This window comes from Microbulbifer mixtoriginis (SeqCode) (assembly GCF_052467945.1).
In genome coordinates this window covers 579,214-636,884 of the sequence record NZ_CP174328.1, presented here as the reverse complement: position 1 = coordinate 636,884, position 57,671 = coordinate 579,214, and the positions used below count along the sequence as shown (strand labels likewise).

Annotated in this window: 52 protein-coding genes and 1 other RNA gene (2 of these 53 only partly in view); 35 read left to right on the top strand and 18 right to left on the bottom strand. The window is 47.9% G+C overall.

All coding sequences use genetic code 11. From position 1 onward, the window contains the following. A protein-coding gene (locus tag ACJJIJ_RS02685; protein ID WP_444890964.1) for a fumarate hydratase crosses the window boundary here: on the bottom strand, nucleotides 1-400 show its start. The gene continues 1,109 nt to the left of window position 1, outside the view; 400 of the gene's 1,509 nt are visible here — the first part of the coding sequence; its start codon is at nucleotides 398-400; the stop codon falls past the left edge of the window. Between the two features lie 141 nt (nucleotides 401-541). Next, the gene (locus tag ACJJIJ_RS02680) at nucleotides 542-1,297 is read right to left on the bottom strand and encodes a hypothetical protein (RefSeq protein ID WP_444938573.1); all 756 of its coding nucleotides are present in this window, start codon (nucleotides 1,295-1,297) and stop codon (nucleotides 542-544) included. 330 nt (nucleotides 1,298-1,627) lie between these two features. Here ACJJIJ_RS02680 and sodB point away from each other — a divergent pair, with 330 nt between their 5' ends. Together sodB and ACJJIJ_RS02670 are read left to right on the top strand one after the other, a co-directional pair. Beyond that, nucleotides 1,628-2,209 (top strand): superoxide dismutase [Fe], encoded by a 582-nt coding sequence (gene sodB / locus ACJJIJ_RS02675; protein WP_252085033.1) that lies wholly within the window; start codon nucleotides 1,628-1,630, stop codon nucleotides 2,207-2,209. 234 nt (nucleotides 2,210-2,443) lie between these two features. Continuing rightward, on the top strand, nucleotides 2,444-4,321 hold the full coding sequence (locus ACJJIJ_RS02670) for a DUF885 domain-containing protein (protein WP_444938572.1): 1,878 nt from the start codon (nucleotides 2,444-2,446) through the stop codon (nucleotides 4,319-4,321). A gap of 85 nt (nucleotides 4,322-4,406) precedes the next feature. Here ACJJIJ_RS02670 and ACJJIJ_RS02665 read toward each other — a convergent pair whose 3' ends face one another. From ACJJIJ_RS02665 to ACJJIJ_RS02650, 4 genes are all read right to left on the bottom strand, one after another. Next, nucleotides 4,407-6,224, bottom strand: a complete 1,818-nt coding sequence (locus ACJJIJ_RS02665; protein ID WP_252085031.1) for a DUF885 domain-containing protein — start codon at nucleotides 6,222-6,224, stop codon at nucleotides 4,407-4,409. Nucleotides 6,225-6,358: 134 nt separating this feature from the next. After that, nucleotides 6,359-7,294 carry a universal stress protein gene (locus ACJJIJ_RS02660; RefSeq protein WP_252085030.1) on the bottom strand — a complete coding sequence of 312 codons (936 nt, stop codon included), beginning with the start codon at nucleotides 7,292-7,294 and terminating at the stop codon, nucleotides 6,359-6,361. A 278-nt stretch (nucleotides 7,295-7,572) separates the two neighbouring features. Beyond that, nucleotides 7,573-8,286, bottom strand: a complete 714-nt coding sequence (hda, locus tag ACJJIJ_RS02655) for a DnaA regulatory inactivator Hda (protein WP_252085029.1) — start codon at nucleotides 8,284-8,286, stop codon at nucleotides 7,573-7,575. 1 nt (nucleotide 8,287) lies between these two features. Further along, entirely contained in the window at nucleotides 8,288-9,385 is a 1,098-nt protein-coding gene (locus tag ACJJIJ_RS02650) for a DUF2066 domain-containing protein (protein ID WP_252085028.1), read from the bottom strand. 276 nt (nucleotides 9,386-9,661) lie between these two features. On the opposite strand from ACJJIJ_RS02650, the gene purM reads away from it, so the two are divergent. The 7 genes from purM (at nucleotide 9,662) to ACJJIJ_RS02615 (ending at nucleotide 16,388) form a co-directional block, all read left to right on the top strand. Then, entirely contained in the window at nucleotides 9,662-10,723 is a 1,062-nt protein-coding gene (purM, locus tag ACJJIJ_RS02645; RefSeq protein WP_444938571.1) for a phosphoribosylformylglycinamidine cyclo-ligase, read from the top strand. After that, on the top strand, nucleotides 10,723-11,376 hold the full coding sequence (purN, locus tag ACJJIJ_RS02640; RefSeq protein WP_444898802.1) for a phosphoribosylglycinamide formyltransferase: 654 nt from the start codon (nucleotides 10,723-10,725) through the stop codon (nucleotides 11,374-11,376). Before purM ends, purN begins: the two co-directional genes overlap by 1 nt. A 93-nt stretch (nucleotides 11,377-11,469) precedes the next feature. Then, nucleotides 11,470-12,174: a DUF3108 domain-containing protein gene (locus tag ACJJIJ_RS02635; protein WP_444890970.1), complete on the top strand. Its 705-nt coding sequence runs from the start codon at nucleotides 11,470-11,472 to the stop codon at nucleotides 12,172-12,174. 247 nt (nucleotides 12,175-12,421) lie between these two features. Then, nucleotides 12,422-13,831 (top strand): OmpP1/FadL family transporter, encoded by a 1,410-nt coding sequence (locus ACJJIJ_RS02630; RefSeq protein WP_444938570.1) that lies wholly within the window; start codon nucleotides 12,422-12,424, stop codon nucleotides 13,829-13,831. A 462-nt stretch (nucleotides 13,832-14,293) separates the two neighbouring features. After that, nucleotides 14,294-15,067: a type IV pili methyl-accepting chemotaxis transducer N-terminal domain-containing protein gene (locus ACJJIJ_RS02625; RefSeq protein ID WP_444938569.1), complete on the top strand. Its 774-nt coding sequence runs from the start codon at nucleotides 14,294-14,296 to the stop codon at nucleotides 15,065-15,067. A 2-nt stretch (nucleotides 15,068-15,069) separates the two neighbouring features. After that, a complete protein-coding gene (locus ACJJIJ_RS02620) occupies nucleotides 15,070-15,369 on the top strand; it encodes a hypothetical protein (protein WP_444938568.1) in 300 nt (99 codons plus the stop codon). A 2-nt stretch (nucleotides 15,370-15,371) separates the two neighbouring features. Then, on the top strand, nucleotides 15,372-16,388 hold the full coding sequence (locus tag ACJJIJ_RS02615; protein ID WP_444938567.1) for a YlbE family protein: 1,017 nt from the start codon (nucleotides 15,372-15,374) through the stop codon (nucleotides 16,386-16,388). A 67-nt stretch (nucleotides 16,389-16,455) separates the two neighbouring features. Here the strand turns inward: ACJJIJ_RS02615 and ACJJIJ_RS02610 are convergent, their stop codons facing one another. Together ACJJIJ_RS02610 and ffs are read right to left on the bottom strand one after the other, a co-directional pair. Then, on the bottom strand, nucleotides 16,456-18,318 hold the full coding sequence (locus ACJJIJ_RS02610) for a M2 family metallopeptidase (RefSeq protein ID WP_444938566.1): 1,863 nt from the start codon (nucleotides 18,316-18,318) through the stop codon (nucleotides 16,456-16,458). Nucleotides 18,319-18,572: 254 nt separating this feature from the next. Further along, nucleotides 18,573-18,670: signal recognition particle sRNA small type (gene ffs, locus ACJJIJ_RS02605), an RNA gene on the bottom strand. 129 nt (nucleotides 18,671-18,799) lie between these two features. Between ffs and ACJJIJ_RS02600 the strand changes: the two genes are divergently transcribed. From ACJJIJ_RS02600 to ACJJIJ_RS02590, 3 genes are all read left to right on the top strand, one after another. Continuing rightward, nucleotides 18,800-19,651, top strand: a complete 852-nt coding sequence (locus ACJJIJ_RS02600; protein WP_444890974.1) for a 6-carboxytetrahydropterin synthase — start codon at nucleotides 18,800-18,802, stop codon at nucleotides 19,649-19,651. Between the two features lie 55 nt (nucleotides 19,652-19,706). Next, on the top strand, nucleotides 19,707-20,423 hold the full coding sequence (locus ACJJIJ_RS02595) for a 16S rRNA (uracil(1498)-N(3))-methyltransferase (RefSeq protein ID WP_444938565.1): 717 nt from the start codon (nucleotides 19,707-19,709) through the stop codon (nucleotides 20,421-20,423). A 257-nt stretch (nucleotides 20,424-20,680) separates the two neighbouring features. After that, nucleotides 20,681-22,042 carry a substrate-binding domain-containing protein gene (locus ACJJIJ_RS02590; RefSeq protein WP_444938564.1) on the top strand — a complete coding sequence of 454 codons (1,362 nt, stop codon included), beginning with the start codon at nucleotides 20,681-20,683 and terminating at the stop codon, nucleotides 22,040-22,042. Nucleotides 22,043-22,396: 354 nt separating this feature from the next. Here ACJJIJ_RS02590 and ald read toward each other — a convergent pair whose 3' ends face one another. After that, nucleotides 22,397-23,542 (bottom strand): alanine dehydrogenase, encoded by a 1,146-nt coding sequence (gene ald, locus ACJJIJ_RS02585; RefSeq protein ID WP_444890977.1) that lies wholly within the window; start codon nucleotides 23,540-23,542, stop codon nucleotides 22,397-22,399. A gap of 198 nt (nucleotides 23,543-23,740) precedes the next feature. Between ald and ACJJIJ_RS02580 the strand changes: the two genes are divergently transcribed. After that, nucleotides 23,741-24,226 (top strand): Lrp/AsnC ligand binding domain-containing protein, encoded by a 486-nt coding sequence (locus tag ACJJIJ_RS02580; RefSeq protein ID WP_152452263.1) that lies wholly within the window; start codon nucleotides 23,741-23,743, stop codon nucleotides 24,224-24,226. Nucleotides 24,227-24,301: 75 nt separating this feature from the next. Here ACJJIJ_RS02580 and ACJJIJ_RS02575 read toward each other — a convergent pair whose 3' ends face one another. The 3 genes from ACJJIJ_RS02575 to putP form a co-directional block, all read right to left on the bottom strand. Continuing rightward, nucleotides 24,302-24,766 carry an Mpo1 family 2-hydroxy fatty acid dioxygenase gene (locus tag ACJJIJ_RS02575; RefSeq protein WP_252085016.1) on the bottom strand — a complete coding sequence of 155 codons (465 nt, stop codon included), beginning with the start codon at nucleotides 24,764-24,766 and terminating at the stop codon, nucleotides 24,302-24,304. Nucleotides 24,767-24,870: 104 nt separating this feature from the next. Beyond that, entirely contained in the window at nucleotides 24,871-25,383 is a 513-nt protein-coding gene (locus ACJJIJ_RS02570; RefSeq protein WP_252085015.1) for an O-acetyl-ADP-ribose deacetylase, read from the bottom strand. A 145-nt stretch (nucleotides 25,384-25,528) separates the two neighbouring features. Next, a complete protein-coding gene (putP, locus tag ACJJIJ_RS02565) occupies nucleotides 25,529-26,995 on the bottom strand; it encodes a sodium/proline symporter PutP (protein ID WP_444938563.1) in 1,467 nt (488 codons plus the stop codon). Nucleotides 26,996-27,200: 205 nt separating this feature from the next. On the opposite strand from putP, the gene ACJJIJ_RS02560 reads away from it, so the two are divergent. Continuing rightward, the gene (locus tag ACJJIJ_RS02560; RefSeq protein ID WP_444904129.1) at nucleotides 27,201-27,806 is read left to right on the top strand and encodes a hypothetical protein; all 606 of its coding nucleotides are present in this window, start codon (nucleotides 27,201-27,203) and stop codon (nucleotides 27,804-27,806) included. Here ACJJIJ_RS02560 and ttcA read toward each other — a convergent pair. Both ttcA and ACJJIJ_RS02550 read right to left on the bottom strand, forming a co-directional pair. Next, nucleotides 27,691-28,608, bottom strand: a complete 918-nt coding sequence (gene ttcA, locus ACJJIJ_RS02555) for a tRNA 2-thiocytidine(32) synthetase TtcA (RefSeq protein ID WP_252085012.1) — start codon at nucleotides 28,606-28,608, stop codon at nucleotides 27,691-27,693. The genes ACJJIJ_RS02560 and ttcA overlap by 116 nt on opposite strands. Nucleotides 28,609-28,723: 115 nt before the next feature. Continuing rightward, a complete protein-coding gene (locus tag ACJJIJ_RS02550; protein WP_444890982.1) occupies nucleotides 28,724-29,392 on the bottom strand; it encodes an arylesterase in 669 nt (222 codons plus the stop codon). Between the two features lie 45 nt (nucleotides 29,393-29,437). On the opposite strand from ACJJIJ_RS02550, the gene ACJJIJ_RS02545 reads away from it, so the two are divergent. The 4 genes from ACJJIJ_RS02545 (at nucleotide 29,438) to ACJJIJ_RS02530 (ending at nucleotide 34,739) form a co-directional block, all read left to right on the top strand. Further along, nucleotides 29,438-30,160 (top strand): ABC transporter ATP-binding protein, encoded by a 723-nt coding sequence (locus tag ACJJIJ_RS02545; protein ID WP_444938562.1) that lies wholly within the window; start codon nucleotides 29,438-29,440, stop codon nucleotides 30,158-30,160. After that, the gene (locus ACJJIJ_RS02540; protein WP_444938561.1) at nucleotides 30,160-32,610 is read left to right on the top strand and encodes an ABC transporter permease; all 2,451 of its coding nucleotides are present in this window, start codon (nucleotides 30,160-30,162) and stop codon (nucleotides 32,608-32,610) included. The genes ACJJIJ_RS02545 and ACJJIJ_RS02540 overlap by 1 nt, the downstream gene beginning before the upstream one ends. 7 nt (nucleotides 32,611-32,617) lie before the next feature. Continuing rightward, the gene (gene bioA / locus ACJJIJ_RS02535) at nucleotides 32,618-33,922 is read left to right on the top strand and encodes an adenosylmethionine--8-amino-7-oxononanoate transaminase (protein ID WP_444938560.1); all 1,305 of its coding nucleotides are present in this window, start codon (nucleotides 32,618-32,620) and stop codon (nucleotides 33,920-33,922) included. Between the two features lie 406 nt (nucleotides 33,923-34,328). Next, the gene (locus ACJJIJ_RS02530; protein WP_252085007.1) at nucleotides 34,329-34,739 is read left to right on the top strand and encodes a DUF6746 family protein; all 411 of its coding nucleotides are present in this window, start codon (nucleotides 34,329-34,331) and stop codon (nucleotides 34,737-34,739) included. 152 nt (nucleotides 34,740-34,891) lie between these two features. Here the strand turns inward: ACJJIJ_RS02530 and csrA are convergent, their stop codons facing one another. Then, nucleotides 34,892-35,080, bottom strand: coding sequence for a carbon storage regulator CsrA (gene csrA, locus ACJJIJ_RS02525; RefSeq protein ID WP_444938559.1), 189 nt, complete (start codon nucleotides 35,078-35,080; stop codon nucleotides 34,892-34,894). 1,354 nt (nucleotides 35,081-36,434) lie between these two features. On the opposite strand from csrA, the gene ACJJIJ_RS02520 reads away from it, so the two are divergent. Continuing rightward, on the top strand, nucleotides 36,435-38,000 hold the full coding sequence (locus tag ACJJIJ_RS02520) for an ATP-dependent nuclease (RefSeq protein WP_444938558.1): 1,566 nt from the start codon (nucleotides 36,435-36,437) through the stop codon (nucleotides 37,998-38,000). Continuing rightward, on the top strand, nucleotides 37,985-39,016 hold the full coding sequence (locus ACJJIJ_RS02515) for a hypothetical protein (RefSeq protein ID WP_444938557.1): 1,032 nt from the start codon (nucleotides 37,985-37,987) through the stop codon (nucleotides 39,014-39,016). Before ACJJIJ_RS02520 ends, ACJJIJ_RS02515 begins: the two co-directional genes overlap by 16 nt. Nucleotides 39,017-39,227: 211 nt before the next feature. On the opposite strand, the gene ACJJIJ_RS02510 is transcribed toward ACJJIJ_RS02515, so the two are convergent. Further along, complete coding sequence (locus ACJJIJ_RS02510; protein ID WP_444938556.1) at nucleotides 39,228-39,761, bottom strand: hypothetical protein; 534 nt, start codon at nucleotides 39,759-39,761, stop codon at nucleotides 39,228-39,230. Then, on the bottom strand, nucleotides 39,694-40,065 hold the full coding sequence (locus tag ACJJIJ_RS02505) for a hypothetical protein (protein WP_444904120.1): 372 nt from the start codon (nucleotides 40,063-40,065) through the stop codon (nucleotides 39,694-39,696). The genes ACJJIJ_RS02510 and ACJJIJ_RS02505 overlap by 68 nt, the downstream gene beginning before the upstream one ends. A 454-nt stretch (nucleotides 40,066-40,519) precedes the next feature. Here ACJJIJ_RS02505 and ACJJIJ_RS02500 point away from each other — a divergent pair, with 454 nt between their 5' ends. The 4 genes from ACJJIJ_RS02500 (at nucleotide 40,520) to ACJJIJ_RS02485 (ending at nucleotide 44,758) form a co-directional block, all read left to right on the top strand. Next, on the top strand, nucleotides 40,520-41,377 hold the full coding sequence (locus ACJJIJ_RS02500) for an HNH endonuclease (RefSeq protein ID WP_444938555.1): 858 nt from the start codon (nucleotides 40,520-40,522) through the stop codon (nucleotides 41,375-41,377). 49 nt (nucleotides 41,378-41,426) lie between these two features. Next, nucleotides 41,427-42,197: a hypothetical protein gene (locus tag ACJJIJ_RS02495; RefSeq protein ID WP_444938554.1), complete on the top strand. Its 771-nt coding sequence runs from the start codon at nucleotides 41,427-41,429 to the stop codon at nucleotides 42,195-42,197. A gap of 918 nt (nucleotides 42,198-43,115) precedes the next feature. Continuing rightward, nucleotides 43,116-43,520 (top strand): ester cyclase, encoded by a 405-nt coding sequence (locus tag ACJJIJ_RS02490; protein WP_444938553.1) that lies wholly within the window; start codon nucleotides 43,116-43,118, stop codon nucleotides 43,518-43,520. 722 nt (nucleotides 43,521-44,242) lie between these two features. After that, nucleotides 44,243-44,758 (top strand): DUF1993 domain-containing protein, encoded by a 516-nt coding sequence (locus ACJJIJ_RS02485; RefSeq protein WP_444904114.1) that lies wholly within the window; start codon nucleotides 44,243-44,245, stop codon nucleotides 44,756-44,758. Between the two features lie 166 nt (nucleotides 44,759-44,924). On the opposite strand, the gene ACJJIJ_RS02480 is transcribed toward ACJJIJ_RS02485, so the two are convergent. Continuing rightward, on the bottom strand, nucleotides 44,925-45,188 hold the full coding sequence (locus tag ACJJIJ_RS02480; RefSeq protein WP_444938552.1) for a transposase: 264 nt from the start codon (nucleotides 45,186-45,188) through the stop codon (nucleotides 44,925-44,927). An 863-nt stretch (nucleotides 45,189-46,051) separates the two neighbouring features. Between ACJJIJ_RS02480 and ACJJIJ_RS02475 the strand changes: the two genes are divergently transcribed. The 11 genes from ACJJIJ_RS02475 to ACJJIJ_RS02425 form a co-directional block, all read left to right on the top strand. Continuing rightward, nucleotides 46,052-46,375, top strand: a complete 324-nt coding sequence (locus ACJJIJ_RS02475; protein ID WP_444890996.1) for a DUF6506 family protein — start codon at nucleotides 46,052-46,054, stop codon at nucleotides 46,373-46,375. Nucleotides 46,376-46,667: 292 nt separating this feature from the next. Then, nucleotides 46,668-47,081, top strand: a complete 414-nt coding sequence (locus ACJJIJ_RS02470) for a zinc-ribbon domain containing protein (RefSeq protein ID WP_444908986.1) — start codon at nucleotides 46,668-46,670, stop codon at nucleotides 47,079-47,081. A 948-nt stretch (nucleotides 47,082-48,029) separates the two neighbouring features. Further along, nucleotides 48,030-48,413 carry a hypothetical protein gene (locus tag ACJJIJ_RS02465; protein ID WP_252084989.1) on the top strand — a complete coding sequence of 128 codons (384 nt, stop codon included), beginning with the start codon at nucleotides 48,030-48,032 and terminating at the stop codon, nucleotides 48,411-48,413. An 88-nt stretch (nucleotides 48,414-48,501) separates the two neighbouring features. Next, complete coding sequence (locus tag ACJJIJ_RS02460; protein WP_444938551.1) at nucleotides 48,502-48,972, top strand: hypothetical protein; 471 nt, start codon at nucleotides 48,502-48,504, stop codon at nucleotides 48,970-48,972. Between the two features lie 204 nt (nucleotides 48,973-49,176). Further along, on the top strand, nucleotides 49,177-49,872 hold the full coding sequence (locus ACJJIJ_RS02455) for an ABC transporter ATP-binding protein (RefSeq protein WP_444938550.1): 696 nt from the start codon (nucleotides 49,177-49,179) through the stop codon (nucleotides 49,870-49,872). Next, nucleotides 49,866-52,337: an ABC transporter permease gene (locus ACJJIJ_RS02450; protein ID WP_444938549.1), complete on the top strand. Its 2,472-nt coding sequence runs from the start codon at nucleotides 49,866-49,868 to the stop codon at nucleotides 52,335-52,337. The genes ACJJIJ_RS02455 and ACJJIJ_RS02450 overlap by 7 nt, the downstream gene beginning before the upstream one ends. A gap of 643 nt (nucleotides 52,338-52,980) precedes the next feature. Then, nucleotides 52,981-53,571, top strand: a complete 591-nt coding sequence (locus ACJJIJ_RS02445; RefSeq protein WP_444938548.1) for a TrmH family RNA methyltransferase — start codon at nucleotides 52,981-52,983, stop codon at nucleotides 53,569-53,571. A 516-nt stretch (nucleotides 53,572-54,087) separates the two neighbouring features. Next, nucleotides 54,088-54,498, top strand: a complete 411-nt coding sequence (locus tag ACJJIJ_RS02440) for a putative signal transducing protein (RefSeq protein ID WP_444938547.1) — start codon at nucleotides 54,088-54,090, stop codon at nucleotides 54,496-54,498. Between the two features lie 873 nt (nucleotides 54,499-55,371). Next, nucleotides 55,372-56,052, top strand: a complete 681-nt coding sequence (locus ACJJIJ_RS02435) for a DUF6629 family protein (RefSeq protein ID WP_444938546.1) — start codon at nucleotides 55,372-55,374, stop codon at nucleotides 56,050-56,052. 186 nt (nucleotides 56,053-56,238) lie between these two features. Then, the gene (locus ACJJIJ_RS02430; RefSeq protein ID WP_252084982.1) at nucleotides 56,239-56,550 is read left to right on the top strand and encodes a hypothetical protein; all 312 of its coding nucleotides are present in this window, start codon (nucleotides 56,239-56,241) and stop codon (nucleotides 56,548-56,550) included. A gap of 315 nt (nucleotides 56,551-56,865) precedes the next feature. Further along, nucleotides 56,866-57,671 carry the 5' portion of an ABC transporter ATP-binding protein gene (locus ACJJIJ_RS02425; RefSeq protein ID WP_444938545.1) on the top strand. It continues 301 nt past the right edge of the window, so the window shows 806 of its 1,107 coding nt (coding positions 1-806); the start codon lies at nucleotides 56,866-56,868; its stop codon lies off the right edge, out of view.

Sequence of the window (57,671 nt, the reverse complement as noted above, 5' to 3'; positions counted from 1 at the left end):
AATGAATCACTGCCGGAGTGTTATCGCCGGTATTCTTACGGGCGCCATCTGGGTCGGCAAGAATAGAGGCGCGCAATACGTTGCTGGCATTTTGATAAGCGCGGCGCACACCTTCGTTGACCATGTCGGTAACGCTCATGTCCGCTTCCCAACGCACATTCATACCCACTTTCAACTTCACGGTGACAATGCCGGTATCCTGGCAGATAGGGCGGTGGCCCTCGGCACACATCCGTGAATTGATCAGGATCTGGGCCATGGCGTCTTTGGCCGCCGGGTTGACCTCTTTCTCATAAGCCTTGTTCAGGGCCTGAATGAAGTCCTGTGGGTGGTAGTAAGAGATAAATTGCAGCGCATCAGCAACGCTGTCGATCAGATCATCCTGGCGGATAGTGGTCATGCCGAACTCCGATTAACGTCTCAAGGCCGGCGATTCTACACGAAATGTAGGGTTATTGGCCTGTTATTAAAATGGCGATAAATTTTCCACAGGCAATAAAAAAGGCGAACCCAAGGTTCGCCTTTTCTAGCCCCTGAAAAACTACATTGAGGAGGCTGTAGGCTCACTGGACTGCAGAGAGCGAATCGCATCGCGCAGTTGTACCAGATCTTTGTTCACCGAGCGACGGTAGGCATCAATAGACTCCACTGCCTCTTCATTGGCTCCGACACGCATAGTCAGATCACTGCGCACAGAGGCCAGCTGGCGCTCCAGGCGTGAAATTTTGTCGCTCATCTCACGCTTGCTCTCAATGCTGCCTTTACGCAGCTCCGCTAGGGAGGACTCCACCGCAGCGATCTTTTTTACACTGGCATCGAGGCTGCCGAGCTTACTGTTAAGAGAGGCCACTTGCTTCTTATTCGCTGCGCTGGCCGCTTTATTGGCAGCAATACTCTTACGGTTGGTATCGTAAGCCACCCCCCAAAGCTTGCGAATCTCAGCGGAGTTCTCCTTGGCCTTGGCGCTCAGTACCTCGACCGAAGCCGTAGATTCCTCATCGGAGAGGCTAAAGCGCTTCTCCAGTTCAGAAATGCGGTTCTCGGCATCGGCGATACGGTTCTCCGCATCGACCAACTGGGTACGGCTTTCCTGCCACTGTTGATAGAGGAAACCAGAAGCAGCAAGTCCCCCCATGGCTAAGACCAAGGCACAGAGGCCTAGGAAGGAGAAGCCACCGCGGCGCTCCTCAACGATCACTTGTGGTTCCTGGGACTGCTCGCTGCGCTCAGGAGAGCTGGGCTCCAGTGCGGGTTCGATGGCGGCACTGCCGTCCAGTGTGGGCTCTCTACGTTGCATGTATCAATACACCCGGTAACTAATCTGGTGGGTTCGGTACTGGTCAGTTCGGGATTGTCCCGCCCGGCACCGCTAAATTCATTACTTAGAGACAATCAAGCCGGGACAGATTCGTCGAATTATGCGGCAGTTATACCAAAAATTGACGAAAAAGTAATCGGCCACAAGTAAGAATAGACGACAGCAAAACATTGGTGTCATCAAACACCACCCCTTGAGTTCGAGGAAAACGTCCCAAAATCCCCTATTCTACTGCGCCGGCTTAATTCTGGCATACGGCGCGTGTAGAATGCTCTCACCAATAACCCTAAACAAAGGAAGGAAGACACCATGGCTTTCGAATTGCCCGAACTCCCCTACGCGATGAATGCCCTGGCCCCCCATATCTCTGAAGAGACTCTGGAGTACCACTACGGTAAACACCACAAGACTTACGTTGACAAGCTGAATGGTCTACTGGAAGGCACTGCTGACGCCGATAAATCCCTGGAAGAAGTGATCAAATCCTCTTCCGGTGGCGTATTTAACAATGCCGCACAAGTATGGAACCACACTTTCTACTGGAACTGCCTGAGCCCCAACGGCGGCGGCGAAGCCACTGGCGCTGTTGCAGAAGCTATCACCGCAGCATTCGGCAGCTTTGACAAGTTCAAGGAAGAGTTCACCACCAGCGCGGTAAACAACTTTGGCTCTGGATGGACCTGGCTGGTGAAAAAAGCCGATGGTTCAGTAGCTATCGTCAACACTTCCAACGCAGCCACTCCGCTGACTGATGAAGGCGTTACCCCACTGCTGACCTGCGACGTATGGGAACACGCTTACTACATCGATTACCGCAACCTGCGTCCTAAGTACATGGAAGCTTTCTGGGCGCTGGTGAACTGGGAATTTGTAAACCAGAATTTCGCCTAATCGCGGAATTACCTAAAAAGCGGGCACTGCCCGCTTTTTTTATGGGAGGAAATCACTCCCGACATGGCTCCAGAATACTGCCCCTAGTCAAAGACCCATCTAGTGCGCACAATACCCTCTGGAGTGCGCTGTTCTCGCCACGTTAAGCGCGGCCAGAATTGGCTCAAAAACCTAAAGAATGCCACCCAAGTGGCACAATATAGCAATGATTATCCGAACACTGGGAATATGCTTATGAAGTTGAAACCAACCCTGATCGCAGCTGCCATTAGCGCGCTGGTTATCAGTGGCTGTGACCGCGGCGCCCCCGAAGCTGCACAGCAGAATGCTGCCTCCGTCACCGCGGAAAGCAAGTCCATTCAAGACAGCACTGCCAAGGTGAGCCAAGAGGCCATCAAGCAGGTAAACCAGATGTTCGAGGACTTCTTCCAGGAGCATCTGTCTCGCAGTCCGGAGTTCAAAACCTTCCTGGGCAAAAAAGAAGATTACGATAAGTGGGATAATCTCTCCCCAGAATTCGCCAAAGAAACACTGGAAATTAACAAGCGCCAGCTCGCCGAGCTGAATAAGGTTGACCCCAATACTTTGGATGAAGCCACTCGCCTGAGCCTGCGTCTTGCCAAGCGCAATCTTGAGCAAGACATTGAAGGCTACAAGTGGCGTAACCACTACTACCCGGTCAACCAGATGTATGCCACCCATACCAGTGCGGCATCCCTGCTGATCAGCCAGCATCGTATCGATGCAGTGAGTGATGCCGAGGCTTACATCGCCCGACTGAACGGCATGCCCCAATACTTTACCCAACTGGAAGAGAACCTGAAAGCCAACGCCAAGGCCGGTACTATTGTGCCGAAGTTTGTCTTCCCCTATGTGATCAGCGACTCACAAAACCTGATCAGCGGCGCACCTTTTGAAGGTGAGAAAGACAGTCCGCTTTTTGCTGACTTCAAAGGTAAAGTCGAAAAGCTGGAAATCAGCGCCGAACAGAAAAAAGCGCTGATCGATAAAGCCAACACCGCCCTGCAAGAGAGCGCTGGCCCAGCGTACAAAAAACTGATCAGCTACTTACAGGAACTGGAAAAGAAAGCCACTACCGATGACGGCGCCTGGAAACTGGCCAACGGTGATGACTTCTACAAGTTCCGCCTGGGTGTATACACCACCACCGATATGACAGCCGATGAGATCCACCAGACTGGCCTCAAGGAAGTTGCGCGGATTCACGATGAAATGCGCGAGATTATGCGCAAAGTGAAGTTTGAGGGTAACCTGCAAGAATTCTTCGAGTTCATGCGTACCGACAAGCAGTTCTACTACCCCACTTCTGAGGAAGGTAAAGCGGAATACCTGGAGAAGGCTACCGCCATTATCGACACTATGAAGGGCCGCCTGGACGAGCTGTTTATCACTAAGCCCAAAGCCGACCTGGATGTAAGAGCTGTGGAACCTTTCCGCGAAAAATCCGCAGGTAAAGCTTTCTATCAGCGCCCGGCGCCGGATGGCTCACGCCCAGGTATTTACTACGCCAACCTGTATAACATGGAAGATATGCCCACCTACCAAATGGAAGCACTGGCTTACCACGAGGGCATCCCCGGTCACCATATGCAGCTCTCTATCGCACAAGAGCTTCAGGATATCCCCAAATTCCGTAAGTACGGCGGTTACACCGCCTACACCGAAGGCTGGGGCCTCTATTCAGAGTTAGTACCGAAAGAGCTGGGCTTCTATGAAGACCCCTACTCAGACTTTGGCCGCCTGGCAATGGAGCTGTGGCGTGCAGGTCGCCTGGTAGTAGACACCGGACTTCATGCCAAAAAGTGGACTCGCGAACAGGCTATCGATTATCTGGTTGAAAATACACCAAACCCGAAAGGCGATGTGGTTAAAGCCATCGAGCGTTACATTGTAATGCCCGGTCAGGCGACAGCTTACAAAATCGGTATGCTGAAAATTATTGAGCTGCGAGAGAAAGCCAAAGCCGAGCTGGGTGATAAGTTTGATGTGCGCGGCTTCCACGACACCATTTTGGCTAACGGTGCGGTACCACTAAATGTTCTCGAAGAACTGGTAGACGGTTGGGTTGCAAGCGTTAAAGCTAAGAGCTAACTTCACCGGGTAAATAGCACACAATAAAAAAGGCCACTCTCAGAGTGGCCTTTTTTGCAACTATCTAAAGGAATTAAAAAATACTTTATCCTTTTTTAATTGCAATCCAGTCATCCACTTGGCGCTCCAAGATTGCCAATGGCAAAGCCCCATTGGTCAGCACCACATTGTGGAACTGGCGAATATCAAACGCCTCGCCCAGCTCCGCCTGGGCCCGATCACGCAACTGCAGAATTTTTAACATTCCAGCCTTGTAGGCCAGTGCCTGCCCAGGCATTACCAGGTAACGCTCGATTTCTGTGGTCACTTCGGTTTCGGTCATGCCAGTTTTTTCCACCATATATTCGATGGCTTCTTCGCGACTCCAGCGCTTGTAGTGCATACCAGTATCCACCACCAAACGCACCGCACGGAACATCTCGGCCTGCAAACGGCCAAGATCATCGTAGGGGTTTTCCTGAAAGCCCGCTTCCTTGGCAACCTGCTCAGAATAAAGTGCCCACCCCTCAGCGTAAGCCGTAAACAAACCCAATTTGCGGAAAGTGGGCACACCTTCTAGCTCCTGAGCAATCGCCAACTGGAAGTGGTGGCCGGGAACCGCTTCGTGATAGGCCAGCGTGCGCATACCAAATTTCTTGGTTTCATGAACATCACGCAGGTTTGCATAGAAAACCCCCGGACGGGAGCCATCCATAGCCGGAGGGTTGTAGTAAGCCCCCGGTGCGCCCTGCTCTTTAAATTCTGGTACCCGCCGTACTTCAACCCCCATCGCCGGCTTCACATCGAAATAATCTCCTAGCCCAGCATTAATCTCATCGATCATCGCTTGGTAGTCGGCAACTATGCGCTCGCGCCCTTCATCCGAATCTTCGTATAAAAACTGGGGATCGTTGTTAATCACAGAAAAGCGGGCGCTGATACTGCCGCTATCTTGCCCAACTGAAGAGAAAATACGATTCATCTCCCCCTCTATTCTTGCCACCTCTTCAATACCAACTTGGTGCAACTCCTCAGGGGACAAATTCGTTGTGGTGTGGCTACGAACCTGGTACGCGTAAAACGCCTCCCCATCAGGAAGCGCCCAAACACCATTATTTTCGAAAACCTTGGGCTGTAACTCACGATAGTAAGCAATCAGATTCTTATATGCAGGATATACTTCTGCATCAATCAAGGCCTCTCCCTGAGCGAGGATACGCACCCGCTCCCCATCTGCCAGACCTTCAACTTTATTTAGGCGTTCTTCAAGGGAGGTATAAAGAATATTCTCATGGGCCGGTACCGCTATAAACTCTTGCATCTCTTCCAGCACGCTGTCGATAACAAAGCGGGGAGGCAGGATGTTTTTTTGCTCACGGATTTTTAGGCCATCAAGCACCTGTGAAAATTTGCGGTCAACCTCACTCAGGCGGGAAAGGTAATAATCCGCTTCTTTGACATTATGAATCTGGTGCACTTCCGCAAGAAACTCCGGCAGGCTGTTTTGCACTCCAAACATTTGGTTAAGCGGATAATTGTGGTGTTTCCAGCGCTCCCCCTCCACCATATTGCCAAGAAAGTAGGCAAATACATCGTAAGAAATCGCTTGCTGACCATCCATACCTGCACGATCGTACTCCTGCAGAACGGCAAGCTCATCCTTAATCATCTGCATCTGGCGCTGCTGTTCAGCCTCAGAAGCGTCATCAAGATGGGCATTGTGTCCATCGATTCCAAACTGCTCGAGCAATCGCAACTGGGAGAGAATTTCTGGACTGGTACTGCCGAGCTTGAAAAAGGCCCGCTCAAAGTACACATCTATTGACCAGGGTTTAAAATAGATCGCGTTGACCGCAACAACAGAAACCGCCGCAACCCCCAATAACAAAATACCGCCAAGCCATTTGGCCAACGTTTTAATCATTTTTATTCTCCTAATATAGATATTGCGGTTCTAACTCCTCTCCGCCCCATGACGGCCCTACCCTGAGTGAGCCATGGCCAGCTAGGTCATAGAAAAAACTATACTGCCGACACACCGCATGCCCATATTAAGTGCTATATCTTGATGGGAGAAACAAAATCACTGGGCTTTAACGCAAGAAGAGAGCAACTCACCTTTTGCAGAATATTCTCGGCAGTGTTTCCCATAATAAAACCGGGTATACCCGCACGACCCACAGTACCCATGATGAGGAGATCCAGCCCCTCCTCATCGATCAGCAGGGGAATATAGCTATCTGGGTGAGCAATGACATGGTGAACTTGAATATCCCCGCCGATACCCGCAGCCCGAATAAGTACATCCAATTTTGAGCGGTGTTGAGCTCGAGCCGCTTCTGTAGCCTGGTCCAGCTCCTCTTCAGAGGCGCTGATAGGGAAGTGACGACGCAAGAACTCATCAACGTCATAATCCCAGCAGGAAACAACGTGTAAAATACCGTTACAACTATCCGCCAACACCCGCGCCCAACGTAGTAAGCGGATCGCCAGATCGTAAGTACTCCCCTCATCACACTCGGGATCAATCGCCACGGCCACCCTTATCTCAGTGTGCGCACGCTCTATGGGACGACACAGCCACACTGGGCAGGGGCACTTGCGTAATAACTCCATATCAATGGCTTTGAAGCCCTTGAGCTGGCTCAGCCCCTCCACATTTTTAATTACCAGATCGTAACCTTCGCTAAGTACGCGGCGAATAACTCTCTCTGCAGGGCGTGGACCGCAGTCAGATTCGATCTCTATATTCACCTGCTCTTTCGACAGCTTCATACGCTCTCGAGCTGCGGCAATTCCTTCATTTACACGTTCCAGCATTGCCTTAACACAGAAGCTACTAAAGTCCTCAAACCCCGCCGGTACTGCTGGGCAAACCAGCAGCACCTTAATTTCCGCATGATTATTGCGGGCTATGGCAAAAGCCTGTAACAACCCACTGGACTCATCTTCAGCAGCATGGCTCACATAGAGGACTTTATGAATATTCGGCATAACAATTTCCTCAAACTGTGGGCATTGGAGGTAAAAGCAGACGGAGACCACCATGCAGCCCCTGCGGCCACCACCATTTAATATGGTCGATGAAAGCCAATTCACAGAAGAAGAATAGAAGTGCAGCTCTAGTCACCACCAGATTGAATACAAACCTGGGAACAAAAGAGGAAGCAAAAAGGGGGGGATTATAGAAGGGGCGGCGGCAGATGACCCAGAACTCTTTGACAGTCTCCTAGGTCAACTACTGAGTTAGGCTTAGGGGCAAATTGGATACCCTAGATATCCAGCACCTGCTTTACAAAGGGGATGGTAATTTTACGCTGTGCCATCAGGGAGGCCCTATCTAACTGCTCTAACAGCAGGAACAGTGCGCGAGTATCCCTAGGCGCTCGGTGCAAAATGTATTGCGCCACATCTTCAGGCAGATCGAAGCCGCGCAGGCGGCTACGCCTGCGCAAGGCAGCCACTTTGTCGCGATCATTCATTGGCTGTAACTGGAATACCAGCGACCACTGCAGGCGCGACAACAAATCAGCCAAGGAGATATCCATCCCCCGCGGAGATTTTCGCGCCCCTAATAATAACTGCCTACCGCTGTCTCTGACCCGGTTGTATAAATGGAACATCGCCGTCTGCCACTCGGGCTGCCCCTCTAACAAGTGCAGGTCATCAATACACACCAGATCCAACTGCTCGAGGCCGTCGAGCAGTACAACCGGGTCCATGGCCATCAATTCAGCCATAGGAATATATTGGAAACTACGACCATTGGCCTCGGCACTCTGACAAGCAGATTGCAGCAAGTGGCTAACACCACTTCCTGCATCCCCCCAGATGTAAATCACCGCTTCGGGATTTTGCCCACTGGCAAATGACTGCAGCAGAGCTACAACTTGGCGGTTGGGGTCCGACTCCGACAGATAAAAGTTATCGAAGGTAGCATCGTCTCGCAGGGATACTCCCAGCGGCAACTGTTGCGGAATACTCATCTCAATCCCAACGATAGCGCAACGGATTATCAGCGCTGCCCAAAGGTGCACGGTGCCCATTCAACTCAATGGCATCCTCGTCCCCATGTGCTCGCAACTTATGATTTAACGCCAGGGTATCGCGCAAATTGCGTAGTCCTACGGTGGCACTCAATGCCAAGCGCATCCGATCTCCCTCCACAGAAAGGAGATTTGCACTGCTCACCTGCGCCAGTCCCTGTAAATAGGCCGAGGCCTCTGCGTAATCGGCAAAGCTATCCACGCCAGATAACTCCACAAAAATTGAGCCCTGTTGGGCATCCTCAATACCGGGACGCACGGCATAGCGTTGGGCAAGCAAGTTAGCCATCTGATTAACACCGCGCAGTGCAACTTCTTCCAAAGAGCCACCATTGCTATCAAAGGCATAACTGCGACCACCGTGCAATAATAACCAATCAGCCTGCCAGCGGCGTCCCGACGCCTGAAGCAAGCGCCCCATCAAAGTGGCATCCGGCCTGTAGCGTAAACCAGCGCGCTCTGCGGCCTGTTCACTCTGAGCCCAAAGGTCACCAAGAGGCATATTGTGCTGATCATTGAGGTCCATCACCGGGAAATCCAATGGCACACCGCGCTCCACAGCCATAGCGTCCAATACCGAAAAGAGCTCCGGGGCATCTTCTTCCCTGAGGATACTGCGCCCTTCCTTTAGGGTATCCACAGCCAGCCACACCAGAGTGCCGGGGCGATTATTGGGCCACATCGGCAAACCCAACTGATGGACTTGCCTGGAAATAGCTTGGGGATCAAAAGAGAGATGAAGGTAGAGCTGGTTATCTTCGCTGGTGTAGCGGTAACCTTCTAGGAAATGCTGGGCTTTCTGCAGGATAGGCTGCAAATTTGGATTACTGCCAATTGCGGCGTCTCCGGTGACACGCATAAATATCCGCTCCAGCCCCCGGCTGCCAGCACTCGCGCGGTCAGTAGCCCCACGGCTCGGTACAGCCTCGACCACTTCATACAGGTCCGAGATAACTCGAGCCTGGACTGGCAGAATTAGGGCACCGAACAACAGGACCAAAAACTGCAACACCAATCCCTGCCGGAGCAGCTTGTGCATAGGATTCTTCTCCAAACCTCATTCCAACCCGTGAGCTTGCACGAAATCGTTGTTATTGCGCAAGACGCCAAAATCCACGGCTGGGATAAAAATTGGGGCTATTGTATCAGCGTCGGCGACTTCTCTCAGCCCCGAGTTCTCACTATTAGAGGGTTTCTAGCCGTTTAACTGAAGATAAATACCAGATTCCTTCATTGAGATGCCCACTGGGCGTGGCTACCGGACCAAGACCCGGCTAGAATACGCGCCCTTCGAAGACCCACTGCAGGAAGAATCATGAGCGATTCCAAGCCGCAATCCGCTGAAACATCCCTCTCTTATAAAGACGCCGGTGTCGATATCGACGCAGGTAACGCCCTGGTAGAGCGTATCAAGCATGTCGCCAAGCGCACTTCCCGCCCGGAAGTCATGGGAGGCCTGGGCGGTTTTGGCGCTCTCTGCCAACTCCCCAGCGGCTATAAAGAGCCAGTCTTGGTTTCCGGCACCGATGGCGTGGGTACCAAATTGCGCCTGGCTATGGACCTGGGCATCCACGACACCATTGGTATCGACTTGGTTGCTATGTGTGTCAATGACTTGGTGGTAGCAGGTGCCGAACCACTTTTCTTCCTCGACTACTATGCCACTGGCAAGCTGAATGTGGATATCGCCGCTGAGGTTGTCTCCGGTATTGGTAAAGGCTGTGAGTTGGCAGGCTGTGCCCTGGTCGGTGGCGAAACCGCCGAAATGCCCGGCATGTATGAAGGCGACGACTACGATCTGGCCGGTTTCTGCACCGGGGTCGTGGAGAAATCCGAGATTATTGATGGCAAAAAAGTAAAGAGTGGTGATGTGCTCATTGGACTCGCTTCCAGCGGCCCCCACTCCAATGGCTACTCTTTAATCCGAAAGGTACTCGAAGTCAGTGGCGCCGATTTACAACAGGAATGCGGTAGCGAAACGCTAGCCAAGGCATTGATGGCCCCCACCCGCATCTATGTTAAGAATCTGCTGCAACTGATGAAGAGCGTCCAGGTAAATGCCCTCAGCCACATCACCGGCGGCGGCCTGCTGGAAAACCTGCCCCGCGTACTCCCGGAAGGCTGCCTTGCTCGTGTAGACGTCACTAGCTGGGAGATGCCCGAAGTGTTCCGCTGGCTCCAACAGGCAGGCAACATCGACGCCCGTGAAATGTACCGCACCTTCAACTGTGGTGTCGGTATGGTAATTTGCTTACCTGCGGAACAAGCCGACCAAGCACTGCAAACCCTGAAGCAAGCAGGTGAAGACGCCTTCGTCGTGGGCAAAATCGAAGATGCTGTGGCAGGCGCAGATACCGTAGAGCTGGCGGGCCTGTAATGTCACAGGGAGTATGCAAAGTTGCCGTGCTGATTTCCGGTAGCGGCAGCAACTTGCAGGCGCTCCTGGATGCCTCGGCAAATGCCGGGGCAGACTTTTCCGTCTGCACAGTAATCAGCAATAAGCCCGAGGCCTTCGGCCTCAAGCGCGCCATCGAGGCCGGAGTCCCCACATCAGTGGTCGACCATCGCAACTTCTCCGGCAGAGAAAGCTTCGACCAGGCGCTAATCGCAGAAATCGACAGCCATCAGCCGGATTTGGTTGTCCTGGCCGGGTTTATGCGTATCCTCACTCCCGAGTTTGTTCGCCACTACAGCGGTCGCCTGCTCAATATTCACCCCTCTCTACTGCCAAAATATCAAGGGCTCCATACCCATCAGCGTGCTCTGGAAGCCGGTGATAGTGAGCACGGTGTTACCGTTCATTTTGTCACCGAAGAGCTCGATGGTGGACCACCCATCGTTCAAGCTGCCGTACCTATAAAGGAAGGGGACACTCCCGAATCTTTGGCAAAGCGGGTTCAGGTACAGGAACACGTCATTTACCCCATGGCTGTTACCTGGTTTGCCCAGGGGCGCCTAAAAATGCTGGCGGACCGCTCGCAACTGGACGGCGAGCTTCTACCTCTTAGTGGCGCCAGAATCGATAGTTAAGCAAAGCCAAGCTGGCGGGATCAGCATTGCAATGTACTTTGCGGGTCGCGCCAGCTAGTATTCAAAGAGGTTCAGATTTTGCGAGGCTCTGTCGTGCGCATTTTTATCTCCTCTCTGTTTTTTCTCTTTCTCTCCACTCAATCTCTCGCCAGCCAACTGGAACCCTTTAAGGCGACTTATACCGCAAGGTACAACGGCATTAGTGTTACAGCCACTCGTGAGCTTACTGGGCAAGAAGGGAGTTGGCGGCTGGACTTTAATACCTTTGCGCTTTTTGCCAGTATTAAAGAATATTCCCGCTTTATCAGCCAGGACGGCAATATTACCCCCTACCACTATGAGTATCGCCGCAAAGGACTCGGCCGCGATCGCGGTACAATTCTCAGCTTCGAACCCGACAAAGGCATGGTGTTCAACGTCTCCAACCCAGAACGGGATATGGAAAACGTATCGCCAAACATCCTGGATAAGTTGAGCTATCAAATGCAGCTAACACTGGATGTCGCCGCAGGCAAAGAAAATCTCCAATATGAGGTCGCCGACGGTAAGAAGATTCGCAAGTACACTTTCGCCAAAGAGGGCTCCGAAGTAATAAAAACACCAATGGGGAAAGTAGAAGCAATAAAGGTACGCCGAGTTAGAGATGCGGACTCAGAAAGAGAGACGACCGTCTGGATTGCGCCTCAATGGAACTACGCCTTGGTGAAGCTGGTGCAGCGCGAAGAGAATGGCAAAAAGTACCAAATAACCTTGAAAAAGCTATCTATCAATGGCAAAAGTGTCGGTGCAGGCCAATAAATTACCATTTTTTTACAGAGGCAAAAAAAATATTCACATTCGATGGATTTTTGCCTCCTTTCTCTTTATAAAGTGACTCCTTTCCCTTGCACAGGCAATTCCTTGTTGCCTAACCTGTTTAAAAGCGAGGGATTTGCTACGAAAACGGAAGGCATCTATATAAATCTAATGGCCTTCCCTCCATATCCCAGCATTTCCAATGCTACTTATGGTTTTCAGTAATCAGCAGACTTAGAGATGGGCTCTCATGAATAAGAAATACCTGCGACATGCAGTTTTAGCCGCAGCAATCGGCTCCGTTTCCCAAGGCGCTATGGCCGCGGGCTTCTACCTTCAGGAAACCAGCGCATCCGGCCTTGGCCGTGCCTTCGCTGCCGAAAACACTATCGGTGACAACGCCTCCATCCTAGCCCGCAACCCGGCTGGTTCTGCACTATTTGATACTTATACTTTGACTGGTGGCCTCACCTATGTTGATCCAGGCATCGATGTAACCGGTGATGTTACTTATTACCTTCCTGTCGATGTTGGCCCAGACGGCATCATTTATGCTGAGTCCAGTACTGTAGCCGATGCCAGCGACTACGCGACCAGTGCTTTTATTCCTAATGGCTACCTAGCAGCACCGATCAATGACGACTGGTCCTGGGGCCTGGCCATGTACACTGACTTCGGCCTGGAAACTGATTTTCCCGACAGCTTCCCCGGCACCACAATCTCCAACAAAACGAATCTGCTGACTCTAAATATTCAGCCGTCCATTGCCTACGATATCAACGACACTTTCAGTATCGGTGCAGCTATCAACTTCCTATACGCTGAAGCCGAACTAAAAACAACCTTCCCTACAGACTTTCCTATCGGCGCTGTAATCGAACAAAATACCGGCGTCAATCCTGCGGGAGCAACCATCCTAGATGTTAAAGGTGATGGCTGGGATGTAAGCTGGACTGTTGGCGCCCTATGGAATATTGATGACAATACTCGCGCAGGTATTTCCTACCACGCAAAGTACGACCCCAAGCTAAAGGGTGACGTTAATTCTGATGTCACACCTGCAGCAGCCCCCTTTGATGATGCCAGTGGTAACCTGACCCTGAACCTGCCCGATACCCTGGAGCTGGGCCTTTACCACCGCTTCGAGAACAACTGGGCAATTGCTGTTGGCTATATGTACACCAACTGGAGCCGTTTCGAGCGCCTTGAAGCCTTTATCCCTTCAGGTGGTGAAGAGTTCAATCCTCTCCTAATTAAAGAAGAGAACTTTGTAAGCGGCTCCCGCTATAGCCTTGCCGCCGAGTACTACTTCAATGACAGAGTGACTGTACGCTTCGGCTACGCTCATGACGAAGGCGCAGCCCGTGACGGCTTCAACCGCCACGAAGAAGAGACAATCAAAGAAGAAACTGGCCTGGACCTACCGGTCACATGGCGCACCCTGTCCATTCCCGATACCGACCGCCAATGGCTAACTATAGGTGGCACCTATAAGCACAATGATCGCCTAAGTGTTGATGCCGGCCTCGCCTACCTTTGGGGTGATGATGAGCTTATTCAGGAAGTCAGCAACTTGAATGGATTTGTAACCTACTACGATGGCGGCACCACCAAGACCGAGGCCTGGCTATTCAGTGCCGGTATAAACTACAGCTTCTAAGTAATTTCGCCCTCTCGGCAAATAAAAGGCTCTACCCCGGTAGGGCCTTTTTTAATTCTCCTATCGACCTCTCATCCTAGCGCCTCCAAACCCACCAACACCTCACCCCCATCAGCATCAATACCACTTAATAGCAATATTAAGAATTAGTGGTTAGATATCTATCGAAAGTAATTTGTTATATAGCCACCTCAACTATAAAGAAAAGCAACACAACATCTAAAATCAACTCATTATTGAAAATATACAAATTAATAACGCTCACTTAAAAGAAAACAAAGTGACCTTATCGCGAACACTAGTTTTCTAGATAATTTTTGTTACATGCCACAGTGAGCGACAACAGTGACTCTAAAGCAGAAAGGTATCCCTCTCACTAATAAGTCTGAAATGGGGCAGCTGAAAAACTAGCAGGCAGGCCCAAAACCTCAAACTTAAAAAATCAAACCAAAAGAGCAAAACATGAAGTTAACCGCAGTATTTCTCCTACTTATAGCAAGCCTTGATGTTGCAGCATTAACCATAGGAGAGGCGATAAATATAGCAGGGCGTCAACGAATGCTATCTCAAAGAATCACGCAAGCATTTATCCTAAGCGGCATACAACCCGAAGCACAACGCCACCAGAAAGTATTGAAACGGTCAGTGCAGGAATTCGAGCGTAACAATCAGAAACTCAATACGTTCCCGGCCGCAGAAAAAATCAAAGATCAGCTAAAAAAAGTACAGAGCGAATGGCAACCCTTTAAGCAACTCAGTCTGCAACCGGCAACCAGGGAAGGAGCAACCGACTTATTCCTGCGCAGCAATAAACTATTAACAGAAACACACAGCTACGTGGTTAAATTACAGCAGCTCGCCAATCACAACTCTGCCGAACTAATCAATATTGCCGGTCGGCAGCGAATGCTTTCTCAAAGAATTTGCAAGAATTATGCTGCTAAACTTTGGAAAATCTCACCAGCTGAAGCGGATCAAGGGCTACAACAAGACCTTACAGAGTACTCCAGTCGCTTAACCCGCCTTTTGGAGAGCACACTCAACACCCCTGAAATCAGCAGTAACCTTCTCAAAGCCAAAGATCATCTCAACTATGCCAGCCGAGGCTTTGAAGGGGAAATGAAACTATCTGAACAGCGTCAGATTCAAGTAATTACCGGTACTACAGACTTGATGCTGCGCGATATGGATGTCGTTACCAAGCAATATGCCAGCTTGCTGGACTCAAGAGAATAGCCATGAAAACAGATGTTGAATTTAGGCCCAGTATGGAGGAGCTTCTGGAAAAGCTGGCAACGCCAAAATTCCGAGGCCTAAATCAACAAGCTAATGACGAAACTATAAAACGTATGAAGCAGTCCGTGCCGATATTAATCGGGATTGGCAAAGCTGGGGATCATATACCCGGCATGCGCAAAAATCTGATTTTACACGCCGGCCCACCAATCACATGGAACCAGGCCTCTGGCCCTTTAAAGGGGCAATTATTGCCGGCCTCCTATTTGAAGGGCTCGCAAAAAACAAAGAAGCCGCCATAGAGATGATGAAAAAAGGGGAGGTGGATTTAGAGCCCTGCCATGATCACAATGCCGTTGGACCAATGGCCGGCATTATTACCTCTTCGATGTCAGTGTATATTGTTGAGGACCAACTCTCTGGCTATAGAACTTACTCCAACCTCAGTGATGACAGAGGTGATTTTCGCGGAAGCTCCATTCGCTTTGGCGTTTACGAAAAAAGTGCTATCGATTACCTCCACTGGGTTGAGAACAATGTGGCCCCAGTTCTCAATCAAGCCATTGCCGATGTCGATGGGATTGACTTCCTGCCAATCATCGGCAGAAGCCTACTTATGGGCGATGACTGCCATGTAATGACCAATGCTGCCACTTTAATATTCTCCAGAATCCTCCTCCCTGGTGTTATCAAGGCCAGTCCCAAAAAAGAGTGGATAGAGAAAATTGCCTCACAGATTTACCAAGATGAATCATTTTCCCTGAATGCCATTATGGCCACCTGTAAAGCGATTGCGGATGCGGGTAATGGCATACCACATAGCAGTATTATCACAACCATGGCGCGTAATGGTACCGAGTTCGGCATCAAGATATCAGGACTCGGTGAAAAATGGTTTACCGGCTTGGCCGGTGTTGGACGCGGTTTTTTGATGCCCGGAATTACACCTGCGGATGTCAACCGCGATATGGGTGACAGCGCAATAACCGAAACCGTAGGGCTTGGTGGTACTGTGAAATCACTATCCGGTTCAAACCTGGATACGATCGACAACACTCTCAAGATGTATAGCATTGCACACTCAGAGAGTGATTCATTCTTAACTCCAGGTATTGATGATCGGGGGCCACCGCTTGGATTCGACCTATTAAAGATCGTCAAGACTAATACAACCCCAACAATCAACTCCGGCCTGGCACACAAAAATATGAATCGCTATATGGCCGGTACTGGATCACTTCACCCACCAATGGAGGCTTTTATTAAAGCCGCTGTAGAGTTTTCTGAAGTTGAAGTCCCCTTAACTCAAATGCAGCCCTGACATTTTTTAAACAAAAAAAGGGGAGTAACACCCCCCTTTATTAGCCACTTCTCGCAAAGCTAGCAGATTACCAGCCGCACTGACGACCCTTGTTCTGCTCTTCCAAGTATGCCATCAAAGGCTGGAAGTAATCGATAATTGCAGATGCATCCAGATCGCGCTGGCCTGTCAAAGCTTCCATTGCATCCGGCCAAGGCTTACTGGCACCCATAGCCAACATGGTACGCAATTTCTTGCCCGCTTCATCATTTTGATAAATAGAGCAGCGATGCAGTGGCCCGGTCTCACCAGCAGCCTCACACAATGCACGGTGGAACTGGAACTGCTGAATGCGAGCAAGGAAATAGCGAGCATAAGGAGTGTTGCCGGGAATATGGTACTTGGCACCCGGATCGAAGTCCGCTTCGGTGCGCTCTACCGGGGCCTGGATACCCTGATATTCCTCCCGCAGCTTCCACCAAGCCTTATTGTAATCAGCCGGCTGAACCTCACCATTGAAAACCTGCCAGCGCCACTTATCTACCAGCAAACCAAAAGGCAGGAAGGCAATTTTATCCAGTGCCTGCTGCATCAGATAACCGATATCTTTACTCTCATCCGGCACCTCATCCATCAGGCCAATTTCCTTCAGGTACTTAGGCGTGATAGACAGGGCAATGGTATCGCCGACAGCTTCGTGGAAACCATCGTTGGCCCCCTCTTTATAGAGGAAGGGCTGCTCCTTATAAATGCGCTGATAGAAGTTGTGTCCCAGTTCATGATGGATAGTAACCAGATCTTCTCCGGTCTTGTTAATACACATCTTGATGCGGATATCATCCTGGCCGTCCATATTCCAGGCGCTGGCGTGACAGACAACATCGCGATCACGGGGCTGCGTGAACTGAGAACGCTCCCAGAAAGTTTTGGGCAATGGTTTGAAGCCGAGAGAAGTAAAGAACTTCTCACCCGCCTTGACCATATCCTGCTCACTCATACCCGAGTCAACAACGAGCTGGGTCAGGTCATAGGGTGCCTGCATGTCATCGTCTTTGACCAAGTCATAGACATTGCCCCACTCCTGAGCCCACATATTACCAAGCAGATGTGCGGGGATTTTACCCTGAGCAGGTACTACCTCATCACCGTAGTGATCATTTAGCTTGGCGCGTACATGGCAATGCAACGCCTCATACAAAGGCTTCACTTTGCCCCACTGAGCATCCATATCGGCAGCGAAGGCATCTGGCTCCATATCGTACTTGGAGCGCCAGAAAACACTCAGGTTATCGTAACCCAGCTCCTCAGTGCCGGCATTGCCGATCTCCACTTGACGCTCATACAGAGGCTTCATAGGAGGAGAAACTTTACGCCAGCCCACCCACAAATCCTTGAGCAGCTCTGGGTCGCGGTTGCTAGCCATAACCTGCCCCATCTCGGTCAGGGTGTAACACTTTTCAGCCCCTTCCTCTTCCCGACAGTACTTACCGGCACCATACATACCCTGCATTTTCGAGCCGATTTGGGCCAGCTCAGCGGTCAAAGCGGGATCTTTCGGCGCCGGGAACACCAACCCCTGCTTCAGCATGGTCAATTGGCGACGGGTATCTGGATCGAGCTCCAAGTCATTAAACTTTGCCGCTTCCGAAGCGAGCTCCACAGCCATCGTTGTATAGCGCTCGGAAGCGAGGGCTTCTACATACTGCGAATCAAGATTGATATAAGTGGATGCCAACCAAGCGGCGTGGCTCATTTCCTGAGCCATTTTCTCCAGGCGGGCCTGGGCATCATTGAGGAATGCCTTGGCATCCTCAGCAGTCAGCGGGCCATTTTTGGCCGCTGGGCTTTCTGCGGTGGCCTGAGCCACCCCCATGGATTTTGGTGACTGCTGATTGCTGTCACAGGCAGACAGCGCTACTGCAGCGGCAATGGCAATGGCAACTTTCTTCATCTTCCCCTCAAATAATCGTTATTGGGTCTAGCTATAACTGTCGCCGTTTATAGCATAAGCAAGCTGCTAGCAGCGACGGTAAGCTTATGAGTTAGCTACAGATCGACACAAAATCTCACGTATTCGGCGGTTTCTGGGGAAAAATACGGCGTGATCGGGTACGGCTGCCAACAGACAGCGGGACGATTAGCCTCAGAGACCATCTGGCGAAGAATCAGGGAAAGCTTTAAAAAGGAAGGCGTTTAAGGAGGCAGCCCAACCAGCAACACCCTCGGCACATGATACCACTGCTACCGTTGCTCCCTTCCGGGCCTGGCGGGGTTCGCAGCTGCTCATTGCGAGGGGACCGGAAGGGCCACCACAACGATCTTCGGTGCATCCGAAGAGGGCGCGATTATAGAGGGTTAAAGGCGCAAGTTCCAGCCCTATTAACAGGTTATAATAGGCGACTACTACTTTATCCCCTTCTGAAGAGTTAACCATGCATCTGTTTGTCGATAATTTGACCAATGTTGATTTCAGCTACCTGGACCACCAGCGTGGTTTAGTGGGCGAAACCTGGCTAGCGAATGCCGCCCTGGATGGGGCTCTCGATCACCAGGGCATGGTTTGCGATTTTGGTATCGTTAAAAAGACATTGCGCCACTGGCTAGATGATCAGCTGGATCACCGCCTCCTGGTTCCGATCCTCGCCCCTGGCCTGGCGCTAGCCCATCAAGACGGCAATATCTCTCTCAAGTGGCAACTCGCAAGCGGCGAGCAGATTTCAGTATCTGGACCAGAACAGGCATTCGCCCTGGTAGAGAGTGATAGCATCAATGCTGAAAGTGTTGCCCGCTGGAGTGTTCAGCAACTGGCTAACTCCTTCCCTGCCAGTGTTGAGCAGCTCAAGCTATCTTTTGAAGACGAGCAAATTCAGGATGCCTTTTACCATTACAGCCACGGTCTGAAAAAACATCAGGGCAATTGCCAGCGTATTGCCCACGGCCACCGCTCTCGCATCCAAATTTTTGTTAATGGAAAGAGAGACAAATCGCTAGAACAAAAGTGGTCTCAACGTTGGAAAGATATTTACCTGGGTACCCGTGAAGACCTGCGCGAAGAAAATAAAGAGAATGGACATAGCCTGGTCTTCGCCTACAGAGCCCAACAGGGAGATTTCACTTTGCAGTTGCCCGCAAGCGCCTGTGAAATTTTGGATTGCGATACCACTGTTGAGCAGCTGGCTCAATATATCGCCACGACTCTTGCCGAACAGTACCCCGGCAGCGAAGTCAAAGTGCGCGCCTATGAGGGGCTCGGCAAAGGAGCCATTGCCAGTGCTAAGCTCTAGCCCCTGTAAAAGCCACTAAAACCAACAATTCTCCATAGTCTCAAGAGACTTGATTTTGAATCTGATTCTTTTGCAAGAAGCGGACTTTATCAGCCCTGATATCGTCCGTCTCTCTGGCCGTCGGCTAGAGCATATTGTCAATGTCCACCGGGCCGAGCCCGGTCGGCAACTGCGTGTGGGTCTGCTGGACGGAAATATCGGCTATGGGCAAATCACTACTCTCGCCGATCAGCAAGTAGAGCTCCGGGTGGAGCTAAGTAAAAACGCTCCACCACCTCCTCCCATCACCCTGATCCTGGCGCTGCCACGTCCCAAAATGCTGAAGCGCATTATCCAGCATGTCACCGCACTGGGAGTTAAAAAGCTGGTCTTGATCAATAGCTACCGGGTGGAAAAGTCTTATTGGCAAACCCCATGGCTAGAAGAGGAAAAGCTTTTTGAACAATGCCTGCTTGGGCTCGAGCAAGCCGTCGACACACAAATGCCAGAAATTCTATTGCGCAAACGCTTTAAACCTTTTGTGGAAGATGAGCTACCTGAGCTGTGTCAGGGCTCTCAAAAACTGGTTGCTCACCCGGTCGGTGGCACAGCTTGCCCAGTAGATATCGGAGAGGCCTGCACCCTGGCAATTGGTCCTGAAGGGGGGTTTATTGCCTACGAAGTTGAGAAGTTAAAAGAAGCTGGGTTTCACTCTGTACACCTGGGCCCACGAATTCTCCGAGTGGAAACAGCCCTACCAGTTCTGGTAAGCCGACTTTTCCCCTCCTATTAAGTGTAAGTCTCGAGTCGTGATCACATGCCAATTTCACAGTGCATGTGATCCATACTTCTCATATTTATTTCACAAGCCATTACTATCGCTCTCCCCAAGCTTTCAAAAAGCTACGGCAATATGGTCTTGTTTACCGCAAATTGTCCTGGACTCAAATTTGAGACTTTTGCACGCTTCCTTCATGAATATTTCATCATTTTGTCACAATTAAGACATATTTTGCGGCCTCGTTTTACTTCCCTAGGCTCTGAGATCACATGTACCTTTTTCTTCAACGACTGCGCCGCTCATTAATACTATTAATACTGCTTGCTACTAACCTTCTAAGCCCTTTCGCCGCCGCTGAAATTCCTCCTCTTCCTTCAGACAGCAATGGAAAGTTATTTAGCCTACACGGCTCCAATACTATTGGCGCACAACTGGCACCCAACTTGGTTCAAGACTATTTCACTGCGAAAGGGGCGAGTGACATTAGTGTCCAGCCACTAGACGCTCCCAACGAAATCCGTATTCAGGCAAAAGTTGGCAATAATTCTGTATTTGTCGATATTGCTGCACATGGTTCCAGTACGGGCTTTACTGGGTTAAAACTGGCAAAGGCCGATATCGCCATGGCTTCGCGCCCGATCAAAGACGGCGAGTTCACAGAGCTGAGCATGCTGGGCGATATGCGCAGCCGCAATGCGGAGCATGTCATTGCCATAGATGGACTGGCCATAATAGTGCATCCACGCAACCCAATTCACCAACTGACCCTACAGCAAATAAGTGCTATTTTTTCTGGTCAAATTAAAGACTGGTCGGAACTCGGTAAAGGCAAAGGGCGAATTAACGTTTATGCCCGAGACGACCAATCAGGCACCTGGGATACCTTTAAAAGCTTGGTGCTTGGCAAGCGTTACGCTCTCACCAGCAGGGCCAAGCGCTTCGAGTCCAATGATCAACTTTCCGACCGTGTTACCTCTGACCCGCGCGGAATCGGTTTTGTTGGGCTAGCATCCATCCGTCAAGCAAAGGCTGTTGCCGTTTCTGACCAAAATACACTGCCGCAGGCTCCAGAGCACCTAACCATTGCTACGGAAGACTACCCTCTGTCACGCCGCCTTTTCCTATACACTCCGATTTATTCCTCCAACTCTACAGCGAAAGAATTTCTGCATTTTGTACAGAGTGAGCTGGGACAGGAACAGGTGAAATCCTCTGGATTCGTCGAGCAAACTCCCATCGGCTTTAAACCAGAGGATTCTCGGGAAGGACCACGCGAATATTTGAAGCTTACCCAAAATGCTGAGCGACTCAGTATCAATTTTCGATTCTCCGAGGGCAGTGCCTCCCTGGATAACAAGGCTCAGCAGGATATTGAAAGACTGGCAAAGCACATGGAAAAGCCACAGAACCAAGGTCGAAAACTATTACTTGTCGGGTTTGGCGATGAGAAAGTCAGCTCTGAACGTTCGATTATCCTATCCAAACTTCGCGCAGTTACCGTACGTTCAGCTCTGCGCGATTATAAAATTAGTACCGCGCCAGTGCAGGGTTTTGGTGCTTACCTCCCAATCGCCTCGAATAACTCCAGCGCAAAAATTAAAAATCGCCGAGTTGAAGTTTGGCTACTCTAGCCATTAAAGTCCGGCCAGAATCAGGGAAGAAGAAACGAATAAGGCTGGATAAATAGACATCTAAAGGGAGGCCACCGCGGCCTCCTTTTTTTACGACACAAATCATCGTATTTGTTGAGAAATGAAAAATAGTTAAGGAGTAAAATTATTTTTTTAGAGGGGACGGAGCTATCGTTCAAGGGTAACGATAAATTAGCAATAAAAAAGCCGCGTATAAACGCGGCTACAATGGTGGCATAAGCCACCAGGTCTCACAGAGAGGAACGCCAAAGAGCGCTCCGGGGAAAATTTCCCTTCAAAACAAGCGCGTTACCGCTTTCTTGTTCAAGGTGCGGCTGACACAGCCGCATCCCATTAAGCTACGGCGCCTTCCGCCTCAGCTACTTTTTGCAAAGCCAGCTTCGGATCTACAAACTCATATCCCAGTACATCGGCAACTGCCTTGTAAGTCACCATGCCGGCGTGAACATTCAGACCTTCCAGCAGGTTGGCATCATCCAGCAACGCCTGCTTAGCGCCTTTGTTTGCCAAGGCTACAGCGTAAGGCAGGGTAGCGTTGTTCAGAGCCATGGTGGAGGTACGCGCTACACCACCGGGCATGTTGGCCACACAGTAGTGCACTACACCATCGACAACGTAAGTGGGCTCCTGGTGAGTGGTCGCTTTGGAGGTTTCGAAACAGCCACCTTGGTCGATAGCTACATCCACTACCACTGCACCCTTCTTCATACGGCTGATGATATCGCGGGTCAGCAGCTTGGGAGCTGCGGCGCCAGGAATCAGCACTGCACCTACGACCAGGTCTGCTTCCAGAGCGTGCTTTTCAATCGCATCATTCGTGGAGTACTCGGTGCGTACAGCACCACCAAAAATGTCATCCAGCTGACGCAGACGTGGCAATGAACGATCCAAGATAGTGACGTCGGCACCCATACCCAGCGCCATCTTGGCGGCATTGGTACCAACAACACCACCACCGATAATGAGCACTTTGGCAGGTGCTACACCGGGAACACCACCCAGCAATACACCGAGGCCGCCCTGGGCTTTTTCCAGGTGATGCGCACCACACTGTACAGACATACGGCCGGCAACTTCGGACATGGGGGCCAGCAGAGGCAGGCCGCCAAAGCGGTCGGTCACAGTTTCATAAGCGATGCAGGTTGCACCAGATTTTACCAGCAGCTCGGTTTGCTTGGGGTCTGGAGCAAGGTGGAGGTAAGTGTAGAGAACCTGCCCTGGGCGCAGCATTTCGCACTCATTGGGCTGCGGCTCTTTCACCTTGACGATCATATCGGCAGCAGCAAAGATCTCTTCCGGAGTCTCGATGATTTTGGCTCCGGCCTGCTCGTACATTTCATCAGTAAAACCGATAGCGGCACCGCCATCTTTCTGTACGATTACTTGGTGACCATGGCCGATCAGTTCGCGAACACTAGACGGCGTCAGGCCAATACGGTACTCGTGGTTTTTGATCTCTTTCGGGACGCCAATCAACATTTTCTGCTCCTTAATCTCTGCGTTTGGCGTAGTCTCCGCAAAAAGCTTGGAGCTACACCTACTTTCTGTGTTTTACCCAGTATAGGGCCACTTTAAAAGTGGATTTCTGTAAGAATTTTCAACAAACTAGTGGAATCAACTACTTACAATAGTAATAAGACTATTTATTGATCTGATCGCCCACAAAGGAAACAAGATATGCGCAAGCGCGCGGGAGAGCTGAATACCGTAGACCGCAATATCTTGCGGGTTCTGCAGAAAAATGGCCGTACAAGCTATGCAGAGCTAGCTCGTCAAGTGGGATTGACTGCTACGCCATGTGTCGAGCGGGTGAAACGGCTGGAAAACGATGGGGTTATTCAGGGCTATACCGCGCTGATCAATCCAGAGTTTCTCGACGCAGCCCTGGTGGTTTTTGTGCAGATTCGCCTAAACCGTTCCGCCCAGGACGCCTTCGAAGAGTTCCGCAATGCTGTAGCAGCCCTGCCGGAAGTACAGGAGTGTTACCTGGTATCAGGCAACTTCGATTACCTGATCAAGGCACGAGTTGCCGATATGAGCGCCTACCGTAAGTTTTATGGCGAGACCCTTCTGACCCTACCGGAGGTACAGGAGTGCACCAGCTATGTGGTAATGGAGGAAGTGAAAGAGACTTTAGAGGTGCCGGTCCATTACAACCGCTAGCCCCAATTTGCGGAGTTAGATCACAAGAGAGACGACTGACCCATCGCCTCTCTTGCTTGCTAACAGCACATGAAATCAGTACTGAATTCCCAGTTTTCGATAGATGAAGCCTATCACCCAGGCGGGGCCGATAAGCAGGAATTGAATATCCTTGAAGAAGGAAGGTTTTTTCCCTTCGATATGGTGACCGATAAACTGAAAAATCCACATCAGCACAAACAGTCCCAGCGCGGTTTGCCAGACGGGTATTCCCAGCCGCTCTACCACAGACCAGGCCCACAGGCACACTAGCGTTAGTGCAGTCATCCCCAGGCCAATGGAGAATGACAGGGCGAAATAGAACAACATCACCGGCACTGTGATCACTACGGCCCAATTTAACCAGGGTATTGATGCCATAAACTGCGGCTGAGGTATGGCCCATAAAAGGCCAGCGACGGTGGCGTAAATCACTGGTACCGCAATCCAGTGAATCGATTTATTGACGGGGTTCTGATGGCTTTCACCATATTCGGCAAACCACTGTTGGGCACTGCGCATGACAATCTCCTTTTCTTATTTTTTATTGTCAGACGCTCATCTTGCTAAACAGCTGCAACGCAATCAATGGCCGAATGTATCAGGCAAAAGCGCAAAGTAATCAGCTAACGCCGTACATAGGCATCCAGTTGGGTGTGATAGAGCTCTGCCATTTCCTCGTCGAAACAACAAAAAACAATACTCACTGGCGCCCCTTCCCTCTCCTGGTGTTGCTGTACCTGCTCTACAGCAATTTCCACAGCCTGCCTGGGAGGGTAATCGTAAACACCGCAGCTAATCGCGGGGAAGGCTATAGAGTACATGCTCTCTCGCCGCGCTAAGGCCAGACACTGGCGATAGCAGCTCGATAGCAGCTCTGGCTCACCCAGGCGGCCCCCGCGCCAAACGGGTCCGACCGTGTGATAAATACGTTTAACGGGGATTGAGAAAGCGCTGGTAGCACGGACCTCGCCAACTGGACAGCCGCCGATACTTCGACAAGCTTCCAGTAGCTTAGGACCTGCGGCACGGTGAATGGCCCCGTCCACACCACCACCGCCGAGCAGGCGTGTATTGGCGGCGTTGACGATGACATCGACGTTCAATCGTGTGATATCACCGAGATGAACTTTGATCACTCAGTATCTCCAACCGCTATTTGAATAATCGCTGCGGATGGAAATCCTTTTCGCTTCACAACAGTCGCGCCCATGAGTAGGACGCGTCCTCTGCACTGCAGACAAGTGGCCGGGCCAATGCAACAGGGCCCCGCAGCCCCCGGGCTTATCCCAGCAATTTCTTGTGTTGGGAGGCCACAGTTTCCGGGCATTTCGTCAGCGCGCTAACTATGACGATAGCAGCTGCTGAGAAAATGAAACCTGGCAGCAACTCATAGATATCGAAGATTCCCCCAGACAGCTGCTCCCAAATCACTACGGTAAGCCCACCGACAAGAACCCCGGCAATGGCTCCACTGCCCGTCATACGGGACCAGTAAAGGCTGATCAACAGTGCCGGGCCGAACGCGGCACCGAGTCCTGCCCAGGCATAGCTCACCACATCCAAAACCTTGGAATCCGGGTCCATCGCGATCCACACCGCAATCAGGGAGAGCCCAACAACAGCCCAGCGCCCCACTTTAACCATGGCCTCCGGACTGGTCTTGCGACCAAACCAAACATGATAGATATCTTCCGCCAATGCCGCAGATGACACTAACAGCTGGGAATCTGCCGTACTCATGATGGCTGAGAGGATCGCTGCCAACAGCACACCGGCAACAATCGGGTGGAACAACACCTGAACCAGCTCCATAAAGACAGTCTCACCATCGGGCAGCCCTTGTTGCATTTGCAGATGGGCGAAGAGGCCCACCGCCATGGCACCGAGAAAACCGATCAGAGACCACACCGCCGCAACTGTTGCCGCTGCCGGCACATCATCAGGGCTGCGCACTGCCATAAAGCGCGCCAGGATATGAGGCTGACCAAAGTAACCCAGCCCCCAGGCCAGAGAGCTGAGAATTGCTACTAAACCCAATGTCTGACCGCTGCTATCTGTGAGCCAATGCGTTAATTGCGGTTGCTGCGCTTGCAGCTGGGCCCAACTGGCGGAGAAACCACCCTGGTCAGAAATCACAACCAGTGGTACGGCAATCAGAGCAGCGCTCATTAATAAGCCCTGAAACACATCAGTCCAGGATACCGCCAGGAACCCACCAAACAGCGTGTAGGAAATGACAGCTATAGCACCAACAATTACCGCCCAGTGGTAATCCCAACCGAATACCGTTTCAAATAGCTTACCGCCGGCAATCAGACCAGAAGCCACATAGAAGAGGAAAAACAGCAGGATAAAGACCGCGCATACCGTGCGCAGGTAGGGGTGCCCCATTTTGAAGCGACGATCCAGGTAAGCGGGAACTGTGAGGGAGTCATCCAACTCATAGGTATAAATACGCAGGCGACGCCCCATGCTAACCCAACTCAACACAATTCCCGAGAACAGGCCTATAGCGATCCAGCCTGCGGAGAGACCGGCAGCATAGGCAGCTCCCGGCAAACCCAGCAGTAACCAACCGCTCATATCCGAAGCGCCAGCCGACAAGGCTGCTACAGCTGGGGGCAGCGAACGGCCACCGAGGAAATAGTCACTGGCATTTTTGGTGCGTAAATAGGCGTAAATACCGATCACCAGAATCAGAGCCAGGTAGGCGATAAAAGTTAGGGCGACGAGCCACTGTGCGGACATGGGAATTCCTTCTGCTCAAAAACGGAATGGCACCGAAAGAAGGCAATGACTGCGACATTTGCTCGCTTTTTGAGCAAAATGCACTACAGAACCGGAGCCACTTCAAAAATAATTATGTTTATTGCGCGTAAATCTACTTAACGGCTGGCGCCAACTCAATCCACAAACTAAATATTCAGAACAACCACAGAAAAAAGACAATACTATGGGCATCTGTCTGGACGAACTGCGCCTCCAGGTTATCCGTCCAACCCTCAAGCACTTGAGAGCCTGGAGCCAGGGCATGGAAAACCTTTTGCTGGGCACCGCTGCACAGGAGTCACAGCTGGGCTTTCATCTCAAGCAGGGACGGCGCCACGGGTTGGGGATCTATCAAATCCAGCCACATACACACCGGGAAATCTGGGATAACTACCTGATTGATCACCCGGCACTGGCCTCAAAAATTCGAGGGCTCGCCAGCCAACGGGATTTTCTCGACCACCCCCACAGCGAACTGACCACCAACCTGCGCTATGCCACCGCTATCGCCTGGCTGGTTTACCGCTCGGCAGAAGTGCACAAAATACCCGAATCAGACACCCACGATGTGGCCAAAATGGCGCGATTGTGGCACCAGCACTTCCATCACGGACCCAGTGCCACTACGCGGGATTTTGAATGCAGCTATGCCCAGCTGGTGAGCGGTGCCGATCCTACAAATTCAGCGCCGAGATATACTGGGGCTCAACCTCCTGCGCATCGTCCGGCTCCCACGAATTCACCTGGCGCTGAATTAAATGGTCAGGGCGCTCGGCAGCCGACGGCTTAGAGCGGTCCAATTCCAGACTTTCAAAATCGTAGAGATCCCTGTCCGCCAATTGCGACGGGGATATACGCGTTAATGCGGCAAAGATATTTTCACTGCGCCCTGGGAATTTATTGTCCCACTCCCGCAACATCTGCTTGATCGCCTGGCGCTGCAAGTTTTCCTGACTACCACACAAATTACAGGGAATAATGGGGAATTCCTTGAACTCCGCGTAACGGGCAATATCCTCTTCTCGGCAATAAGCCAGCGGGCGAATCACAATATTGCGCCCATCATCGGCACGCAGCTTGGGCGGCATTGCCTTCAGGCGACCACCGTAAAACATATTCAGGAACAAGGTCTCGACAATGTCGTCTTTATGGTGACCAAGGGCCACTTTGGTAGCACCGATTTCCTCTGCAAAGCCGTAAAGGGTACCGCGACGAAGTCGTGAACAAAGGCTACAGGTGGTCTTGCCCTCAGGCACCACTTCCTGCACTACCGAATAGGTATCTTTCTCTACAATATGGTGTGGCACGCCAAGGGAGCGAAGATACTCCGGCAGGATATGCTCAGGGAAACCAGGCTGCTTCTGATCCATATTCACCGCCACCAATTCAAAGTTCACCGGGGCGGTTTTTTGCAGGTTCAGCAGAATATCCAGCATGGCGTAAGAATCCTTACCACCGGATAAGCAAACCATGATTTTGTCGCCCTCTTCAATCATGTTGAAGTCGGCAATAGCGCGACCCACATGGCGGCGTAGGCGTTTCTGCAGTTTATTGAATTCGAGTCGCTCGCGGCGATTTTCCACTTCGGACATGGTGTCTCTCTAACTATTTCGGTACCGGTGACCGGGGCTGGGGGTCACAGCCATCGCCTATCAGTGTGGAGCGAGGCTTTCATATTGCTAGGGGGCGCGATTGTACGCATTTCGATCACGGAGTACACGACTCCCCATCCGACTTATCCGCTAACAAGAACTCTACACAGGGCCAAACATGCTCCAGTAAGGCAGGCTGTGCCTTGGCGGTTGGGTGGATACCATCGGATTGCATGGCGCCGTCTTCAAGAGCGACGGTTTCCAGGAAGAAGGGCACCAACCCGACCTGTTCGGATTTGGCCACCTTGGGGTAAACGGCAGCAAAGGCATTGGTATAGGCGCGGCCGTAGTTGGGCGGGATACGCATGCCAAGCAGCAAAACCTCTACACCAGAATTCTTCGCCAGTTTCACCATTTCCATTAGGTTGCGCTGTAAAGACTGAGGAGGGTAACCCCGCAGACCATCATTGCCGCCCAGCTCTACAATCAGCCAACGCGGATTGTGCTCCTGCATCAGGCGCGGCAGACGCGTCAATCCACCAGAAGTCGTCTCTCCGCTGATACTGGCATTGATCACCCGAACTTTTTTGCCCATTTCCTGCAAACGCTCCTGCAGTAATTGCACCCACCCTTGCTCTTCATTGATACCGTAGGCCGCACTGATACTGTCACCCAAGACCAACAAGGTATCTGCCTTACTTGCCTGGGCAGCTCCAATGGGGATAAACAGCAACAGTACCAAGCTGAATTGAGCCGCCATCTGCCGAAAAATGGCTGTTGTCATGTCATACTCTCCAAAAATCTCGCGTATCCGCAAAGGGAATACAGTATGTCCGCCATTCTCACGGCAGAAAACCTCTATCACAGGGTCTCCACCAGCGAAGGGCCACTGACCCTATTAAACAATATCTCCCTGAAAGTCGCCCGTGGCGAGAGCCTCGCTGTGACAGGGGCCTCAGGTTCCGGCAAGTCCACCCTGCTCGGCCTGCTGGCGGGATTGGACAAACCTACCGAGGGCAAGATCTGGCTGGCAGGTGACGAGATCACCGCCATGGACGAAGAGCAGCGCGCCGCGGTGCGCGCCCGCTGCGTGGGCTTTGTATTCCAGACTTTCCAGCTGCTGCCCGGCCTTACCGCCCTGGAAAATGTGATGCTGCCGAGCGAATTGCGCGGTGAACGCGGCGCCGCCAAACGCGCGGAGGAATTCCTAGCCAAGGTCGGACTCGAGCATCGTCTGGGCCATTACCCGCGCCAACTCTCCGGCGGGGAGCAGCAAAGGGTCGCCATTGCCAGGGCATTCGCCAGCTTCAGCGGCGAGGACGCTATCCTTTTTGCCGACGAACCCACCGGCAGCCTGGATGCCGGCAACGGCGCCAAGATCATCGATTTACTCTTTAAGCTCAATGCCGAATCCAGCACCACTCTGGTGTTGGTGACCCACGAGCAGCGCCTGGCTGAACGTTGCGCCACTCACTTGCGTATGTCTGCAGGTGCCGTGGAGTCTTACGAGCCCCTCGCCGGTGACGACAACTTCTCGGAGGTATCCGCCTGATGCTGCCACTTAGATTGCTGTTCAGGGACTGGCGCGGTGGCGAGTTGGCGCTAATTGCCTCAGCCCTGATTTTGGCTGTTACCTGTGTCACTGCGATCGCCCATTTCACCGACCGCCTTACCCGCGCCATGGAGCAGCAATCCCTCACCTTCCTGGCCGCAGAACGGGTGCTGCGCAGCAGTAAGCCTGTGGATAGCGCATGGCTGGAGGAAGCCGACAAAAAGGGATTGGAACAGGGCCAGATAGTCCAGTTTTCATCCATGATCTCCGCCAACGACCAGTTCCAGTTTGTCTCGGTCAAAGCCGTCGATAAAGGCTATCCGCTGGTGGGACAACTGGAAATCAGCAAGTCCCCGGAAGGCCCTGGCGAAGCGGCACCACAAGGACCTCCCCCGGGAGAAGCCTGGGTGGAGTCCCGCCTTCTGCCGTTGATGGGAATCCAGCTCGGCGATCCTATCGCCCTCGGCGACACCCAACTGAAAGTGACAGCCATACTGGAGCGGGAACCCGACCGGGGCACCAGCCTGTTTGATATGGGCGCGCGAGTATTAGCCAATACCGCCGACCTGCCCGCCGCAGGTGTGATCCAGCCCGGAAGCCGAGTGCGCTACCGCTACCTGTTTGCCGGTGATGACCAAGTCCTGAAGGATTACTTTGACTGGCTCAAACCTCAACTGACTGAGCACCAGCGGATCTTGGACCTGCGCGAAGGCCAGCCCCGGGTTGCCTCTGCCCTGGATAGAGCCGAGTCCTTCCTGTTTCTCGCCGCCAGCCTGGCCGTACTTCTCGCCAGCGTCGCCGTTGGCCTGGCAGCCAGACGCTACGGACTGCGCCACGGCGCCTACGTAGCCGTAATGAAAAGCCTCGGTGCCGGGCGCAACAAAATTCTCGGTATTTACCTAGGGCAGCTGGCCGCCCTCACCCTGATTGCCACCGCTATAGGGCTGGCACTGGGCACCTTTATCCAGAGCCAGGCGGTCAACCTGATGGAAGGGTTCTTCCCGGTTCAACCCCCGGCTACCAGCTGGAGCCCACTGCTGATTGGACTCGCCACCGGCCTCGCCTGCGCCCTGGGCTTTGCCCTGCCGCCACTTTTCCGTTTGGCGCGTACAGACCCGATGCAAACCCTGCGGCACGACTGGAGCAATCCAGACAGACGCGAATGGCTCGGGCTGATTCTCGGCCCCAGCGCCATGCTGCTTCTAATCTGGTGGCTGTCCGGCAGCCTGCTTATGACGCTCGCCCTGTTTGCCGGCATGCTCCTGTTGGTAGCCGGCAGCGCCCTGGTCAACCGCCTCCTGGTGCGCGGAAAGCTGGCCTCCCTGGGAGGCGCCTGGCGCATTGCCCTGGGCAGCCTGCAACGCCGCGCCGCGTTTAACACCCTATTGATTGCCGCTTTTGGCACCGGATTATTGGCCATGCTGGCCATGGTCTTTGCCCGCACCGCCCTGGTGGACGAATGGCGGATGCAATTGCCGGAAAAAGCCCCCAATCACTTCCTCCTGAATATCGCCCCTCACGATGTTCCAACCATGGAAAATATGCTGGCAGAGGGCGAGGTAAGCAGCACCGAGTTTTACCCCATGGTGCGCGGCCGTTTAGTGGCGATTAACGGCGTCTCCATTAAAGAGAAAAAAGATCGTCCCGGTGGCGTTCGCCGGGAATTGAACCTGAGCTACACCGATACCCTGGCGCCGGACAACCGCATCTTGGAAGGCGAGTGGTGGGACAAAGCCAGCGAAGGTGTTTCCGTAGAAGTGGAGCTGGCAGCCCAGCTGGAACTGTCACTGGGAGATCAATTGCGCTTTTCCATCGGCGGACTGGAAGTAGAAGCCCCGGTAGCCAGCTTCCGCTCGCTGGACTGGAACAGCATGCGCCCCAACTTCTATATGATATTTGCGCCGGGCACTATCGATGATTTCCCGGCTACCTATATCACCAGTTTTTACCTCCCACCGGAGGACAAACTACTGGTCAACGACCTGGTTCGCGCCTTCCCCAGCGTCAGTGTGATAGAGCTGGATAAGATCATCCAGCGTATCCGCGACACCATTAACCAGGTGTCCTTCGCTATCGAATCGGTTATGGCCCTGATGCTGGTTGCCGGGGTCCTGGTATTAATTGCCGGGGTGCGCGCCAGTATCGCCGAGCGATTGCAGGAAGCGGCAATTATCCGCACACTGGGGGGCCGCAGGCGCTTGTTGCTGAGAAGCCTGATACTGGAATTTGGCCTGCTGGGTTTTGCCGCCGGTTTGCTCGCGGCTATCGGTGCTGAAGCCACCTTGGCTGTGCTGTCTTATTGGGTCTTTGAACTGCCGGTGATATTGCACCCAGTCCTTTGGCTAACCGGACCACTCACCGGTGCAGTACTGGTTGGCACCGCCGGTACCCTAGCCTGTTACAGCTCGATCAGCCAGCCCCCGCTCAGAGTACTGCGCGAACTGGCCTAACTGATGAATGTCGGCTCTTGAGAATAAAGATGTAGTTTTTATGGACCTGGATTTCGATCGCAAACATATTTGGCATCCCTACTCCTCCCTGATCGACCCGCCCCCGGTGTACCCGGTAGCGCGGGCCGAGGGGGTAAGACTTTACCTGGAAGACGGGCGCGGCCTGATCGACGGTATGTCCTCCTGGTGGAGTGCCCTGCACGGATACAATGTGCCCGAGCTAAACCAGGCCATGCGCGATCAGATGGACAAGATGTCCCATGTGATGTTCGGGGGTTTAACACACGAGCCCGCGATCGAGCTGTGCAAGAAATTAGTGGAAATCACTCCACCTGGTCTCAACCGGGTATTTCTCGCCGATTCCGGTTCAGTGTCTGTGGAAGTGGCTATCAAGATGGCCATTCAATACTGGCACTCCCAGGGAAAACCCCAGAAGAGCAAACTGCTCGCCCTGCGCAACGGTTACCACGGCGATACATTCGGAGCCATGGCCACCTGTGACCCGGTCACCGGAATGCATCACCTATTTGCAGGACAGCTGAGCCAGCATCTGTTCGCCCCCGCTCCGCAGGTCCCCTTTGGCAACACCTGTAATGACAGTGATATCGCCGAACTGCGCCAGCAAGTGAAAGAAAACCGCGATCAATTGGCCGCGATTATTTTAGAGCCGATCGTCCAGGGCGCTGGCGGCATGCGTTTTTATTCTGCCGATTATTTGCGCCGTGTACGCGAGCTCTGTGACGAGCACGATCTGCTATTAATCGCCGATGAAATCGCCACCGGCTTTGGCCGCAGCGGCAAGTTATTTGCCTGTGAACACGCCGATATCACCCCGGATATCCTCACACTGGGCAAAGCCCTCACCGGCGGCACCATGACCCTGGCCGCCACTCTCTGTACCGATAAAGTAGCCGAAGGTATTTGCAGAGGGGAAGCCGGTGTATTTATGCACGGCCCCACTTTTATGGGTAACCCCCTGGCTTGTGCCGTCGCCGATGCCAGTATTCAACTACTACTCAGCGGACCCTGGCAGGAGCGAGTAACCGCAATCGAACAGCAGCTGACCGAACAGCTAGCCCCATTAAAATCCGCACCGGGTGTCGCCGATGTTCGAGCCCTTGGAGCGATTGGCGTGGTGGAAATGCGCGAGCCGGTAAATACGGCCAAAGTGCAGGAAGCTCTAATCGAACGCGGAGTTTGGCTGCGCCCCTTCGGCAAGCTGGTCTACGCCATGCCGCCCTATGTGATTTCGAAAGAAGACCTCAGCCAATTAACTTCGGCGATGGTTGATGTACTGGGGGAGATTTCCTAGCCTCCGTACCAATTAATTTGTGAAGCCGGTCTCAATAATACCGGGTTAACCGGCTCCTTCCGTAAATAACCTTCTCTTTGTTACCGCGAAGAGAGGGTTAACAGATCAAATTCCATAAAACGGAGATCGCCTCTTCCTGGCTAAAATCCTCCGTTACCCCCTCCCGTACTCGCCGTTCTCAGATTCCATTTTCTTGACCTGTTCAAGCTTCGATCAGCCAGATCGCAATTTCTGCCAGAAATGTTTTGAGCCCCTAAAAATTCCTGTATCATGAATGTTAATGATAGTTATCCTCATTTACGATAGCGATCAAAGTGAGCAAAATGATCACTGTTAAATGTTAGGCATTCACCTCGCCCGATCAATGCCTTACCAACCCTTAAAGTTTGGGCGTCAGAGAGGAAAGATGAGAATTTTAATTGCACTACTTTTTGCGGTTACTTTTGCTACCACAGCGCAAGCTAGCGATGCTTCTGGAGAAAAGCCCATTCAGCACCTTAAAGTAGCGGATGTTACTTCAATGAAGGATGCCAAGAAGATTTTCGTTGAGAAAACCGCAGAAATTAAGAGCAAGCAAAAGCTTGATGCTGCTGAGCTTCACCAGATACATGTCATCACCTACACGCTTGAGAAAAGTGTTGAGTTTTTCGCTGAGAACCTAAAGGGTGACAAGCAAGAGCTGGCAAAAGAAATTGCCGTTGTTGTGGAGAATATCCATCTTAACTCCGAGAACAACCGTACAGAAAAGACCCGCAAGGACCTTAAGGAATACTTTAAATTAGCAGACAAATTTGCCGCTGGGTTTAAGCATCACTAATAAAGCTTAATCCTGCGCTTAAACAGCGGCTCTAGTCGCAGCGATAGACTCGTCTGGTTCGATTGAAAATTGAAGGGCTAACTATCATTAGTTAGCCCTTCAATGGCAATACAACCCATTCATGGCTAAGCGCCACCATCTCGATCAAATTCTCAGCGATTCCCATTGTTCATATTTCCTTCCCTTTTGATCCGCCTATAAATCTCCTCGCGGTGTACGGGTAGGGATTTGGGAGCAAGTATCCCCACCTTTACCTGATTCCCCTTAACTTCCAATACTGTGATTGAGACATTCGCTCCAATCCGTAAGTTTTCACCTGTGCGGCGTTTTAAGATCAACATATTTGTTTCCTATTGAGACTCAAACCATGGATAGGCCTTCCACAATGGGAAGTTCGAATAGAAATGTTTTGAGTAACTACGAGGTGGTGCGCGAGAACGGTAGGCATAGAAAAAGAAAAGGCAGACGCAACGCCCCCAGGGCCTGGGTGATCTCTCCAAGCCGCTGATTGTGCTCCACTTTATTGAAGACGAGCGGGATTCTAGCGTACTATGCATATAGCCATCTTGATAATTAGCGTATCAATTTGGTTAGCTGGCCCCAGGTGTTCCAGCACCTTGGGTCAGCGCCTTTTACTGTTTCTTACTTCACGCTACCGGTCTCCTTTGAGGGGGTGGTTTTTAGAAGATTCTTGGGTTCTTGATTCTCTCGGTACTCTTGAACTGAGCCGCTTTGACTGTTGCCTTCAGGTGGCTTTTTAATCGCGGGCAAAACACCAATAAATATCTATCGATTTTACGTGGCTTTGACACTAAAACAATCCTAATAAAATCTAATAAGATTATTTTTGTGCCTATATTTTTTGTTACTCACGCATTAAAAATTTCGGTTGCATATAAAAATGACCGTTTAGATTAATATACCCACCGCTCCCACGCTGGAGTTCTGACAACATTAGATCATCAATGCTTCGACTTAATACGTACTCCATATATCTACAGAAAAGATCTCTCCATAGACCAAAGTAACTTGCAGACTTTTAAGATATTACTGCGAGATTAAGGAATCTCTGAACAACCCAGTGATGCCTCTACTTACAGAGTGGTTTCAATAAGAGCGCAGCTTCACAGGAATGACTAGACCTTAGAAGAAGTCTCAACACGGTGCATAAATCGTTATGGAACCCCCTCAGGTCGACCCTTGAAGACCACATCTGCTGCGTTTCAACACTTGCAAAGGGCTACGTCCATTCGCGGCGAACTGCGCCTAACATCTTTAGCCTTCAAGATCCGCAGAGATATTACAGAGTGATTCAGAGGGACCCTGGATACCTTAACCACTCCTCAACTAATACCAGCCTGTAAAAGTTAGCGAGTGCTAGCTTAGGGATTTACGATCATATTGACCGTGATATTGGAGAACAAGAAGATAAACCCAAAAACAATAACGAAATAAAGGGGTTACGGACTAGCGTTAAAATTGGGATAGTAGTCAAAGTGATCGTTTTTCTAGTTTGCACGGACGTATCAGGATGCTTTAAGTCTATGGTTTTAAATAAAGATTTAGGCTTTGGCATAGAAATTGATTCTGAGATAACAATCAGGATAATAGTGATCAAAATGGTTACTATATAGATGTTACACGTCTATACATATCTTAGAGAAATATATATTTACAATTTATAGGTAGTATTTGATGAAACAAATTAAAAAAATCAAATTAATCAACTTCAAAAGATTCAGGGAGAGCGAAATAAAATTCCATGAAGATAAAAACATTTTAATTGGTGATAATGAAGCCGGAAAAAGTACAATTTTAACTGCAATAGAGCTTGTACTTAGCGGTAGTAAAAATAAAGTAGAATCAATAGGTTTAGAAAACATCTTTAATACAGATGCAATAAAAGAATTCCTATCTAGTGATAAAAAAGAAAGTGATCTACCAACTCTACATATAGAGATATTTTTGAACGAACAAGATAATCCAGATTTAAATGGAAAGAATAATTTGGATAATGTCGTTTCAGATGGACTGAAATTAACTTGCGAACCAATCGAAGAATTAGGTAGCGAAATACGTGAAGTACTCACGCAAGATGAAAGTAATTTTCCATTTGAATACTATAGTGTCAAATTTACAACCTTTTCAGGTGAAGTATATTCAGGATATAGAAAGTTTCTAAAATATCTTTCAATTGATAGCTCACAAATCAACAGTGAATATGCAACTAAAGAATATATCAAAACTGTTTACGAATCTTTATCCAGTCAAACTCAAAGAATATCTTTGCAAAATGAGTACAGACAACAAAAGCAAAGGTTTGTTGAAGATAGCTTACGACAAATAAATGAAGATATTGATAAATATCAATTTTCAGTGAAAACTGGCAATAAATCAAATCTTGAAACAGATCTAACTATAACTGAAGGCGAAATAGCTTTAGAAAATAGAGGTAAAGGACGCCAATGCTTTATAAAAACTGAATTTGCACTTAGCCGAAATAGTGATGGTGAAAGCATAGATACTCTTTTACTTGAAGAGCCGGAAAATCACTTAAGCCACACAAACATGAAAAAGCTTGTTAATCGAATTTCTGATTCAGAAGCAAAACAAATATTTATTGCAACTCATAATAGCTTAATAAGTACAAGGTTGGACTTAAGAAATACCATATTACTGAATAGCAATAGTACAGCTCCAATATCTCTAGAGTCATTGCCAGAAGATACAGCTAAGTTCTTCATGAAGGCTCCAGACAATAACATACTAGAATTTATTTTATCTTCAAAAGTCATCTTAGTAGAAGGTGATGCAGAATATATTTTAATGGATGCTCTCTATGAGACTGTAACATCAAGAACATTAGATAGTGATGATGTTCATATCATTTCTGTTGGAGGAACTAGTTTCAAACGTTATCTTGATTTAGCAAAGTTACTAAATATACGAGTGGCAGTAGTTAGAGATAATGATGGAGATTATGAAGCTAATTGTGCTGATAATTATAATGAGTACATAAGTGATAATATAAATGTTTTTTATGAAGAGAATAATGAAAAAAGCACTTTTGAAATTTGTTTTTATGACCATAATAAGGAGATTTGTGATGAGCTTTTTGCTCCAGGAAGAAGAAAGCTCTCAGTGTTAGAGTATATGCTTAAAAATAAAGCTGATTGTGCTTTCGAAATTCTAGATAAAAAATCCGATTCGTTAAATTCACCAGATTACTTATCTCGAGCTATAGAATGGATAAACGAGTAGTATTAGCAGTAGCTGGCTCAGGTAAAACAAGCAATATAATCAATAGAATTGAAGAAAACACTAGGGCACTGATAGTAACATATACAGAAAATAACTATAAAAACATCAAGTCAAGGATAATAGATAAAATAGGCTTTATTCCTAGCGGGGTAAGAGTCTATACCTATTTCAACTTCATTTATTCATTTTGCTTAAAGCCTTTACTTGGTAATAGAGTTAAGTCTAAGGGAATTAACTGGGATACACCTCCTGCATTTACTCTTAGATTAAAGAGAAGTGACCCAAGATTCTATAAAGATAGTCATGGTAGAGTTTACCATAATAGAATTGCGAAACTCCTTGAGCAGTGCAAGATCATGGGTGAAGTTTCGGAAAGAATTGAAAAATACTTCAATTTAGTATGCATCGATGAGGTACAAGACTTTGGTGGACATGATTTTAATTTCATATGCAACCTATCACCAAAAATAGAGACCTTACTGTTGGTTGGTGATTTTTATCAACATACATTCGATACAAGTCGTGATGGTAATATTAATTCAAATATACATAAAAGTTTGGATAACTATACAAGAAAGTTAGTTGCTTCTGGCTATGTAATTGATACAAAAATGCTATCTCATAGCTATAGATGTAGCCCAACCACTTGTAATTTTGTATCTGAAAAAACAGGGATAACAATACAATCCCATAGAGATGATATAACTTCAATCCAATTAGTACAGTCCTCAAAATTGGCAGAAGAGATTTATCATGATGATAATATCGTGAAGTTGTTTTTCAAAGATAGTAAGCGTTACCCAGGAGTTACTGAAAATTGGGGGGCAACTAAGGGTTTAGATTGCTATTCAGATGTATGCATTGTATTAAATCCAACCACACTACAGCACTATAAAAAAGATAAGCTTGATGAATTAGCCTCTCAAACTAAAAACAAATTTTATGTTGCATGTACTAGAGCAAAGAAGAATATATATTTTGTTCCTGAGAACCTATACAAGCACCATAAACAATGAGAGAGCGACGTGTCAAACTAACAATAGTAACAATAGGACACCCATAGATTGAAATATGACACAGGAAAAAGTACAGGCCTTCCACCTTGACGGCCACTTCTCCTGATCAGGTGTACGGCAAGGTGAAATACTGAAAAATTATGCCTTAGGTTTGAAAATTGCGCGATTTTGGCCAAACCAGAAGGAATAGTATCGAAAGGTTGGGAGGGAATTAGTGGGGCGTTGCAGAAAGGAAACGTTGGCAATCGCCTATGCCATGTACCCAGCGTTTATTGAGCTGAATACAGACTTGCCGTACAGCCTCTGCTGATCCCACAAAACCTTTAAAGCGGCTTTCAAAGTTCCGATTAAGATAGAGCCAGTGTTTTGTTGAGATTCCCAGCCGCTTAAGGATAGGGGACGCATTTTGAGAAATGGCACCGCGCTTTTTGGGGTCTAAATGCCGGCCACTCCAGTCTACTAACGCCAAATAGTGATCCAATTGAAAGGGCAACCCTTTCGGCATATTAAGGCGCTCGCCGCCCACAAACGGTAGTAGCTCTTTAGGCTGCTCACCTGAGATCACAGCGCGAATACGCTGCTGAATGGACGTATGATCGGAGTCCTCTGGGGTTTTTGCAATATCGGCACGGATAGGATTGAGATCGACATAGGCCATGCAGGCAGCCAAGGCTCTTTCATCCAATTGCGCCTGAGACTTGAAACGGCCCTCCCAGAAGCGGCCAGTACAACTGGTCTTCTGCATTGGCTTGGCGAGCAATAGATTCGTTTAGGCAGCGCATAAACCAACTAATATCCATTAATTGCTCTCGCCATAGCCCGATCAGCTCTTTAAGCTTGTTCTTTTCACTGCAATCCAGAGAGGCACTCTGAAGAAAGCGCTGAGCCAAATTAGAAGCTTTAAATAGCTCCTGCCAGCGGAAAATGACCTCAGTATCAGACCAAGTTTTGGCTGTTTTAGAATCAATATAGAGCACCACATGGTAGTGATTGCTCATTACCGCATAGGCAGCGATCTCCAGCGCAAAGAAAGCAGCTAGCTTTTGCATCCCAGTCTCAATCCATTGGCGCCGGTGCTCATAATCCCTCCCTAATTGAGTATCTCTTCCACAAAGGAATGCCCTGCGTACACAGCGGAAGACGCAGTGATAGTACGGAGTCGCATCAAGTGAGATCTGTGAGCGGCGAGGCTGGGTCATCGGGTATGGGTTTAACTGTTTTAATATCCAGTTTTTTATTGTGACTTCCGTATTGTGTCGATAGCTGTAACGTCTTAAGCTCTTCCTTTGATGGGTGTCCAGAAACGACCTAGGATTTAATAAGCAAGGCCTTCGGTGGCAGCCGAAGATGGGTCTTAATCTACCCGTTAGCGAAAAGGATTTTCAACATCAGAATCGATCAAGAACAACCATACAAGCGCCAGCACATTCAGGCACTCCGTGCCTTGGACTCGAAACAAGTTTCTCACCTGAGTGGCGAGAGTTAACTTCTACGGAGAGATAAGTGGATATTCAGATAGTAAAGAGTTTATATGGACTGCTCTCCCAATACAGAAGTAAAGAGAAGGCTTTCCCCTCTATTAGTGAAGACTTAACCCCCGAACCATTGAAGGGTTTTCACCAATGGGCCGATTCAAAGGATTTCGAAGGCGGATTTTTAATTGAAAATCCTAAGGGAGTAAATCTTTGGTTACTTTTAATAAAATGGAACGAAGCAAATGGATACTATGTCGTTCTCTTTCCTGAGGATAAAGCTGGACCAATAGCTGAAATTCATAGTTTCTCCTCTGACGAGGACGGAGAGCATCTTCATTGGCGTTATAGACCATCAAAGAGAGATGGAAGAAATGATGAGCGTAAAGAATATTTTGAGAAGTATTTCTTTGGCCTTGATGCCGTTATCTCTTTGCCAAGAATTGTAGACGAAATATCCGAATTTCTAGGTGAATTGGTCTCTCTTGCAGAAAACCGAGCGAAAGCAGATGAACTTGATCCAGACAAGCCCTCCTTTCGTAATGGGTTTCCAGAGGGAAAGATAAAAGAAAAACTGCACAGAGCAAGGGAGAGAAACTCAACGTTGATATCGCAAGTTAAAGCAGAAGCGTTGGCTAAATACAGAAAACTACAATGTGAGAGCTGTGGCTTTGATTTTGAAGATTTTTATGGGGAACTGGGCGCTGAGTTTATCGAGGCGCACCATACCAAACCTGTAAGTGAGCTCCATGAGGATGGAGAGGAAACCAAAAAGGAAGATATAGCCTTGGTGTGCTCTAATTGCCATCGAATGCTACATAGGCGCAGACCATGGTTAGAAATGAACGACTTAAAAAAATTAACGAGTCAAAGAACGCGGACGCAGTAAACTGCGACGATGCTTGAGGCGTTATAAATTATAAGGAAACCAATCTTAAATGTGGAATCCATTCTCGATACTAAGCTTTTTTTATACCGTAGCTAAAGACGCACCGGATCCAATAAACGTGCAATTTGAGGAGCCCTCCCCGAATTTACTACCAAGTGAACTCAGAAAAAAAACAAAAGTGGATGGCTTTTTTGTGTCTCAGCTATGGATTGAAAACCTTTCGAAGCGTGTGCTAGAAAATGTCAGAATAAATTTAACCTCTCCTTTAGAATACGCTCCGGTAGTAAGAACAAACAAGCGGCATGGCGAAGTTGAGTTTAGTTATGATAAATCCAAAATGGAGTTTCTTATTACAAAGTTAGATCCTTCTGAATCCTTAAAGCTATCATTCTTTCCTAAGCCAAGCCAAATTAAAAATTTTAATAAGCCACAAATAATCATTGAAGGTCAAGAGCTTAGCAAACTTATGCTACAGCTAGGATTTTATAAGAAATATCCATCGATGCTATCAATGTATTTTTTCACAATTTTTGTTTCAATTTTTACTGTCTGCACCATTGGTTTTTCTGGCTATCTGCTTCTTAGAGACAACGCGTATCTTTTTCCGAATTCTGAATATACGGTGTTAAGGCAAGCTCAAGAAAGACTGTCAAAGTACGGCTGCCCATTGTTGGTTAGGGAAAATACTAAAGAATTAAAGCAAAAACTTCAATCAGGGTCTCCATATCATATACCAACAATAATGGAGGTAAATGGTGCGAGCACAGAAAAGGAGCTTTGGAAAAAAGAAAGCATTGCATTCATTGAATGTGATAACTGATTTATAAAAAGGCAATCAATCAGACTTAAAAACGCTGGCTTGGACTGCTAGAAACCTTCCCCCACAGAGTAGACGCCTACCTTTTGAATAGGGTAGGAGAAATGCCACCGGAAGTAGTACGAGCCTTCCACCTTAACGGCCATTTCTCCTAGCCGAGTGTAGGACGACGTGAATTGCTGAAAAATTATGCTTTAGATTTCGTGATTTTGGCCAAACCGGAAGGAATAGTATCGAAAGGTTGGGAGGGAATTATTAGAGCGTTGCCGAAAAAACGTTGGCAGCCGCCTATGCCATGTACCCAGTGTTTATTGAGCTGAATACAGGCTTGCCGTACAGCCTCTGCTGATCCCACCAGGCCTTTAAATCGGCTTTCAAAGTTCCGATTAAGATAGAGCCAGTGTTTTGCTGAGATTCCCAGCCACTCAAGGATAGGGGGCGCGTTTTGAGAAATGGTACCGATCGGCTTGAGATCTACATAGGCTATAAAGTGGGCTTCCTGAATCGGGCTGGCGGGTTGGGCCCTATAAGATTTCAAGGTCACGCAGATAGCAGCAAGCTAAGCAGACCTCTCCAGATATGAACGTGAACTTTCAATACACGACTACATCATTAGCTCGGCCCATTAGCCACATGGCTTCGATGTCCTTTGCCACCTCGCCTCCAGGCTAAGCCTTATAGGATGTTTGTTCATTAGCTCGTAGTTTTACTAGCGGCTTCCTCCCCACAAGACCTCGCTATGCTGCAGTTGCCATTCGTTAGTAGTTAGCCTTTAATGGAACCCATTAAATGGTGATCCTCCTACAGGGGACTTTCACCCCAGTAGTTCACGCTCATGCTGGGCGTACTAAGTCAATTAACTACGCGCCTTTGGCGCCCGACAGCTTACACGCCGCTTCGTTATGTTTCTGAGGATGACTAGTGCATAAAGATAAAGTTCGAAGATTTTATGAGGTTCTTTGGGATGCCCACGATAAGAAAGCAATGCCATCGATCCTGCATGAGAGCTTCTCCTTTAGAGGATCATTGGGGCAAGAAAAGCGAGGTCACAAAGGTTTCGCTGAATATGTCGATATGGTTCACAAAGCGCTAGGTGATTACAAATGTATTATTGAAGATCTCGTAGAAGAGGGAAACAAGGTTTTTGCAAAGATGTCCTTTACCGGATTTCATAGAGATGAGTTTATGGGCTTTTTACCATCACATAAACGCGTAACTTGGAATGGGTGCGCCTTGTTTACCTTTGAAGGTGATCTAATCTCTGATGTATGGGTACTGGGTGATTTAAAGAGCCTTGAAAACCAGCTCAAGGAAAACGAAATATAACAGTCGCAGTCAGCAGGACCGTCGATACGCGCCGACCTCTGCTGCAAGGCGTTAGTTTTCATTGGGCTTCGATCAATGAAAATTATATATCTAACCTTATTAATCATCCTTTATTCTCAGCGAACCATTTCGTTTGAATATGATCATAAGAATTTAAGCGTTGATTTGAATAATACCACTGACATTGTTATTGCTAAGAAAATCTCAGGCCGCATTGCGTACGCAGATCTGACACATGAAATTAGCTCATATAACGCAAAGCCTATTGAGTGGCGTGACTCTCCAGCGTGGGAGAGATTGCAAGATCTGAATCGAGGTATCGACTCAACTTTCTTGGTATTGAATTCAATCAAGAGTACTTTTGAAATAGGGGATCGATTTACATTTAATGACTCATGGATGCCTGTTGAATTGGGTTCAGTTCAACTGTATTTTCTATATCGGAAAAACGATCAAATCCGGTCTAATCCGTGTCATCGAATACCAATCGGCGATAACAAACAATCAATCGTCGAGCTTTCTTCAGATCCCAATGGGATTATTGATTTGGTTTTACGCAATAAGCTATCATTTTGCGATTCAAAAAACTGACAAAGCAATGTACTTGACCTCCACTGCGCTGCTTTATTTTGTGCTTTAATAGCACAAAATCAACCAACTACGTTCCGGCCAGTGCTTGGGGCGTTATGACTAAGACTTTCTACTGTTAAGGAGGTAATACAATGTCAAAGGAAAGAACTAAGAGCTTAGTCGATTTATTTTCGTCTAGACTAACGACTCTTGGTCATATTCTTGAAATTTCTGAACAGCACTTTCATGAGGAGTCAGAATCCATATTGGATTTTCGACTAATTGAAGACATGCTTCCTTTTGGCACACAGATTGCCTACACATGTAATCAGCCTTACAATTTCTCGCTTTGGTGCAAAAATCAGGAATCCGATAATCTATCCCCTAAAATTGAGTCCTTAACCGTAGCTAAGAACCTAATTGAGCGAACTAAATCTCAACTTCAAGATTCGGAGCTAAGAGATTCAAAATTGTCAGAACTAAAGCGAATAAACCTTGGTGGAAATCAATATCTTGAGTTAGAGGGAAAGGATTACATTCAAGAATTTCTAATCCCCAACTTTTATTTTCATTTGGTTTCTGCTTACAACATCATGCGGATGAAAGGGGTTCCTTTGGGGAAGGTAAACTATATGGCACATGTAGCTCCCTTGGTTAAAGTGGCATAACAAGTGACTATGGTCCTTTATCAATTATTTAAGCCATCTTTTTTGGTTTATCAGTAGCGACTAGACGCTCATACATTGGTTCTAATTTAGGGAGGCATTGTATTGCCGACATCATAGAAAAAAATAATACTGTACGCACACGATGTCGTCCGCCTCGAATATAGGGCTAACCCTGGAAGCTGCCACTATTACGGTTCATCGGGGCGATACCTACAAGTGCAGCGATTTTTTTACGGTTCAATTTTCCTACCTCGGGAAGCTCACTCATCAACGTATAAGCCAATACATTTCCGACCCCTTTAGCACTCAACAGTAGGTCGCGCCTTTGCCGCCACTCAGACACACTGTTAACCAGTTTATCCAGTTGCTTGTCGATACCTTGTAGCTCTTTCTTTATGGTGCTTAGAATGGACTGGATAGGTTTGTGCACTGACTTAGGCATCCTCTGAATTCGATTCTTTTGCATTGTGCTCATCTCTAAGCACTGGCTTATTACAGTCAGTAAATCACTGATATCCCTAAGTTTTTCTGGTTTTAGCATCTACAGTCTTGGATTCATGGCCTCTCCAGAATGTGCAATATCAATTGCATCTAGCTCGTCGGTTTAGCGAGGCGTCCTTCGGATTTAGCGAAGCTTCTTATCTGAGACGGATTGCAAACGACAATAGGTAATCCTGCTTTATCTGCGGCGCAAACAAACTCTAATTCGAGCCTTCCAGTAGACTCTATTAATACGCTCTGAGGTTTAAGAGGTTATAGTTGTTTAATGGCATCCTAACTACCATTTTTATCATTGGTAACACTTAAGAATTGGCCAGTAGGTCTCATATAAATATCAAGTTTTTTACTGCTCGTGCCGATACCGACACTGATCTCTTGAGGTTCCATAAGATAAGCTATCTCCGCCTTGCTATTCAGGCTCAAGGCTCACATGACTATTCGAGTTATGCCCATTGAGTGCTTATCACGTACATACTAGTTATCGGTCTTTTACGAACCGGCCAGACAGCGAACTGTGATAAACAAAGCCTTCGGTGGCCGCCGAAGGTGGGACTCAATTTACTCGTTAGCGAAAAGGATTTTCAACATCAGAATCGGGCAAGAACAACCATACAAAGCCCAGTAAAATCGCCGCCAAAAACACGGCTGGATCTCTCTACCATTCAGCATTTGTTGGCGACGTTATGCCACCTCATCCATACACAACCTGTTTTTGTAAAAAACTTTTAAATTCGGTCTTAAGTGTCTATGATTCTCATTCGTAATTGAGTGAAAGTTATTTTGGAGAAATATATGACACTGCCGAATTTGAAAAAGTGGGCTTTTTTCTATTTTTCAGCTGGCTTTTCACCTGAAGAAAACACTAGGATAAATGAGAATCAACATTGCACATTCATAACCGTTGGTTTTGACCCTTCTGCTAAAAATGACAATTCTATTATTGAAACAGCAGTAAAACTTGTTAATGAAGGTGTTCAGTCTATTGAGTTGTGTGGTGGTTTTGGACCAGAATGGGTTGTTAAATTAGAAGAGGCATTACAAGACGACACTCCAATCGGCATTGTAATGTATGGCCCCAAGTATAGAAAAAAATTACTTGAAATAATGAAGCCTTGATACTTAACATTCAAACAAAACTAGAAATAAATGCTTATAGGTATTTCGACAACAATAATCTAAAGGGTATAACAAAAAAAACAAGCGACGCCTCAGCGCCACTGTATAAGAAGTTATAGGGCCTGGAATGGCAAGGCAAGGTTAAAACTTAAAGCTGTAATTACACTTTTCGTAATGGCGCTAAATGAAAGAATTACCCAATAAACTAATGTCAAAGAAGCGTAAAATGAGATACAGAGAGTACGTAGATCATCCACGATATGGTTCAAAGCCAATATACTCCGGAAGCAAGATGACGGCTGAAATGGCTGCGTCTGCTCATTGGAGCCTTGATAAAGATAGTGTTTTCCCCGAAACGGCTATCCCTGCAAATATTGATAGGCAGAACTATTCAATATTTCCGCGTAAGTTTTACGTAGATATAGAACGCTGTTGTATTCAATGCAGGCGATGGTTTATTTTTTTTGCTAACGAGCAGAAGCACTGGTTTGAAGGGCTGGGGTTTTATGTTGATGCCGATTGTACCAAATGCGTCGACTGCAGAAAAAATGATCAGAACATTAAGCTGATGCAAAAGAGATATCAGATCCTTAGTGTGAAAAAAGATCGTAATGCAAAAGAGATATCTGAGCTTAAAAGAATTGCCTTAGAGCTATTTCAATTGGGATATATCAAAGATCAAACTAAAGTGGATAGAATTGGCTAACAAACGCAAACAAACCGGCCTATCGGCCTCGACTCACAACGCTCGCGTTTGTTGCAGACGTTAGATTGCCATGGTCAAGTCAATATCAACCGTTGTTTTAGTAATCTTGATGTTGTTTGCTATGAAGCAGTGGATGCTTTCTAAAGATAAGCAAGAAAAACTTGCGAGACTCAATGCAATTGAAACAGCAGAACAGTGCCTCGCGGTTGGTGGGGAGCTTCGCCCTGTGTGTATGTCCGGTACTAAAATGTGCATCGTTAACTATTCGGATGCCGGAAAATCCTGTCTAAGTAGTTCACAATGCCAGGGTGAATGTAGGGTTTCGGAGAGTAAGGCTGGCAACGTTTTTGCCGTGGGCCAGTGCTCTACCTCCAATAATCCTTGTGGTTGCTGGGCAAATGTCGAGCTAGGTATGGTAAACCATGCTATTTGCTTCGACTAAATCTAACAAACGCAAGCAGGATGCTAAGGCCCAGCGGGCCTCCGCGGACGTTAAGGCACTATGAAACTACTACCAATAATTTTGTTTCTTTGTTCCAGCACCTGCTACAGCTGGGAATGTGCCGAGCGTGATCCGCCAGTTTACATTGAGGAGTTCTGGAATCAGCGACCCAGAGTTATTGTTGCCCAAGTGGTTTCAGGAAAGTACGATCTGAAAGCAAAAGATGAGTATGAGTACCAACTTTCGGTCAAGCATTGGCTTAAAGGAAATTTGGGAAGAAACTGAAATATACAGAGCCGTGATTCTTTACAACTTTCAATTGGCGAGAAATACATTTTTACAATTAAAAACAGTACGGTTGATTTTTGTTAAATGATTTTGCCGTTTTCGTATAGCTGGTTAGAGCGTTTTGATATTCCTGTGGAGCGGGCTTGTGTAAAAAAAATTATGGAGCTTTCAGGTTACAAACCCTAACGATACACAATGCAGTCAATGTTAGAAAATCTATGAATAACGAATACAGAGCAAGGGATTGGATTAACTTCATTTTAGAGAGATGTCAGTTCCCTGATACACAAGCGCTAAAGAATCACCTCGACAAAGCGGTGTTTTCTGAGTTCTGTCAGTGCGGATGTAATAGCTTCAAAGTTCTGGTCCCGGATTTCATCAAGGCCATTGCAGTTCCAGGTAAGTATCGTGTAATTTTTGAAGCAAACTTTAATCTTGCAGAAGCAGGTAAAACGTTAGAGATCCTAATTTTCTCTGGAAAATCAGGAATGGTTGAATACATAGAAATTGACTGTAGTGGTAACAACTTTCCTATCCCAGAAATAGTTGAGGTTGTTGGAGAACCGTTTCATGTCAGTGCCAGTAGTGCGCTTGCTCTCTAACGAAAGCCGGCACATGCACGCACTTCATGCGCTGGACTCACAACAAATTGCTCACCTTTGCGGCGGGTATTAAATTCACGGAGATATCGTGCTAAAGATTCTGAAACTTATAACATTTACACTATTGAGTATGTCGGTACTGGCAGAGTCTATTGAATCCATTAACAAAGGTAAGCACATTGAAATCTCAGGTTTTGACTGTGCAGATAAAAGCACTCATATGATTGAGTGGCTAGGACTGGGAACGGACTATCGTAGCTTCGTAGTAAAGGATGTAGAAAGAGAGCTTTATAATCAGCAACCAGGTTCTCAACTTTTAAAGCTTGAATGCACTGGTGAACCAGAACTGCTGACTGGTGCGTTACCACAAGATGGAGTTGAAGCTAAAGCAATCTTAATGAGGTTCTCGGTGACATTTCCTCTTAAAGCTACCGTTAATCTTTCTGGTACCATCTGGGTGTTATCTATTGATCAAAATTACTACGCTGAAAACCTAAATTTACTCACCGATCGTAAGCTAACAAAAAAATTCACTGTCAAAGGCAGTTCCAAGCAATGAATTCAACAAGCAGATGCACTACGTTCCGATCAGCAGCCTCTATTGGACTCGTTACCCTCACTGATAAGCTAGGCGTTATCAAACAACATAAAGTCTCACTACTTGTACTCTGACAACTTAGCAACTTGTTTCTACTGATTTCACCTTCATTTTACCTTTGCTTCTTTAAAGTGCTGCACAACCAGTTATTTAAAGAAGCTATCCATGTCGAGCAGCATTCACTTAAAGCAAGTTGACCATCATTTTACCTTGGCCAAACAACAGGTCAGCCTGTTTGAGGATTTAAATATTGAACTGCACAGTGGTCAGTCTTACGCCATTGTGGGGCCCTCTGGAGTAGGTAAATCAAGCTTATTACTGTTAATGGCAGGTCTTGAACCTCCCGTTTCTGGCAAAGTGCAATTCCAGAAAAACGGTAAGCCGCAGCTAATAAAGAGCCTACGTCAAATCTCAGGTTTTATTTTTCAGCAGTTTCATTTGTTACCCGAACTTGATGCCTTAAACAACGTCGCGCTGCCTTTAAAACTAAAAGGCGATAAACGTGCATTAACCACAGCCGAATTATGGCTCGACAAAGTGGGGCTAGCTGAGCGAATGTACCATAAACCACAGCAGCTCAGTGGTGGTGAGCAACAACGGGTGGCCATTGCCCGTGCTTTTGTCATGCAGCCGCAATTTATTTTTGCCGATGAACCCACGGGTAACCTAGATGAGAAAACCGCGCAACATATTGCGCAATTGATGTTTGATTGCTGTCAGCAAAGCGGCGCGGGGCTGGTACTCGTCACTCACTCGATGGAATTAGCGCAGCAGGCCGATACTTTACTGCAATTGGGTCAAGGTAAATTAACGGTCAAGGCGCACAACCAAGCTACGTCTATGGTAGGCGCATTATGCTGATTTTATTAGTGTGGAAATTATTCCGCCAGCAATACCATCAAGGGGACGCGCGCTTAATTCGCTGGACCCAAGCAAGTTTGATGTTCTTCATTTTAACGCTCAGTTTGACCAGCAGTTCTATTCAGGCTTATTTGGCCAATAATTTGCAGCAAATGCTCGGCAGCGATTTGGTAATTTCTCAGCATCAAGCCCTAACCGGTGCGCAACTAAACAAGTTGCACCAGCATGCAAAGCAGTTGAGCGTGAGCCAGCTGGTGAACGTAACCTTGACCCATGATCACCATTGGCAAGCAGTGCAGTTAAAAGCAGTGGATGATCATTATCCAGTGCAAGGCACCGTGCAAGTGGCGTTTGAGAAGGATGGACAAGAGCAATCCCTGAGCCATGGGCCTAAATCCGGTGAAATCTGGGTCGATAGCCGATTGTTTGCTTCGCTGCAGCTTACCCTTGGCCAACCCTTAGATATGGGACATGGACAATTAAAGCTCACAGGTTTGGTACAACATGAACCCGACCGCCTGCTCGAAGGCCATTCGGTGGCGATGCGGGCATTGGTGCATCTAGATGACCTTCCACTGATACAAGCCGACAATGCCCTCTTTCGCTATTTACTTGTGGGGGATAAAAGCGAATTGAACACCCTAAAACAGTGGGCCACCACTGAGCTAGTAACTGCACAGCTTTATGACAAACACAGCGGCCATCCGTTGGCAATGTTTTGGCAACGGGTTGAGAATTTTGTGGGCTTAGCATCGGTACTGTTGTTTTTGATGGCAGCCATTGCCATCGACCAAGCCGGTCGACGTCAGTTGTTATCCCAGCAGCGTTTTGCGGCGGTGTGTTTGGCCATGGGCAGCAATAAACCCCAAGTGTTTGCTTTATCATTTGGTCAATGGCTATTAACAGTCATTGCAGGGCTAATTCCGGCAACCGCCTTGGCATGGGGGGCCGAATACCTAATTTTGCTACAAATGCAGACACAGTTTGCTGACCTAACCACCACCTGGGTATGGACAGATTTACTCAGCAGTTACGCGCTATTGTTAGCTCTATTGGCAATTTTCCAAATTCCCAATTGGTTAGTGATGGCCAAAGTAACCCCGGCACAGTTGATTCGCCAAATGTCGAGTCCGAATCACTTATTACCTCGCTATGGATTTGCATTAATCAGTGTGGCTGCGGTGGCTTTTGTTTACTCCGACAACGGTCTGCTCACGGCCATGACGCTATCCGCTATGGCAGCCACATTGATACTGATGATGGTATTGACTTGGTTGGTGCTGAGTTTGGGCCATACGGTGACGAGCCGTGCAATGGGTATGATGGCTTTTGGTTTTTATATGATGAAGCAGCGCTTACTCAGCAAATCCATTCAAATTTTGGGCGTTGGAATGTGTGCCACCTTGTTGCTGTTCACCTTGAGTTTGATGAAAGACATTGGCCAAACCATGGAAGGCTATACCCGCGAGCACGATGGTAATCTGATCATCACCCAGGCCAATGAACAACAGGTGCAAGACATTCGCCAGTGGAGTGCACAAACTGGCAGTGACATTCGCCAATTAAAGCCGTTTTGGTACGGACAGTTAAGCCATATCAATGGCCAGACGTTGGCGGAATTTGCCACCAGCCCCAGCGAAAGTTTGGCTAGTTTACAAAAGCCTGTCCGCTTGCATTTCAGTATTCAGCAAGCAACCAACAACCAAACTGAGACAGGCCAACGCTGGCAAGATCGAGATGCCGACTGGCAACATGTGTCGGTAGAGCAAGAAGTCATGACTGATATGGGGTTGAAACTCGGCGACCAATTACAGTTTGAAGTTGCGGGGCAATCTTTGAACTTTGAAATCAAAGCCAGTCATAAATACGTGCCTGGCAAAGGTTCCATTACCTTTTGGTTTAATGTGCCACAAAGTACCAAGAACCAGCTTCAAACACCGCCTCTTTATATGGGTAGCCTTGAGCTTGCGGACACTGCTTGGAGTCAGCTGGCAGAGCTTTGGCAGCGTCACCCATCATTGCGGTTAATCTCGGTGCGCGAATTGACGCAACGCTTTGATGGTACTTTGTCGATGGTGATTAAGCTGGTATCTGGATTTAGTTTGATGATTATTTTACTGGCACTGCTGGTGATCAGTGCGTCGGTCAAAGGCTATGAAGCTGATGAGCGTAAAAAGAACGCTTTAATGATCAGCTTTGGCCAATCACGCCTTGCCTGCGGTAAACTAAGCCTGTTTGAGTGGTTGCTGACTTCTTTAATTGCTAGCGTGGGGGCCATTTTAGGTACTAACCTTACGGCTCAATTGATCTATCAGTCTCAATTTGGCATCAATTACAAGCCAGATTGGTTATGGATCATCGCTACTTTACTCGTCAGTGCATTGGTGGTGTGCAGTGCTGGCATGATAGCCAATCGCAGCAGTTTAAAGTTTTCCGTTGGGGCCCTGTTAAGGAACGGAGGCTGAATACAAGTTCAATTTTGTTCGTGGAAGATCAGCAGGATTTGGCCAATAACGTCATCGAATATCTTGAGCCCAAAGGGCTGTCGGTGGATGACGTAAGTAGGTCTCAATATACCCGTTAGCGAAAAGGATTTTCAACATCAGAATCGGACAAAAACAACTATACAAACACAGGCAGTTTGTTCCAGCCCTTCTGGCCTCTGCTGACGATAAGACGGCAATGTATAACGATATTGATAACAATTGTATTGTTGCTTTCAGGCTGTACAAGTACCATTGCATTGCAATATCTCTCCTATGTGTCACGGTATAACTATGATGGTGAAAGTATTGAAGTTAGTAAATGTGACAGCACAGAGACCAATGAGTGCCATTATTATGTGAGCCATATAGGAATTGGTTGTGGCTGGGGCTCATATGTCATTGAGCAATGCATATCAGATAAATGTACTTTCAGTTTTACTCCATACAATGCCGGGACCGTAATTTGTGAATAACCTTAACAAAAGGGTCCAATCAACGCCCAAAGCTATGCACCTTCTTGTGCAAGGACCTGCATCCCTATTATGCTATAAACAACGTCCCACTTCAGCTACCTGTGCTGGCAACGTTAGGCCTGAATAAATTATCTGAGATCTTCAAGAAGATGGAATTTGATAAAAGTGACGCTCGAAAAAGAGCCAATCAAATTAAGCCTTATCGCTGTAAAAATCTAATATGTGTTCTTGAATACCCGATGGATATGAAGAACATAGGGACAGTCATTCGAAACGTCAATGCTTTAGGCGTCGAAAAAACCTATATTATTGATCCACGCAACTCATTGCCTGATGAATGGCAGGAAATGAGAGAAAGGAAATCACTCTCAAAACCGTCTGTCTCAGCAATCAAATGGAGCTTTGTAAAGCGATTTGATAGTACCGAAGAATGCCTGGATCATTTGGCGAACAACAGATTTACCTCGATTGTTACCTCTCCTCATGTAAAAGGAAAAGACAACTTTATATTGCATGAGGCCGATTACACTCAGCCAAGATTAGCAGTATGGTTTGGTAACGAATCTAGAGGTATCAGTGATCTTGCAGTCAAAAGTAGCGATTTCTGCGTATCTATTCCAATGTTTGGAATGATAGAAAGCTTAAACCTTGGAACAACTTCTGGGATTGTATTGTATGAAGTTACCAAGCAGCGCCGCGAGTACCAGGAAAAGTATAAGCGAGCCAACCGTGGCACCTGACAGAGCAATTCAGCTGACATCTTGCTTTGTGCATCTTTTGTACAGTAACTGCACTGCTATTTACGTTCAAAAAGCACACAAAGTAAGCCGCATCTGATTGCGATGTTAATTCTTACCAAGAACAAAATTCATGATGGATTAATCTGAAGAAGTTATCAACAGGATTAAGGCTATAAAAAGGGTCTGCGTAGCTCTTCCATGAAGAGCTTGACTTACCGATTTACCTTCAATATCGGCTGCTATCGTATATGTTCGCTTTGCCCAAGAAACATTGGCAGTAATAGCCTATTTGATCTTTAAGCTGGACTCGCTTTCAAAGAATAAGAATCTACGCTCACTTCTCTACACATACGTCGCATGAATGCTGAATGGGAGGAATATGATGAATTTCCTGAAATGAGGATTCTTTTTGCATTCTGATTTAGTTTTCACTGGTAAGTAGGCTATTTTTTCGTAAAATAACCATACAAAAATTTAGGTTTTTTCTATACCCTCGTTAAGCGCTAAGGTGATCACTTGCTAGTAACCACTGCCAGATTCTCATTTCCATATGAAGCGCAGATTGCAAAAGCAAGACTTGAGTCTGAAGGAATAAGCGCTTTCATTGCAGATGAGCACACAGTCAATATGCAGTGGCTATACTCTAATGCTATGGGTGGAGTAAGGCTTCAAGTGTCGGAAAGCGACCTTGATAAAGCCCATGAAATCCTTAAGCAAGACCGTTCCAATCTTGTAGACCAAGAATTAGGGTGTGAAGGGGAAAGGAAATGTGAGTCCTGCTCTTCACGAAATGTTGAGCCATTTACCAAGGGAAAAAAGCCCGCATTTTTGGTCTTCTTACTCTTGGGTATGCCTCTATTTTTCTACCAACATGGTATTAAGTGCAAGGATTGTGGCCATTTCCAAAAACTTAATAATCACAAGTAATAAGGCATCTGCCCTTCGAGCCTCCGTCGGGCTATCTAGGTGAGGGCATTTTTTGCCCTCTGGTCGTTCGAGTATGGTCAATAATCCGGACAAACAGTGACTCAAATAGTAGTAAGTGTTCACCGTGATCTCAGCATCCGAAATGAGTCTAAAATTCACGATTATATCAGTGTGATAAGGACGTCCAAATTTATGAGGGTAATAACATTTGACCGCCAGTTCTTATTTACCGCAGATAGGCTTAACCGTGACATCCACGCCTAAACCCAAGATACCGTTAATAGGGTAAAATAGCTCACAGCAACTAAATTTTAGCGGATTTTCCTGTCTTCTTGGGCAAGGTACAGTTGACTGAGCCATCGCTAACCACCTTAACCCTGCCCAATAACTTCGCTGTCACAAGATGATTGGTGACCCCCTCTTTATGTGCATAAAGTAAATGACCAGAAAGTACCGATAAGAATAATACCTCCAATACAATTAGTGTTTGTGGGAGCATTATTACTTTAGTGTGCAATAGGAAACCCCCGACGCAAAGGTCAAAACGATGACCAACGTTAATAACTGAGTAAAACGCTGCAACTGACTTAGAGGTGTCAAACTGGCTTGTTGCCCACAGTCGACATAGACTTTATCTACATAAGCATCAAATTTCATAGGTAAACTCGATGCCCCTTTGATGGTGTTTTCGATCTCACCCACAGGGTAAAACGAAGGGTTGAAATTGACTTAGGCCTTCCAGAAAAATTCAAAAGCTTAGTACAAATTAGCGAATTTCAACCAATTTTTTAGGTTAAGGCTATTGTTATATAGTTCATCAAGCTTTAAGACTCTGGCTTAAATGACAATATTTTACATACAGAGAAAACCACTATGTGTTTTTCAGCCACAGCATCATTCGGATCAGCAGCTGTCCTTCTTGTTGGCGGTGCTTTGTGCACAAGACACGTTATGAAAAATGATAAAACCTATTTATTACTCGCGATTACCCCTATCCTTTTTGCGTTACAACAAGCGATTGAAGGAGCGGTATGGATTGGGTACAACGAGAACATAATATCATTGATGACGCTTTCTTCTATTTTATTTTTATTTTTTGCCTTCTTCTTTTGGCTTACTTGGATACCTATTGTAGCCTATAGCCTTGAAACAAAAAAATGGAAAAGAATTTTTTTCACTATATTTATCATAATAGGTTTTGTTTTTGGCTTATACCTATGGATACCTGTCCTATTAGAAACAGGGCCAAGGCATTTAATAAAAACAAGTGTATGTGGACATAGCCTATGCTATGAAGTGTCCGGTGGTGGACTGTTATCCGTTATAGTACGAGATATCATCTATGCCTCGCTTGGTGTTTTATTTTTATTATCGAGCAATCGTCTATTTAGGAAGTTTTGGGCACTTGTCATGCTGTTCGGTGCTATCACTTTCTTTACTCAACGTGAAACATGGATATCAACCTGGTGTTTCTTTGCTGCACTATCGACCTTATGGATTTATTTTCTATTAATAAATAACCATAAAACAAACATTAAAAAACAAACATTATGATTTTAGGGATAAAGCTAACTTGGCTGCAGCGCAAAGGGAAAGACCTCCAAGGAGTTTTTTAAGGAGCTAAGACCGCAATGCTTTTGACCTGATTCTTGCTTTCAACATCACATAACGCGTTACTGCATCAGACTATGGTATAGTGCTGACAACACTATACAAGCCAACACCGGCCATTAAAATATTATGAATCTCGAATTTGTTTCGCCGAGCATGAAAAGATTGTTTTTCACTCTGTCAGTTATATTTATTTCCGGATGTGTTTCTACCGCTAACATATATGACAGAAATGCCAAAGCTAATGAACTAGAAGCTCAGGCTGAAGACGCCAGAGTAAACAATAATTATTCCATGGCCAAACAGCTGGACAGAAAGGCAGAGAAGCTACGAGAAAAAGACTCTATGAACAAAGAGGATATCGTTGCAGGTATTTTTTCTGAGCTTTTTAAGCGATTGCTCGGAGGAAGCTCTAAAAACGATCAACATGGTTGGCAGTAAAGCTAAGCACTAAAGTAAACCTTTACTAACAAGCATTACGCGGCTCAAGATCTCTATGCCGAGGCTGATGGTATCATCTGATTTGGGTCGGCTTATTTTACAGTTAGATATCGATTCTATTTAGCTGGTCACTGTGATTCTGAGATAGACGAGATCTTATTATCTATGAGAAAGAATACATTAGCCTATGAGGTTTAGAGTGAGTATTTACTGCTTAAAAAACACCCAGCTTTGCTCCAACTAAAAGAAGCCTTCGCAGGGCTGCTAATAGTATGCTTCACACGGGACTAGTTGCCGGTTAGCTTAGTGATAACTATGATCAGCAACTACACCCGAACGCTGCCCGAAGTGTTTAAAAGCCAAATTACCGGAAAACCCGTGCACCCCATACTCTCCATAGAAAACCTGCAGTGCCGCTACGGCGAGCAGGTGGTTATCGAATCAGTTTCCTTTGCTTTACAGGCCGGGGAGATTGCCTGCTTATTGGGCCCCAGCGGCTGCGGCAAAACAACCCTGCTGCACGCTATCGCTGGATTTCAGCCAGTCGTTACAGGGAATATTCAACTGTCTGGAGAAGTAATCTCTTCTCCCAAAGTAAAGGTTCCAGCGGAGCAGCGGAAAATTGGGGTGGTATTTCAGGACTATGCCCTCTTCCCACACCTCACCGTTGAGCAAAATATTGCCTTCGGTATCCAGTCAATGCCGAAAGCTCAACGGCAATCTCGTACCCAGTCGCTGCTACAGCTAGTACGCCTGAAAGGTTTTGGGCAACAGTATCCGCACCAACTATCCGGTGGTCAGCAGCAGCGTGTCGCTCTGGCTCGGGCACTGGCACCGCGCCCCAAGTTGTTGCTGCTGGATGAACCCTTCTCTAACCTGGATACCGAGCTGCGCCGCAGTCTCGCCGCCGAAGTCCGCCATATACTGCGCGAAGAGAAGATCCCTGCGATTATTGTTACCCACGACCGCCACGAGGCCTTTATTGCTGGAGACAAGCTGGGAGTACTCAGCCAGGGTCAATTACAGCAGTGGGACAGCCCACAGGATACTTATCAGAAGCCAAAGAATTTGGCGGTTGCGAGAATCGTCAGTGAAGGGAACATTATCTCCGGCACTGTCCT

Excerpts from the sequence above, each read along its gene's own strand:
- ACJJIJ_RS02680 (WP_444938573.1), bottom strand. The coding sequence starts at position 1,297 with ATGCAACGTAGAGAGCCCACACTGGACGGCAGTGCCGCCATCGAACCC.
- sodB (WP_252085033.1), top strand. The coding sequence starts at position 1,628 with ATGGCTTTCGAATTGCCCGAACTCCCCTACGCGATGAATGCCCTGGCC.
- ACJJIJ_RS02670 (WP_444938572.1), top strand. The coding sequence starts at position 2,444 with ATGAAGTTGAAACCAACCCTGATCGCAGCTGCCATTAGCGCGCTGGTT.
- ACJJIJ_RS02665 (WP_252085031.1), bottom strand. The coding sequence starts at position 6,224 with ATGATTAAAACGTTGGCCAAATGGCTTGGCGGTATTTTGTTATTGGGG.
- ACJJIJ_RS02660 (WP_252085030.1), bottom strand. The coding sequence starts at position 7,294 with ATGCCGAATATTCATAAAGTCCTCTATGTGAGCCATGCTGCTGAAGAT.
- hda (WP_252085029.1), bottom strand. The coding sequence starts at position 8,286 with ATGAGTATTCCGCAACAGTTGCCGCTGGGAGTATCCCTGCGAGACGAT.
- ACJJIJ_RS02650 (WP_252085028.1), bottom strand. The coding sequence starts at position 9,385 with ATGCACAAGCTGCTCCGGCAGGGATTGGTGTTGCAGTTTTTGGTCCTG.
- purM (WP_444938571.1), top strand. The coding sequence starts at position 9,662 with ATGAGCGATTCCAAGCCGCAATCCGCTGAAACATCCCTCTCTTATAAA.
- purN (WP_444898802.1), top strand. The coding sequence starts at position 10,723 with ATGTCACAGGGAGTATGCAAAGTTGCCGTGCTGATTTCCGGTAGCGGC.
- ACJJIJ_RS02630 (WP_444938570.1), top strand. The coding sequence starts at position 12,422 with ATGAATAAGAAATACCTGCGACATGCAGTTTTAGCCGCAGCAATCGGC.
- ACJJIJ_RS02625 (WP_444938569.1), top strand. The coding sequence starts at position 14,294 with ATGAAGTTAACCGCAGTATTTCTCCTACTTATAGCAAGCCTTGATGTT.
- ACJJIJ_RS02620 (WP_444938568.1), top strand. The coding sequence starts at position 15,070 with ATGAAAACAGATGTTGAATTTAGGCCCAGTATGGAGGAGCTTCTGGAA.
- ACJJIJ_RS02615 (WP_444938567.1), top strand. The coding sequence starts at position 15,372 with ATGATGAAAAAAGGGGAGGTGGATTTAGAGCCCTGCCATGATCACAAT.
- ACJJIJ_RS02610 (WP_444938566.1), bottom strand. The coding sequence starts at position 18,318 with ATGAAGAAAGTTGCCATTGCCATTGCCGCTGCAGTAGCGCTGTCTGCC.
- ACJJIJ_RS02600 (WP_444890974.1), top strand. The coding sequence starts at position 18,800 with ATGCATCTGTTTGTCGATAATTTGACCAATGTTGATTTCAGCTACCTG.
- ACJJIJ_RS02590 (WP_444938564.1), top strand. The coding sequence starts at position 20,681 with ATGTACCTTTTTCTTCAACGACTGCGCCGCTCATTAATACTATTAATA.
- ald (WP_444890977.1), bottom strand. The coding sequence starts at position 23,542 with ATGTTGATTGGCGTCCCGAAAGAGATCAAAAACCACGAGTACCGTATT.
- ACJJIJ_RS02580 (WP_152452263.1), top strand. The coding sequence starts at position 23,741 with ATGCGCAAGCGCGCGGGAGAGCTGAATACCGTAGACCGCAATATCTTG.
- ACJJIJ_RS02575 (WP_252085016.1), bottom strand. The coding sequence starts at position 24,766 with ATGCGCAGTGCCCAACAGTGGTTTGCCGAATATGGTGAAAGCCATCAG.
- putP (WP_444938563.1), bottom strand. The coding sequence starts at position 26,995 with ATGTCCGCACAGTGGCTCGTCGCCCTAACTTTTATCGCCTACCTGGCT.
- ACJJIJ_RS02560 (WP_444904129.1), top strand. The coding sequence starts at position 27,201 with ATGGGCATCTGTCTGGACGAACTGCGCCTCCAGGTTATCCGTCCAACC.
- ttcA (WP_252085012.1), bottom strand. The coding sequence starts at position 28,608 with ATGTCCGAAGTGGAAAATCGCCGCGAGCGACTCGAATTCAATAAACTG.
- ACJJIJ_RS02550 (WP_444890982.1), bottom strand. The coding sequence starts at position 29,392 with ATGACAACAGCCATTTTTCGGCAGATGGCGGCTCAATTCAGCTTGGTA.
- ACJJIJ_RS02545 (WP_444938562.1), top strand. The coding sequence starts at position 29,438 with ATGTCCGCCATTCTCACGGCAGAAAACCTCTATCACAGGGTCTCCACC.
- ACJJIJ_RS02540 (WP_444938561.1), top strand. The coding sequence starts at position 30,160 with ATGCTGCCACTTAGATTGCTGTTCAGGGACTGGCGCGGTGGCGAGTTG.
- bioA (WP_444938560.1), top strand. The coding sequence starts at position 32,618 with ATGTCGGCTCTTGAGAATAAAGATGTAGTTTTTATGGACCTGGATTTC.
- ACJJIJ_RS02530 (WP_252085007.1), top strand. The coding sequence starts at position 34,329 with ATGAGAATTTTAATTGCACTACTTTTTGCGGTTACTTTTGCTACCACA.
- csrA (WP_444938559.1), bottom strand. The coding sequence starts at position 35,080 with ATGTTGATCTTAAAACGCCGCACAGGTGAAAACTTACGGATTGGAGCG.
- ACJJIJ_RS02520 (WP_444938558.1), top strand. The coding sequence starts at position 36,435 with ATGAAACAAATTAAAAAAATCAAATTAATCAACTTCAAAAGATTCAGG.
- ACJJIJ_RS02515 (WP_444938557.1), top strand. The coding sequence starts at position 37,985 with ATGGATAAACGAGTAGTATTAGCAGTAGCTGGCTCAGGTAAAACAAGC.
- ACJJIJ_RS02510 (WP_444938556.1), bottom strand. The coding sequence starts at position 39,761 with ATGCAGAAGACCAGTTGTACTGGCCGCTTCTGGGAGGGCCGTTTCAAG.
- ACJJIJ_RS02505 (WP_444904120.1), bottom strand. The coding sequence starts at position 40,065 with ATGCAAAAGCTAGCTGCTTTCTTTGCGCTGGAGATCGCTGCCTATGCG.
- ACJJIJ_RS02495 (WP_444938554.1), top strand. The coding sequence starts at position 41,427 with ATGTGGAATCCATTCTCGATACTAAGCTTTTTTTATACCGTAGCTAAA.
- ACJJIJ_RS02485 (WP_444904114.1), top strand. The coding sequence starts at position 44,243 with ATGTCAAAGGAAAGAACTAAGAGCTTAGTCGATTTATTTTCGTCTAGA.
- ACJJIJ_RS02475 (WP_444890996.1), top strand. The coding sequence starts at position 46,052 with ATGACACTGCCGAATTTGAAAAAGTGGGCTTTTTTCTATTTTTCAGCT.
- ACJJIJ_RS02470 (WP_444908986.1), top strand. The coding sequence starts at position 46,668 with ATGACGGCTGAAATGGCTGCGTCTGCTCATTGGAGCCTTGATAAAGAT.
- ACJJIJ_RS02465 (WP_252084989.1), top strand. The coding sequence starts at position 48,030 with ATGAATAACGAATACAGAGCAAGGGATTGGATTAACTTCATTTTAGAG.
- ACJJIJ_RS02455 (WP_444938550.1), top strand. The coding sequence starts at position 49,177 with ATGTCGAGCAGCATTCACTTAAAGCAAGTTGACCATCATTTTACCTTG.
- ACJJIJ_RS02450 (WP_444938549.1), top strand. The coding sequence starts at position 49,866 with ATGCTGATTTTATTAGTGTGGAAATTATTCCGCCAGCAATACCATCAA.
- ACJJIJ_RS02445 (WP_444938548.1), top strand. The coding sequence starts at position 52,981 with ATGGAATTTGATAAAAGTGACGCTCGAAAAAGAGCCAATCAAATTAAG.
- ACJJIJ_RS02435 (WP_444938546.1), top strand. The coding sequence starts at position 55,372 with ATGTGTTTTTCAGCCACAGCATCATTCGGATCAGCAGCTGTCCTTCTT.
- ACJJIJ_RS02430 (WP_252084982.1), top strand. The coding sequence starts at position 56,239 with ATGAATCTCGAATTTGTTTCGCCGAGCATGAAAAGATTGTTTTTCACT.